Source organism: Tenacibaculum sp. Bg11-29 (assembly GCF_002836595.1).
GTDB lineage: Bacteria > Bacteroidota > Bacteroidia > Flavobacteriales > Flavobacteriaceae > Polaribacter.
Genome location: NZ_PJBB01000003.1, coordinates 1,980,074 through 2,036,333, shown reverse-complemented (window position 1 = coordinate 2,036,333; position 56,260 = coordinate 1,980,074). Strand labels below are relative to the sequence as shown.

The following is a 56,260-nucleotide window of genomic DNA, read 5'->3' as shown; positions in this document are numbered from 1 at the left end:
GTATAACATCAAAAGTTGTTTTACTACCGTTTTTAAGTTCTTGAAGTATTGTTTCAGAACTTAACCCAATAGCGTCTAATGCTTCCGCTGCTGAATCAGGCATTTCACGCAAACGTAAATTAGCCTCTTTTATACTGTCAATTCCTTTATCTGAATAAATCCCCAACTTTACTTCCTGCGTCATTAAAGCAATAGCTTCTTCAGCTGCAAAACCTGTTTCTTTTAATAACTCGGGATATTCTTTCACTTTGTCTAAAAAATCATTGTTGGCATCCGCTCCTTCCAGATATCCTTCTTTTATTAAATCTAAGGCTTCAGAAAAACCAATACCCATAGATTTAGAAAAGTTATTTGCTGCTTCCGACATTTTATCGGTATCTGCATTAAAAGTAGTCGCTAAAGCTTTTAATTTAGCCGTTGCTTGATTTAAGGAGACACCTTGTAATTTGGTTATTTGAGATAATGTCCCTTTCAACTTTCTTAAAACTCCAACCTGAGACACAATTGTTTTAAAAAAAGAAACAACGGCACCAATAGAAAAAGCGGAAAGAATTAACGATTTTAAATTCGTTGTACTCTTTTTCATTTTTTCAACACCAGAAGTCGTACCATGAATTGCATCCTTTAGCTTCGTGAAATGGGCTTTTGCTTTTTTAAGTTCAGCTGCTTTTTTTATAAACTCATCCGTTCCTGGTGTTAACAAACTTAATTGCCCTTTTAATTTACCAACAGAACGACCAACCTCCCTTAAGTTGTTCTTAATTTGTTTACCGTTTATCTCTATCGAAATATCCCAAATTCCCTTTTTTTTAATCGCCATTACGCTATATTTTAATATCAGATTGCATAAAAGAAATTGCAACTTCTTTCATTCTTAATTTTCCTATTTCATTAAATAAATGTTTAAAAGCACCACTTTTTAAAATAGCTTCTTCCATAAAAGGAATACGTCTCAGAATAAAACCGTGATCTTTTACCGTATAAAATGTATTTGTTTTTTCAATTCTACGAGTATGTGCAGAACGTTCAGACGCTCCCTGTTCTAAAACAAACCCGTGAAGCATCATTGATGTAGATATTCTAAATAAACGAACATTACCCATTATAGGTTTAACTTTCACAGTTCTATCTAATGCCTCTTCAGACATAGACCTTGCATAAAAATTAATAGCATTTATCTCTGAAACAAGGCTATCTCTAATCATTTTAGAAGCTCGTAAACCTATTTTTCTTTCAGCTTTTCTTATTTCTTTTAGCGTTACCACGGGTTTCTTCATACAGCTAAAATATACCTACTCTAAAACGTGTGTTAGGACAAAAAAAAACCACTCTAGTAGAGTGGTTTTTATTACTTCCATTTAGATATATCTACAGAAGTTTTAAATTTGGGATTCAAAGAAAATTCACACCGATAACCATATAAGTTGTTTGCTGTAACGGGTCCTATTTTCGTAAAAGAAAAAGATAGTTTTTTTAAAACAGAATACCATGGGTTCGGGGCATTATTTACAAAAGGAATAGAAGCATCTAAAATTAATTTCCGCATTACTTCAAATCCTATTTCTAAACAATGGTTTAATACTTCGTTTTGCGCTTGTTGGTTATCTATTTCATATGTTTCAACACCTTCTTTCCCTAAGATGTTAAAGCCACAATTCCAATCTAAATGCAAATTACTTTCTTCATTACTTGGAACTACAGTTGGGCTTTCATACGTCATTAAAGTAACGTTATAACCTTCTCTTACGGCTACAGAAAAATCAAAAAACTCAGCTAAATTCCATTTATAATGAGATTTTATACCTGTGTGGCTTTCTCCAATTTCTGCTAATTTATTTATAATGTCATTATGCGTTAGTGCCATCTTTGGGTATGGTTTTTAGCTTTTCAGCGTAGTAATCTAAAAAAGTGTAAATATTGGTCGTAAAGTTCTCTTTATAAGTACCAAAAATACCATTGTCAGCAACCGCCATTATCAGCTTATTAATATTTGCAGACGTTAGTTTTTTAGGGGGTTTATCCTCTGTTTTTGGAGCGGGGTAAATAATCTTATATTTCTCTAAAGAAGCTATATAATCTTTACAGCCTTTATAAGATAATGCCATTGAATATAAAAAACCAACAGGTACATTTTTAAAATCCTGAACTAAAAAAGGTAGTTGATTTTTATCTAGATCAGCACGGATTATTTTTTGATCAGAATATAGTACAGCAGCCAACCAACGCAAAGCAGGAACTCCATAACCTGCAGCTTTATTATTGATGTTGTTTTGAAAGCTTAAAAATAAATCTTCACACATTGAAAACTCCCCGATCGTTAAATTAGTTAATCTGTCTGCAGGTGCATAATACGTTTTTCTGTTTGCTTTTACTTCGCTAATAAATCGTGTCAGATTTTGTTTTGTGTAAAAATTCAGGTACAGATTTTTTATATCAATCATCGGTACATTTTTTAAAAGTAACTTGATTTTTATTCTAAGCTTCAATTTATACCAAGCATACTTATTTAATATTTTAAATAATGCTACATCAAAAAGAATATCACTTGTTTCAGAGAAAAAAAGTATCGCAATTTTATTTAATTGTATATCTGTTAATTCGTTCCAAGAAGTAGGCATTTTAAACTTTAACTTCATAACTATTTTATTAATATAGCCTTTAAAATAGCTTTGTTCTGATTCAGTGTTTTATACATAAAAAAAGTCATTATGAAGAAAACTAACACCATTCCAAGAACAATATACAGTAGTATTTCAGGCATTATTTTCTCTTCCTTTTTCTTTGTTTTATTCTTTTCGTCAATTGCTATTTCCGAAGAATCTTGAATATTGGTTTGTTCTTCTATCCTTCGAAAAACCTCGTCTGCTAAACATTTCACATCAACACTTCCATCTGGTTTATAGTAAACAGTTTTCGTTAATCCTCCGTCTTTATACTTTTGAATAAATGCCTTTAATTCTCCACTGTCTGTTCTAGGGCGTTCATCCAAGGGGGTTATAGGAGCTTCTAAAATTCCCCCTGGTCTTTTTTCTTCTGTTACTTTCGTGGTTTGAGTACGAACATCTTTTTTTATATCAGTACTCTTTTTGTCTTTTGTAAAGTCTTTTGTAACACTACACGAGCATAAAAAGACAATTATTAATAAGTGAATTACATTTTTCATACATTAAATAAATATACTTTCGGGTTTCTTTTAAGATACTTTGTATCAATATGAACCCATGTTATAAACTTTCCGTTTTTCTTTCGTTCTAAGCGTATTTTATAGGGGAATTTATGTTGATTGGCTATAATTAATCTACGTACTTCGTTTGCAGAAATACCTTCAAAAATCACATCAAATGCACAGCCTAATACATGGCCGCTTAAATACAACCTTCGCTTTAAAAAATAGAATCTAAACAACTGTTGTAAGTTGGTTCTTAGTCCTCGTTGTTGGTATTTTCCACCCCAATACCAATCATTTATGGTGGCTTTTCTTCCTACAAGTACACGCAATACCAATAATGTATGCAATGCTTCTGTTTGTAAGAACTGCCACGAATCTTCACCGTACTTTTTATACGTTTTTCTTCCTACAAGCTCATAAACTTGAAAGTATTGTTTCAGTAATTCTATTACTTTATCTCTGGTCATTTTCTTGTAAAATATTTAAAAATAAAATGAAACAAAGCTTTAAAATACACCTTCCAACTTTTTTTATACTTCACATCTATTACATTCATTTTCAACATTGATAAGTGATAAATAATAATACACAACGAGCCAAAGCCCGTCATATAATTACCACCACTAACAAAGAGAAACCCAACCATTAAAAGATCTATTTTATAACTCATTATCTGCTTTTGTTTTTGTTAGTTTTTCAAAGCCTAAAATCAAGGTTTTAGTAATTAATGCTAAAAACTCTATTAAGATTCTTGGCCGAGCAATTAGCAGCATAAAAATTCCTGCTAAAATTAATTCTGGATTTACTTTGTAATCTTTACTTACTAAAATTAATTCGCCTGAGATATATTTTATCATTTGAAAACTCATTCCAATCAAACCGATTATTAAGAAAAAAACATATCCTATAATGTGATTTAAGCTCTTTGTTTTTAAATCTTTCAGAGGGTTACTCATTGTTCTTAATTTAAAAAGTGGTTAATGCTGTTCTTTTCCAAGTGTTAGAAGCGATGCACATATAAATAAAATCTTCATCATACCTTATCTGACCAGGTAATCCTACAGCAGTTGAAGAAGTAGGTGCATTATTTATATTGGTGAGTCTCAATTCATTTACCCAAAGTTCTTTATTTAGGTTAATAATATCTCTATCATAACGTCCAGGGTTAGAAATCCCCATTTCTGTCTTTAAAAACTCTAAGGTTACAAGTGTTCTTTTTTTATCTGGTGAAGTAAAATTCCAATTATTAATTATCTTTTCATAAGATAATTCTGGGGCGCTTACCACTCCATTTTTTAAAACAACAAGGCCGTTTTTTCTTTCTACAGATGATTTTCCAATACCAACAACGAATTGCAAGTCTGATGCTTTCCAAGCTGTTCTATCGCCATGAATCATAACATTATTCAGCCCTAATGTTATCTGACCAAAAGACGAACCTGCTAAATTTCTTCCTGCATTAAAAGAATAATCTGCTTTGCTTATGTTTTCCCCACCTCTACTAGTATCATAAGAAGCTAAAGAAACAGCCCCTTTTCCTTGGGTGTAATACTGTACAGGATGATTCCCTAAAGTAATATCGTGATTAATTCTAAAAGCTCCTTTTGTCTCGAATAAAAGTAAGTTTTGAGTAATTGAAGGAATTTCAGGTTTAAAATCGCTCAAATCTGTTTGAGTAACTAAATCCAAATCCTTAATAAAATCAGTTGTTGAGATAAAATAGTTCAGTTTATTCTTACTACCTTTTAATAAAGGTATTTTAGCTACTGTTGTACTTTGTTTTGCTTTGGGGAATTTCACCCCTCTATTAAAATCTGATTGCGCAAAAAAAGTGATGCTAATTAATAAAAAAGCAAGTGTTAAAAATTTTGTTTTCATTTTGGTTTTAATTTTTGAATTATTATTAAATTATTTTTAGTTTTCTTCCTCACCCGTATTTATAATTCCAGATACAATTTCCCACGAAGTACCTTTCGTTGGGTCTCCTAATAAATACCTACTAACGGGCGCAAATGCTGTTTTTGAAATAGCTCTATTTAAAGCCAAATCACCTTTAACCATTACCTCTTTTACTCCGTAAATTGGATAATAATCAGCTTTAAATCCATCTATATAGATCGTATTATTTATTACAGAAGAGTCCATAACTATTTTCCATTTATCTTTTACAAATTCATCAGGAATTGATTTTGTAACAAAAGGAAAATCTCCGATATACTGATAAATTTTATTACTATAGATTCTTAAAATAATACCTCCTAATAACTGTTCAGAAACCCAAGGACGAATTACTAAATTTGAAGTATCACTAATTGAAACGGAGGTAGTCATGCCATTACCATTACTGTAAGCGATTGTTGTTTTATTCATATTGTAAAATTCTAGTTTATTTGATTTTTAAAGTAGGACAGTTTTAAATCCCTATAATTCCACCTTTCGAAATGAATTTAGGTTTCTTCCTTTCTCTTGAATTTTTATAGGAAGGAAAAACTGTTGGGTTTAATTTTATAAGTTCTAATGCTTCATTTAGAAACTGTTTTGCATCATGTGCTGTATCCTCTTTTTGCTTTAAGATATAAGTATCTAATTTTTTAGCTCCCGAAAAATTCCTTTCATAATCAAGTACATCAAAACGAAGTTGAAAACCAGAAGCTTCTTGAAAATACATCCCACTTCCTAAAGTATTCGATACGGTAAAAAGTACTATCGCATCTTGTACACCTTCGTAAACTGCTGTAAATACTTGTTTTTCTTCTTCCGAAAATGAGGTGGTGTCTTTTGTTTTTAATTGGCTTAAAACGGCATCCGTTACTGAGGGGTTTATATATTTTTTCTCACAACGATACAAGTCCGGTACTAATGATAAAAAGGTTTGTGTGCTATTAAAAATATTATAGGTTTTCTGAAAATCAGCGGTGCTATTTATCAATAGTTTTTTTTGCCTAGTAAACGCTTTTGAGTTTTTCCAAGCTGTAAATTTATCCTCGTTATCTTCCAATAACATTAATAAATCATCCAAGGCGGTTAAACCTGTTCTTTTATACAAGCGCAATGCATCCCGAATATCCGTTTTTGCAGCACTTTGTTGTTGTTTTGGTGCAACGACATGAACACCTGCAGAAGTTACCTGCATAGCTGCTACATTTAAGAAACTATACATTGATAAATTAACTTCTACCTCTAAAGCTAAATCAACAGCTTCAAGTATAATTGTATCCGAATCTTTATAGTTTAAAAGCGTTTGATATTGCTGTTTAGAGATGTATTTATACAAGTGATCTTTTACTGCTCGCTTTAAAAACGGCTTGATTTTATCAAAATGAAAACCACTATTAACTTCTGCAAACCTTTTTATATCTGCTGTTGTTTTTGCTATCATACGTTTACTGCTTTTTTAGATCCTGTCGGATTTTTATCCAAACTTGTTAAAATAGTATCCTCAAAAGCTCCTATTAAATCAGCATCCCATCCATTATAATCTTGAATGAATTGAAAACTTTCTAGTGTCGTTTCTCGTTTTGGTTTTTGACGAGCCGTTAGAATAGTCCAAGCTTCTCTTTTATCGCTTCCACCTCCTAAACTCGCTGTACCTAAACCGATAAGTGTAGGGTCTACTGTTAGAGCTGCTATTATCTCCAACGTTGCCGCAGTACCATCAGGTAAAAAAGCACCTTCTTTTAACTTATCATCTATTGTTGTTATTTTTAGTCCAGAAACTTGTTTTCCATCTTGGTCATACATCATAGAAAAAACAGTCTTCTGCGAGTTCTCATTTCCGCTAAGATTTTCGTTTAAGAAATTCGCAAATTCTTGCCGTATTTCATCTTTTTCTTCAACGGAATAATCTTCCCAATCTTCCGCATATTTTTTCTCGAAATACTTATCGTGAATTTCGATGTGCTTGTTAATGGTAGATTGATTTTTAAACAATGCTTTTTTAAACTCTGGGATTGAATTCGCGATATCAATCCACTTACTATAATAGGCAGAATGCCATGAAGCTATTGGGTAATAACTTTCATCTAGCATTGGATAAAACAACGGCCTAATAAAGTTTGTTATTTTGTTTTTCTTGCAATATTCTTTCACCTTTTCTGCGGGCATATAACTATCTATAAGCGGAATATCTTTTGAATATTTAGAGCTTAAATCAACTGAATCTGCCCATTTTGTAGACAACCAAACATTACCAATAGTACCGTCGTCCTTCATCTCTTCAAAGCGACAATGAGCGGATTTTTGCCTACGTACTAATTCTATTTTATTTTTATCATTACTTAAAACATATTCCGGGAACGCAATTGCGAAATATTCCAAATCAGTAATGCTTTCTTTATAGAATCTTGGCATTTGATTTGTTCTAAAAAACTTATAAATCTCTGGGTATTTTCTTAAACTTACCTGTGTTAATTTTCGCTTTTCTTCGTTGTTTTTATCTTCTTCAAAAGTTTCTTTCATTAAAACAAAACCACCGCCATAATGAGCATCACGCACCACTTGTAAACCTGAAGTAGTAGGACAATTTCTCTTTACTGCAGCTAAAAGTTGCTGCGGGAAATTGTTCTTCTTACCCCATAAAGCAATATTTTTTTCTGCATCTGGTGTCTTTACTGAAACTTTAGTAACTTGATTAGCCGAATCTTTTTTATTGAATTTCACCACTGTAGTACCGTTGGCTATAATTCCAATATCTCCGTACATTTCCATCATTAATATTGCATTTTTTTTCCGTTAAACGTATCTATTAACCGAATATGAATTTTTTTAATATCTCCATTTTCGAGTTCTATATTTCGGGTTCTATTTTTAAAATGATTTGGCTGTTTTGAAAGTCTTGCTGCTGACTGAGCAGCAATTAACAATGATGCCGCTGAAAGATTCTTTACCTTTTTACCAACGAGTAACCTTGCTTTATCGTAGTGCTTAAGCGAACCACCTTTTTTACTTTGCCTATTTAAAGACCACACAGAAACAGAAAAAGGAAATGGGTTGCCATCCTTATCTTTTTTATTTATTTCCTGTAAAACTTCACGTAAAGAGATTACTTCCATACTGCTAAAGTATAGCGAGTCTAAATCCTGTGGTAGGACAAAAAAAAGGAGTATTTAAAAATGATAAAAAGTATAAAAAACAACAGTGAGCAATCGTTTTTAATAAAAAAATGAGCTGTTTTAATGTAAAAAACATCAAAATTCAGCTCACTTTATCATTTTAAAAAAATCAACTAATTACACATCAGTAAGTTACGTGTTTTTTTTGACATCTTTTTTATCATTTAAAGAGTGTCGACTACGCCAGACCCTTAGAAAATTGACAATTGTCAAAAAGCAAAAACCTCGGTAATATGAAAGTCACTCCCCCATATAGTCAGTAATCGACCAGGACTCACGCTCACCATCAAGCAGGTCATGGAACAGCTCCCACACAGGGATATCAAAAGCATCTGACAGGTGTGTTGTGTGCTCTTGCTTCATTGACGCATTACGTTCATCCTTCTTTAACTTTTGAATACCATTCTTACCTTCTGTTGCTTCCGCACGTTCTAAAGAAATGATCAGGTTTTTATTATTGTGTTCGTTGATCTCAATAGATGGGAACCTACTCGAGGATGCTTTAAACATTAAGTTGTTCAACATATACTTTGCATTGTGAGAGGCTGCAGGCCTCCCCTTAGACTTATCCGACACCTTCCATCCTCGTTGTTTAAGGAAGTACTTTGCTTGGTCACCATAGGTCATATCTTTACCGTCCTTCATACGCTGATTACCATCATGCCCATAGTATAAGTGTACACGTTTAACCTCTAAAGGCGCATAATAATCACAAAAATCTTCCACAATATCTTCTAATGTTTTAGGGTAATAACAATGAAAGGATCTTAACACCTTGTACCTGCTCTTTAAATTCTGACTTACTACTGCAGATAAGAACAGCCCCCAATCTAGCGATAGTATCAGCGGGGTATCTTTTACAATATCATTGTCTTGTTTACAGTTAAGATCCTTTGCTGTATAGCCTTGGATTATCCCTTCCAGATAGTCATTATCATAATCTGTATAAAGGTTCTTCTTATTGAATTGAGGATAAAAACCGTTCAGTATTTCTTTAGGCCTAATGTTTAATATCTCAGCGTTATAAATTAGTTCTGATGGGCTTTCTTCCTTCATTTCATCAAACCATTCAGGACGTAAATTCCGCTTATTTACCAAAGAAGATGCTTTAATATAAGCGTACTTCTTCCAATTCTTAAAGATTTTGTTTTTAATCTTCACTTCTATTTCAGTAAACCAACGCCCTTTTTTAGTTAATGGTGTTGAAGAAACATAGATTTCACAACCTAACAGCGTCGCTTTAGGAAAACGTGCCGACTTCGCTCTATTGGTCGTCTTAACATTGTAAAACAGTTTGTCAGGATCAAACAATGCCGCTTCATCTCCCAAAACACCATAGGCATTTAAACCACGCCCAGAATTGGGGTTATCTAAAGAAACTAATTGAAAGATGGCCCCATTTGAGAAGTGAATAATATTCTCCCATTTATCGGGTGCCTGGATAGGTTCTGCAAATCCAAAACGTTTTCCGTTTTTGCCGACTACATAATCTACATCTTCATACAGCCCTAAAACAGCCAAACCTTCTTTTGTACTTGGTAGCGTTCTTGCTAGTATTTGCTGATAGGTAGAACCAACCAACGCAAAAGATGCACCGGGCATTTGTTTCACCATCTTCTTCATAAAGAAAGCCAGGATAAAAGACTTTCCTGTTCCGCGACCCCACTCTAAATAGATCTTCGTTTTTTTTAAAACGGTTACGGCTAAAAACGCCACCATTTGGGCAGCGTTTAGTATAATTTCTCTATATTTTTTATTCGTCTTCCTCTTCATTTTCTTCAATTATTTCATTAAAAGAAATATCTTCTATGGTTAATTTATTGAAATCAATCACTCCTTCTTCTAAGTGATTTTTAATAACCATTGCTACTTCTTTTGGTATCATAAACTTGTCTGGTTTATTTTCTAATTTCTCAGGGTTAAAACTTAATGCTTCATCTTCTTCTCCTAATAATTCTCGCATTTCTTTAAAATAAAAAACGGCCGTTTTTGCATCTTTAGCTGTTTTGGCTTCGCTAAAATTTTGTTTTGCCATTTCAAACAACATCGCTTTTTGTCCTGCGATACTTGCTTTTAAAACTTTACCAAATAATGATTGAGATTCACGGATATACCGATACGCTTGCGCCTGTTTTATATCGTAAGCTTGCATTAACATATTACGGGTAAAAGTGGGTGTATTACCTGATACTAAAGAGGTCCACGTTGCAAGTAACCGTTCGTTTACTTGTTGTTGTTTTTCCGTTAATTCTATCTCATCGGGTGCTTTATAATGCAGCCATATTTTATCAAAAGTGCTGTCTTTAACACTTATTTTAGGGTGTTTTTCAGGTAACATTTTTATGCTTTTTGGTTTGTTATAATTAAATTATTTAGCCTATCTACATCCAGTTTTAACTTGATTATATGGGCTTTTTTATCTCCGATTTTACGCTCGTACTTTTGTTTACCTGCTATTAAATTAGATTTCTTGTAGTTGGAGTTTAGCAACTGTAAACGCTCTTTTGCCCTGGTTAAGGAGCTTCTTCTACTCGTTCGAGTTAAAAGCAAATCGGTTTCACTCATGAGCGAAAAATCTTCGTTTTTTGTTTCTAAAATCCTTCCGTGCTCTTTATAATAATCAAGTAGCTCCCAAGTCTTTTCTATGCTATCAAATAGGCCTTCAATTTGAATACAAAAAGACAATGCTTTGTCGTGTTCATGAGGTTTCAATGCTGTTAATTGTAAGTGTAAACTTGTGGCTTTGTAGTAATTGTCTTTTTGCGCTCGATACGATTCGTGTAGTTCAAAAGGCAATTCTTTTAATAATACTTTACGGTAAACTTTTTCTTCAGAAATAAAGACAGGTGCTATTGGTGATGCTAAGCGTTTTTCAGCTTTTACCTCAATAGTCGCAGCTATATTTTTTTGAAGTTCATATCTGAGTTTTACAAAATTTGATTTGGTTTCTTTTTGCGTAAAATTTTTAAGTAAAAGCTTATTATGCTTCGAAAGTTGAGCATACAACAAAATGCCGTCTTTATAATTCCCTTTGTTTTCAATCCATTTTTTGATATCCATCGGGTAAAATTCACCATAGAAAAACGATTATAAAAGGACATAAAAAAAACGATTCACATGGAATCCATAATCGCAAAAATGAAAAAGTAAAATTTGAAGTCAAAGTAGTGCCTCTATTAAAAAAAGTAATAGAGGCTACTAATTAAGGTTATTTTTAGGTTGTAGTAGTTTTATAACGCTTATGAAGCATAATATCTGTATAACTGCTTTTATAAGTTGCAACATTATTTCTATAAACAACCTTAGCTTTATTAAAAGGATTTTTCCCTCCCGTATTCGTTTCAATCCACTCACAAAGCTCTATAACACTAGATTTGTTTGATGTAAAATAAATATAATTTGTGTCTTTCAATACTTTTAATACATCTAAATAATCAGCAAGCTTCCAATAATTATTATAAGTAGAGCAATCCGTTGATAAATATGGTGGATCGACTAAAAAGACAACATTTTTAACCTGCTGAAAATTATTAAACAACTCTTTATAGTCATACTTTACAAATTCAACATCTTGTAAATAGCCTGTTGCATCATAGTTTGATTTTCTTACATTATTGTAAAACTTCGGTTTTTTAAGAGCCTCTAACGAATCAACGTAAACCATACTAAAGAGCAGGTTTGAAGATAAGGATATGTAATCTACAAACCCAGCTTTATCAGCTTTAGCAACTACTGCTAATATCTTTGCTTTTATATCTTCTGGTATTATTTGGTCCCTCAACACCCCTTCTACTAAAACTCTTAAATCACATAAAAGTTTATTAGTCATTGGAATAGCATTTAAACGCTGTTTAAAATTATCATAATCATTATAAATAACTTTAGCTTTTGGATTTTCTTTCTTAACTGTATGACTTAACAAACCACTACCTCCAAATAAATCTACATAGATTGCATCCTTTGGGTACGTTTTTAATACTTCTTTGAACTGTTTAATAAAACCCCGTTTTTGACCTTGAAACGGTAAAGGCGCATTCGCAAAATTTTTACTCATTTATTATTCTTATTTTAATTACTATTCTTATTTTTGGTGCTCCTACACCTTATTAATAAGCAAAGAACCAACGACAACCAGAAGACATTGTCCTCCAGTAGCCGTTGGCTCTGAGTTTAAAAAGGTGTAGGAATTTTTTTAATGCTGGAGGGCTTCTTTTTTCCCTTCATGATTTCAACTGTTCCAGTTCCTAAAGTTGGTGGTATTCCAAACGGTATAACTATTAATAGTTGATTTTCTTGTAATCATTTTTTTTCAGTTTCTGCCTAAATAAACCTACTTAGAGTTATTAAATATTTACGGTTTTACAGGCTTTGGTTTAGGTGTAACAGCAAGATCTGCTTGCATAACGATAGCACCTCCATAAACAGGAGCTTCAACAATGTTTTTATCCATAAAGATAAAAGTACAACTGTTTTCTCCTTCATATTCTGGGGCAATCTTAGACGCTCCTTCCGAATACGTTGCAGGATACTTATTATGCCCTAATTGACGATACACACCACTTCCTGCTTCACGTACCAAAACTAACAAAGGTGTTTTTCCTTTGTATAATCTTCTTGCTCCTAAAACTGCAGGATCTGTTCCTTCAACAACAACAGTTACTTTGTTTTCAAAAGCTTGTTTTTGATCACCGATTAAATTGCTTTCTAATCCGTTTTTGTCTTGAATACCTCTAAGAAGCGTAAAACCAAAACCTGGTTTAAAAACATGATCACCTAAAACAATAGCCAAAGAAGCTGTACTTAATACCTTAGCACTATTTAAAGCGGGTACTTCCGCTATATTAATTAAATAACTCATTGGAGCTACTAGTATGTCCAAGTGGCTTAAACCTCCTGTTGGCTCTATACTAGTACCTCCAATTTCTTCAATTTTCATTTCCATAATTTTATTAGTTTATAATTTTTCAATAAAAAATGAACGCCCATAAATAAGTTCTTCCATTAACTTAGTTTTCTCTATTAATTCAGATAATTTATAAACCCCATTACTTACTTTTAATGGATTAGGAGTGTTTTTAGAAAACCCCCACTTCACCCCATCTTCTGTTTCAAAATAAATCGATTTTTCAGTTTCTCCTTCAATAGTTACTTCTTCAAGAGTTAACTCTTCTTGCTTGTCTATATCATCAACCATTCCTGTAATTATTAATCGTTTAATTGTTCCATACTATAATACAACTTGTTTAAATCTTCATTATTTAAACCTGTTTTCTTTACCCCTCCAAAATCAGCTAAAAAAATTAATTCATTAATCGCAAAATCATAACCCAAATGAAATTCCATAAAGATTTTTAATACGTAATCTTGAATTTGAGTTTGAGTGATTAATGGCGGGTTATCTATTACATCAACCAATTTTAACATGTTATCTTCAACAGTTGAAAAAATCACATTATCTGGTAAATTATCTAGCCCAACAATTTCCCATTTATAAGTTTCTGTTACATTTAGTCTTGAATCATTAAAACCTGTATGATCTCCATATTTTTCAATAAAGGAATCTTGATGCATTAATCGTACATTTTCTGAACAAAAAATTCTCTTTACTTTTTTTCTAACTTTACTAGGAACACTTCTTTCAAAATCTTTAAACTCTTCTAAAATATTTAGTGAAGTTGGAGTATTTAAAGAAATTGTAAAAAGAGGATTCTTAGTATTAACTTGAGCTATAGATAATACTTTTGCTATACCATTTAAAGAATAACCGAATTCACCATCTGCTTTACCTCCATCTCTATCACCAATTATAGACAAATCACTTATATCATCTATTACTTTTTCTAATAACTCAGCTATAATAACTTTAGAAATTGGTTGCTCTTCTGGTGTTTTCCCTTCAATTTTAAGATCACTTAACCAGGTATTGTAAATTTCATCTACAATAATTTCTAAATTTACTTTTTGTCTAAAATTCTGTAAAACTTTCGCTTTAAATTGCATTTCACCTAAAGCTTGCCATTCTGCTTTAAAACCTTGAACAACCCTACCAAATACTTTATGAAACTGGGGGTATTTTCCTTTAATTTGCGATACTTTTTTACAATATTTATCTAACTGTACTTCGTCTGAATATACACCACTAGTAATTACACTAGTATTTTTCTTAATGTATTCATCTAATTCAGCTTTAACACTCTCTACTTTCATGTTTTTATTTATTTTAAGAATTTAATATTTGAATTGCTTCTTGATTATGTGCGTATACAACCTTTGGTTCCTCATTAACAACTGGGTCTTTATCCGCTTTAACAACTGTTGTTGCTCCTGCAGTTTTAGCCGCATATTCATTACGTTGCTCATTTAACAGGTTAATTTTTTCTGTTAATGTGTTTTTATCCGTGTATTTAATTTCTGCATTATCTAAAGCACTATTAATTGATGTACTTGCATCATTTGTAATCGCTGCAGCATCGCTTACTTGTGTTTCTAAATTAGAAACGTTAGTAGCTGCATTGGTTAACGCATCTTCTACTTTGTTTAATTCTGTTTCTTGTAAGAAAACACCGTTTTCATTACTTCCGAATCCTTCTTCATACCCTAATACATTTTGAATTGCAGGTACTAAAATTTTTGTTTTACTCATTTTAATTGGTGTGTTTTTTGGGGTCTTATTTTCTGTTGGAATAACAATATTTTGATAATGCAAAAACAAGTCTTTAGAACTCATATTTGTAACATTTTCAGGTATGTTATTTGTGTTATCGGTATCTGTAGCAGTAATTATTTCATCGAAAAAACCAATTTCTTTAGCTTTATCACCCACAAAATAATTGTCCTTAAAGTTTAAGTACTTTTCTTTTACTGCTTCAACCGAAATATTTAATTTTTCTTCTAAAATTGACGCTAAAGAATCATCATAACGATCTAATGTTTCAGCCTCATTACGTAAGTCTTGGGCGTTTCCAAATGCATACGTACCGCCATTATGGAACATTAGCATACTGTTTTTGTAGCCATAAACCTTATCACCCGCCATAGCGATTAAAGAAGCCATTGAGTAGGCGATACCGTCAACATAAGTATAAACGGTTTTCTTAGAGTTTTTAAGCGTATTGTAAATTGGTAATCCATCCCAGATATTTCCTCCTGGTGAATTAATACGAGTGTGTATAATATCAGCCTTTGCTTCAACAGCTTTAAATTCCTCAATGAAATTGTTTGCTGTATTTATAGGTCGCCAATTCTCATAATCAAAGCCACCAATTACACCATAAATGTAAATAGTAGCTTCTTTGCTTTCGTCATTTAACGATATATTGTAGAAAGGTTTCGTGTATATAGTCATTATGCTTGTATTATTCTTAATTTGAACAATACAAACATACTTTAGGCTAATACGCTAAAATAGGACAGTTTTATAAAGGCTATAAAAACACAGGCTTTTGCAGGGTTTTACCCGATATTTTAACCTTGAATTTGTGGGTAGTTTCTACTTTCTTACTTCCTTGAAATGAATAGGTTATTTCTAATGGAGAAGTTTTGCTTCCGAAGACTATAGCATCCCCGTTATGTTGGTTTACTTTAACGATTGCTTTTTCGTTCATCAACTCATTAAAAACATTATCAATTGCTTTATTAGGATAAGTAACATCATAACCTGCATTAATTAAATATTCAAAACCTGCAGGTGTTTTTTTAGGTTTTGACTTAATATGTATCGTTTCAAAAACAGGTAAAATTTCGACAATGTTAGCGGTGTTTTTTATATACGTAAAATCTGAAGAATTACTATTCGTTAAAATTAACGGACAATTTAAAATACTAGAGATCGGTATAATTTCAATACTATAAAAACCTCCAAAAATCTCTTTATTTAATAATGTAAACACACTCATAGTGACAAAAATATTTTTTAAGTAAAAAGGGTATTAACAAACCCTTTGTTTATAAGACTTATACAGTAGTAATTTTCTTTCTTTTTTTTCTGTCACTAGAATAAGAAGGTTTAAGCTGGCTTCTATAAATACCTCGATATAAACTATCTAAATTCAAATCATCTTCGGTAATATTGTAATATCTTAAAAACGATTTTAAAGAATCGGTGATCGTTGCTTTATTCGTAAAAGACAATTTTTGACTATTAATTTTAACGAAATCATGCAAGGCGTCTTTAAATAATTTTGCACACTTGTTTTCAAACTTATCAAAATCAGTATATTTTATAAAGTGACCATACGTAGTACAAATTGAATATGGTATAATAAAAGTAACGTATGTAGTGTACTTTCTTGATGGTGGCTTGCAATAATCCTTTGTCAGTAATTCAACTAATTCTAACCCGACCCAAGTACGCCTTGATGCTTTGTGAGATTCTCCAAATTTCTTTTTCAGGAATTTCACCAAATAAGGCTTAAGTGGAACGATAAGCGTTACTGGATCTGTGGTTATTATTGTTTTTACTGCCATATATTCAAAGTTAAAAAATTAAGAAAAAAGATATCATTTAGATGTTTCTGTTAAATTCGACTCAAAGATATTTTTTAATAAAAATATACAAAAGGACATTAAAAAAAAAGCTAATTACCGAATAAATACACTTACCAACAGCTCTTTAAATGCATGAATTATATCGACAAAAATTAAAAGAGAATGAACATATCGCTCAATTTACTGAATTAAATAAAAAAAAGGTTGTTGTACTGTTGTACCCTTATTTTTTAACCAAAAGAGTTCAACAGTTCAACAAAACACATAAACTACTAACTATCAGTCTAATTATTTGTTGACCCCCCTCAAAAAAGTGTTGGAACTTGTTGAACGACACCCCTTTTTGTTGGAACGCCATTTTTACGGTTCAACAAGTTCCAACAAAAAAACATGAATATTTATTAAAAAAAACAAACATAAACTACTGAATATTAAATACATACTATAAATAAAATCTATATTGTTGGAACTGTTGAACTGTTGACCGCCAAACACTCCACTTTTCTAGCCTAGAAAGTTTTTTAAATTAGGGGTTGAGGGGATTAAACCAAAAACGCCCAGAAGAATGAATCTTCTGAGCGTTTTTTGTGTGCTATATTTCAACAGTTCAACTACAAAGAGAGGGTAATTAAATTGATACTCCTATAACAAAATCCAATTACTAGAAGAAAAATTAATATTGTGTTAGATTCGTTACTAGTTCTAATTCCTGTTACTGGGTCTCCCATTATTTCACAATAATGAATTGGATCATGCTCTTTTAGGTGTTCTATATATTTTTTATTCATAGTGATGTCAGTTAATTTAGAAACCTCCAACTTTCTTCTTTTTCATTTTCCCATTCTGTCTCATAAAAATACATGCAGCCATAAAGAGCTTCCTGCTTCTCCTTTTTTTTATCGTAATCTTCTATATTTTCAACTATCTCTTCAGGACTAATAGATATAAAACCTTTTTTGTTTTCATGTCTTTTCCACTCTTCTTTTGCCTCGTTAATTCCGTACATTTTTTTTATTTTTTTGTTTCAATCACTTTTTGAGGCGGATTGATTAACCTACAGTTAATTAGCATATTATTTACTTAAACAATTCAGATAAACTTCATCAATGCAATCAGTTTCAGTTAACAATTCAGCTTGATCTACTGAGTATTTATAATTACATTTTTTTTTGTGTGTGTTTTATTTCAATAACTACAGTTATTTAATAATCTTACTTGATCTATACTCTTGCTTTACAGACTTAACTGCTCCAGTAGTTAAAGCTGGAAATAATGTATTTAGGTTAAAATTTCTTTTAGCACATTCGACTGCCATTTCTTCGTGATTTTCATAAAATCCACATTGATCATCCGTCGTATCAACTTCAACATAATGCTTAGAAGTAACTTCTATTTCTATTTTTTTTATTGCCATTTTATCTACAGGTTTATTTAATTTAATAAAAGAGAGGACAATTGTTCGGAGCTATTGCTGTTCCTTTCAAATTATCGCCACTAGCACGTTTCCTCTCTTTTGGCGTAGTACCGAAATACTACAGTTATTTAAATTCCTCAATTTCATACTCCCAAACAAAAGCATCATTCTCTTTTACGTTGGCATTTATCCACTCTATAGCTTCAGTGTACTCAGAACCTGCTCCGTCAATTTCTTTACCTTCATTATGCATTTCCTCTAACTGTTTAAATACTTTTTCTGATACTTCGTACCCACCAACACCAACTACATAATTTACTTTTACTTGTATGTTCTTTATTGTTTTCATATCTCTTTTATTACTGTTATTTTAATATTCTAATATTTTTCTAATTTCATCATTAGAAAGATCTCTGTTTCTTTTGAATTGAAAACCTTGCCTCCCAATTGATAATATTTCACCAAGTCCAATACAAAAACAATATTCTTCACTAGCTCCCCATTCTTTCAAGCCAAGACTTATATGAATGCTATCAAATTCAATAACAAATTGAGGTCTTGTTTTAGAAAATCCGTTAGAAAATGTAATAGTGTCATAGTCTTTAAAGACTTGATAATCTATAGGTTCAATACAACCATTTTCATCAAAATTATTGAATAACCTTTTGAAATAATAAGGCTTTAAAGTCCTGTATTCTTCTTTCTTAAAACCGTTTAGAATCTTAAAAAACCATTCTTTTTTTAGATTAAGATGTAATGTTTTGTTTTTCATATTCTTTTAATTACAGTTTAATGAGTGAAAAGGTTCTGATTAAATGGATCACGTATTATACCTACAGGCAATCTTCTAACTCCAATTGAATGTTCGTCATAATATCTCCACCAATAATCCAAATCCCAACTGTGTGGCTTGTCATTATCAGCTAATATTTCATTCCTGAATTTTTCAACATCATTTAATGGATATTGCATTGATGAATGCTCTTTAAAGTTTTGTTTTTGTGCTAAAAAATCTTCATTTGTCCATTCTTGAAAATCCGTGTATGCTGACAGTAATTTTACAAGTTCAATTGTCTTGTCTATTACCAAAATACTATAATCATGATTTTCTACATTGAACTTTGGTTTGTTAGGTTCTGGATTCTCAATTGGTGTTACTTTCCTGTGAGAAACGGATATTACAAATACTGATTTACAATCTTTCTTCATGATTTTCGTTTTTGCGTTAATATTGCGTTTTTTGGATGTAGCGGAATAGCTACTGATTTAATAAATTCTCTGAACTTCTTGTAAAGCCTACGGGCTTACTATTGTCTATTTTAACATATATTTCAAAGGAATACACCCAAGGGGATTTCCTTTCTCCATTTAGGGTATATGAAATTTGATATTCGATAGATTCGTTTTTTTTCCCTCTGATGCAAATCCCTATTACGATAGCCTCTAAATCTCCAATTCTAGTTAAAACATTTGTCCCATTGGGTATTATATTTTTAAAGTGATCCATTTTTCATACTACTGTTAAAGGTTGTAAGTCCAATCTGGACGATTTTCATTAATCCCTATATTCAACTCTTCTTTTATTTCTTGTACATCAGTGCATAATTCACAAAAAAGCCTAGTTGTTCTGTGATACGTATTTGAATATCGAGCTTCTTTGTCTACTCGTTTTTCAACATCTAATTTTTGATACTTGTGTTTACACATATTCCTTTAATTACAGGTTTATTTATATCTATTTTTATTTCTTCCTTTTGGAGTTTTATAGTCTCCTAAATCATCTAATTTTTTTGCTATTAAATAAGCGAATACGAATGTTATCATGATCTCTATTGTTTTAATTTATTTTAATACTTTTGCCGCCCTTGTGTTGTGGGGACGACACATAGAATTATTAAGGGGAGTCCAGAAATGGACTCTTTTTTATTATAACTTCACTACAACAAACTTTTTATTTTCGTTTAACGATACGTCAAACTCTCCTTTTTTAGGATTCCCATTATCAATAGAAAACTGTTGTAATTCAGAAAGGTTATTGAACGTAAATTCGTCTCCTTTTTTAATTTTTACTTTGCTCATAATAACCCTGTTTTTGTTTTTAGTTTTTCGATATAGTTTTATAATATTTGTTTTATTGCACTTTAAAATCCTTATGAATAAAAACCCTATCCTCTTTTAAAAAGAGAAGGATATCATCCATTTTTGTGTGTTCATTTATGAAATAGCATTTGTTTTCGACAATGTTTGTTTTAAAACTTTTAAGCCAAAAAGGTAAATGCATTCTTCTTTTATAAACCGCCTTAAACTCATCATTCGGTAATGGTTTATAAAAATCAATTTCTTTTAAATCGGCAGCTGTAGCAACTATTAAATCTAATTGGATTGTTGCTGTATTATTTTCTGAAATTAAAGGCAGTACACACATAATTATTAGGTTTTAAAATGGTAAATCATCTTTTTCTTTTGGAGTTGGTAATGGAATTTCTGGTGGTGCAGCTTTTTCTGGCAGCTTTTCTAATGAGATAATATTATTACGTTTCATCGCTTCATAATCGAAAGCGTAACAACTAGAAACACCTGTTTTAAAGCGTCTGCCTTTTACAAGACCTATAAAGTACGTTCTACTCTTAAAGTAGTTTCTTAACGTTGTTTCACCAATCGGCTGTACTCCTTCTCTTTTGGTACATGCTATTGTATAATCTTGATGAACAGAATTTAAACGTAAATACAGAATTTCTTTCATTTCTGAATTTTGGTAAACGCTCACTTTCTTTTGTGCTCCTATTGTTTTAAGATCTGTTTTTGTATCAATTTCAAACTGAAAACCTTCCGAAATATGTCTGTGTTCATACATCCATTGTAAGATGTTCCAGAACTCGGTTAAACCATTAGAATCTTGTATTGCTTCAGAGTTTTCAATAATACCCGCAATGGCTTGTTTAAAAATACTTTCATACGAAAAAGGGAATGTAATTCTGTTCTCTAAAATTTTATAGGTAATTAGTAAAACCGCATAATTACCAAGTATTCTTTCTTCATATTCTTGCTCTTGCCCTGGTGCATCAAAAACATCTTTAATTTCTCGCACTACTTCATTGTAGGTTCTACCAATAGAATCTTCAAAAAGTTGCCTATGTTCTATTACTTCTAAAATTAAGGAGCTTAAACCCTGTGAACTCGCATTCATTAGTTTTGTAAAATTCTCTCGCTGTTCACTGCTTCTATTCCCTAAAGGAAATTGCAAAGAAATCAATCTACTTTGTAAAGAGTTATCATCTCTAGTAGGTAGGTATTGACCAGCGATATAAATAGAACAGTTTATTTTGTCGGTTTTTGTTCTATTGTCGTTCGTAGCCATACCTTTTTCCCTACCCATTCCTTGATGCGCTCCTTTCATTGCTTGGAACATTTTTTCGTCTAAACGATCGTGATATTCATCTAGAAAGACAGTAGTGTTTTTTGTTCTTGATAATCTCCTGGAGAAACCAACTAAGGTTGATGTATTTAATTCTAAAGCATCTAAATTGTAAAAAAAGAAGTTCTGCAGTATTTTACCAAAAGCCGATTTACCACTACCTTTTTCGCCAAAACCACCCAATAAAGGAAAGAAATCATAGTTTTTTAAAAACAAATCTCTAAACAAGGTAGCAAAGTTAAATAGCACTCCTATTATACCTTTTTCTTCAAAAACAGTAAGAAACTGTTGCATCCAATTTTGTAAGGTAATAGGCGCTTTTTTATAGATAAATTTTCTATCGTTTTCATACGGATCATCACCATCTTGATTTTTTGCATGCATTGCCGAATAGGCAGGAGAATAGTAAAATTCTACTTTTTCGTTATACTCATCTTCTTCAGAACTATCAACACCTTCTAAATGAATAATTCCGTATTTATTAACCTCTCTAAATTTATCTTTCCAATACACACCATTTGCAAAAGCAAAGAAACCTTTTGCATTCCACCCCATATTTTGAAGTTCTAATGCGGTGTTAAATTCACGCAATATTTTTTGCGATAATAAATCGAATTGTGTGGTGGTTGATCCTGATAAAAAGAGGTAATACCCTAAGCGAATAAGTTGTTTTCTAAAGTCTGAAAAATTTACAAAAGAGTCAGATTCTAAATCGATTAATTGCTTTTGATTGTTGGTGTTTGTTACTTCACAAAGTCGCTTGTTTTCCTTTTTTCCTTTAATATGAAAAAGTGGTGTAATTTTAAACTGCGTACCTTGAAAAAAACCATCGCCTTTTGTAAAGTGGTAGGCATTACCGACAATACAAAAACGATCTCTTAAAAACTGTTCATGATCAGCTCCTTTGGGTAATCCTAAAGTATCTTTTGAGATTCCTTTACCTCCAGACTCTTTTTCAATTTCATTTTGTCGAGCGATTCTTAATTCTGAAATCTGATGTTTTAAAACAGTTTGTTTTTGCTTTAAAATCTTAGAAGCAGTTTTTAAATATGCATCTTGTACAACTTCATTCTTAATTTTAAATAATAAACCCGCTGTTTCGGCAACCACCTTTGCAATTGCATGCGGATCTTCTTCTGATTCTTTTTGAAGCTTGGTTAAAAACCACTCAACAGCATCAACTTTGTTGCTCTCAATAAAAGTTGGCATATCTAATTGTCCCCTGGCGCAATCGTCGGGATCTGTATCTTCAGGTAATGGAACGATTGATACTCTAAAACCAAATTGTATTAAAATTTCTAAATCTCTTACCGAAGCTTTTACACCTGCAACGTCGCCATCTCTAAATAAAACAACATGCTCGCAAATACGTTTTAATTTTTTAGCTTGAATTTTAGTAAGCGCCGTACCACAGGTTGCAATTGTTTGCGTACTTGCTTTTTGATGCATCGTAATAACATCGGTATAGCCTTCGCATAAAATTGCAAATCCGCTTTTGGCAATACTTCTTTTTGCTAAATGGTAGCCATATAAATTTTCTTCTTTTTTGTAAATTTCTGTTTCAGGACCATTTAAATACTTTGCATATTTTTCGAACTCCTTACCATTTTGTCTACGCCCTCCAAATGAAATAGTATCTCCGTTTTTGTTGCAAATAGGAAACATTATTCTTTCTTTGAAAAAATCGTACGATTTGTTGTTTTCTGATTTACAAACTCCAATTTCAATACCTGCAGCGAATCTTGCTTTATCTATTAGCGTAGTTGTTACTTCATTTTTAGCTTTCGAAAAACCGATATTAAATTCTAAAATAGTATCGGCATCATAGCCCAAATTGGCTACGTGTTTTTTTGCCCAATGCGTTGCCGGTAATTCTCTAAAATTCTGGTGGTATTTTTTAGCTATATTATTTGATAATGCTGTTAAAGAAAGCTGTTGTTTACGTAATTTTTTAACTTCTTCGGTTTGCTTTTCTTCTTCTAAATGAATATTGCAAATACCTGCGATTATTTTTACAGCTTCTATAAATTCACATTTTTCATGTTCAATAACAAAGGTTATTACACTACCACCAATACCAGTACCGAAGCACTTAAATATTTCTTTTGATGGCGAAACCGACATACTTGCTGTTTTTTCTTCTTTAAACGGTGATTTATAAAACCAGTTAGCTCCTTGTTTCTTTCCGCCTTTGCAAAAACTATCAACAACAGTTACAATATCTGCCTCTCTTACCCTTTCTATAGATTGTCTTGTGTACATTAATTGTTAGTTGTTATTGTTTCTGAATGATGAAATGAATATGTAGTTACTAAAGCTGCAAAAGGATGCTGCTTACACTTTGCTTTTTTAAAATAGACTGCTATTGATTTTCGTATTTCTGAAACCGAAAAATTAGCCCTAACATTTACTATTCTATGTGCATTACATACTGTTTTTTTGCAACGAGGACATTCTTGTATGATTTTTATATGCTTTACTGTTGTTGGCTGATTTAATGTATTTATCATAATAAGTTTGTACCGTATTATTGTTTTTAATTGCCAATGGTTTTAATCGTGTATTTAATATTTCAAACAAAAAGGCATCTGCTTTAAGCCTTATATCTAATGGAATTGTTTTAAATACCTTACCCGTTTGAGATATACTCAATTCCCGCTGTAACCTCAATCTCATTTGCGCTATTTGTGTCGAATTTAAGTAGTGCTGCAGCATCTTGTTTTTCGACTCTTTTTCTAAGTTCTTTAATTTTTCCATTGTAAAAAATCATAAGGCTATTATACTGCTCTTCGTTATACTCTGGCGTACCTTCTTTTTTAATTAAGGCTGCTTTGTTATCGTAAACTTCTTGTAAGTATTTAAGTGATTGTAATATGGTCATTAGGCAACAATTTTGTGTTTTAAGGCTAGTTTAAGAAGTGCCATTTTACTGGCTACACCTACGGCTTTAAAAAGTTTATGTTTATGAAAATCGAACGTTTTATGTGAAATTCCCAACACCGAAGCAATTGCTTTATCTGGTTCGTTGGTACCGATTAAATCGATAATTATTAATTGACGAGGTGTTAAAATATGCTCGTTTATATTTATGTTTTTAGAGTTCCATAAAAGTGAAGGACAATTTTGTTGATCTCTAAAGTTTTCTGAAGCTGCTAGTTTTCCGTTTTTAATATCGGGTGTGCAATCTAACTCACCATACATATAATAGGTATATAATTCTATTTGATGGTTTAACTCAGTTGTTACATTGCTTAAAAAAACGACTGCTTTACTATCTGCCAAATAGGCTTTTTTAAGTAAACTGAAAAAGTGAATTGGTAAATCGGCAAAGTATCGGGTAGATCCGTTTTGAATCCATAATACTTGTTTCGTTTTTCGAACGCCCACAAACTCTACATTGTTGTCGCCAGGCATAACGCCTGCAATTTGTGGTACATCTTTAAATGTTGTATTTTTGTTACTGTTAATCATAGGTGTAAGATTTTGTGATTAATAAAAAATTAAGAGTCCGTAGTTACAGCTGCGGATTTTTTTTGTTTATAGAATCTACATAACTATGTATTCTATTTTCCATTTCTAAGCTAACTTCATTAAGCTTTGTGTTGTATTTTCTACCATTAGCATCTAACTCTTTATTTGGCAAAGTGCAGCTATCAACTAAATCTGAAAGCTCGGTTTCTAAAACCTGTAAATCGGCTAATGATAATTTTTTTAAATTATTAGAGTCTTCTAATCTTGTTTTATAATATTGATAGCCATAATCGAAAATTATTGCTAATTGATATTTACTAAGTTTTATACTTTCGTCTGACTCTAATTCGTTCCAAATTTCTTGGATTCTTTCGTTTTTTGTTTTATTCATCTTTTTCTGTAAATTTGGTTATGCGTAAATATTTACTTACTTTTTTAAAAGAAATTGGTATTTTAATTTCTGTACTGGTAATTGCCGAAGGACTTACCTTCTTACTTCTTTGGGCTAAATCTTAAATTTATTTTAAAAACTACCCCGTTCCCCCGAACGGAGTAGCAACTAACTATGAAAGCGTATTTTACTACTCGCCAGTAATATTTTTCTATTTTTTTAAGAGGTTTTTTCGTGTATCGTTTTCTTGTTTTTTTATTTCAACCACTTCATAAATTGTTTTTTCAATTACCTCGTGTTGCGTGCCATTCATTACATTGGTTATCATAGAGGCTGAATGTTCGTTACCTCGCTGATTTACAATTTCTTTTTCACGTAAACGCTCTTGAACATCGCTCACATAATGAGCTCCTATTATTCTTTTAATTCTTTTTTTGTCTGCTTTCGAAATCATATAAAACCCCTATTTGTTTATTTAAAAGTTTGTGATACATTAGTGATAGTTTAGTGATACAAATTAAAACTAATTATCTCATAAATACAACTAATTATCTATTAAATTAATGACGTCAAAAGAAAAAATATTAAAATACCTTGATTTCAAAGGACTTACAGCTTATCAATTTCAAAAAAAAACAGGCCTAAGTAATGGTGTTTTAAAATCAGGAAAGGATTTTGGAGTAGATAAAGTAAAAACAATAAGAGATAATTATCTCGATTTAAGTATGGATTGGCTACTATTTGATGAGGGAGAAATGATAGTTTCAACCGAAACAAAACCTAAAAAGGAAAAAAAATCTACTGATTATGAAAACTATAAAACATTTACTGAACATAATTTTGTAGCCGTAAACAACAAAGTAGATAACCTAAGTAACGACTTTGCTAAATTTAAAGAAGGTTTTTTAGAACTTATTGAAGAAAAATTAGAAAAAGCTATTAAGAATAAAAAGGTTTAGAAAATGACTCCTCTATAAATACGGAATACCGTAAATAAAAATGAAACCATGAGTGTAGTTTTGCAGGATTACAACGAGGATAAACAAAAGATAAGACAAAAAACAATGATAACGAAAGAAGACCTTTATAACTTAAACTATACCGAGAAACCTGAAAACATTAATATGCATAATGGATCATCTACTGATTATAGGCATCAAGATTTTAATGTAAATCGCCCTTATTTAGTTAACTTAAAAAATGGTTATATCACTACAACATTTCCTCTCAACAAGCCTAAACAAGGAATTAACACTGATGATTTAAAGGCGTTTATAAAATGTCATAATAATATTTGTAATCAGAATTAACTATTTATTGAAAAAAATTAGGAAAACTATTAAGAATAAAAAGATTTAGTTTTAAGCTATACTTAATAAATAAATTATGAAAAAATATTTTCTTTTACTTATTACTCCTCTATTATTCTCTTGTGGATACGGAGTAAATTCAAATGAAGTAAAAACTACACTTAATAATTATATTCTAAGAACAGAAAATATTATAGTAGATGGTGACCATCCAATAATAAGTAAACATCCAGACAAGGATTCTGTAAAAGTTGCATATTTATATGAGACTCATGGAATAAATAAGGGAAATGATTCAGTACAAAAATTTTCTAAACGTTTTTTTGCATTTAATAAACTTGATTTATCATTCAGAGAATTAAAGTCTAATAGAGAAGATATTGAGTTTATTCATTATAGAGACCTCAAAGCAAAACAAGCTAGAGAAGATAGTATTATAGCTATTGAGCAAAATAAAGTTATTGGAGATATCTTTTTTGGAACTTCACTTGAGGAGTATAAAAAAAAGAAAAAGCTATTTATAAAGAAAACAAAAAATACTGGTAGGGGTTCAAACGGCCTTCACAAACAGAATATTGGCGATTATGAATTCAATGATATTTATGGAGGCTTTCATAATGAAAAACTTTACAGGATTGATGTTTTGGGAAATGGAATTCATTATGATAATTATAACATTGAAATGCCGAAGCAAGTAGAAGCTATTAAACTCCCATATATTGAAAAATATGGAAAGCCTAATATATATAATGAAATCCCTAAATGGCATAGAATTAATAAGGGCTATACGTATTTAATTTCTTCTTGGACTGTTGGATCAAAAAAAATAGAATTGAGAATTGAACCTGACGGAAATTACAATAGACTACTTGTAAAAATATTTCAACCAACAATTGCTAATCAAATTAAACAGGATGAAGAAATAAAGAGAAACGAAGAAATAAAGAAAGCAAAAAATCTATTATAATGTTTATAAAAAAAAGGATTGCTTTATAATACTAACCCAAAATAAAAGAAAGAGCAACTAACTTTTAATTCAAGCCAAATAATAAATTGTACCCTGATTTTTTCTGGGTACTTTTTTTTGCTTTTAATTCTTCTAATTCGTTTTTTAAAACTAGGAGTTCAAAATACTTTTCAAGCTCATTTAACTCAGGGTTTTGTTCAATTTCATTTATAGCTTTGTTAAGCTCTATTAGCTTTTTTAATTCCATAGTTTTTTAAGTGCATAGTAATTTAATACGAATATATCGTATAGTATTAAAAGAGGGTAAGAGAAGGTGATTTACTTATTTTTAGCAATTTCTTTAATTAAATCGAGCATTTCTTCTCTCTTCTCAGGCTTTGTATTTTTAAAGGTAAATTTTGCTACTTCCATTAAGTTAGCTCGTAAACGTTCTTCCTTTGTCTTCTTATTTTTAAATAATAAATGCATGGCTAAAAACACAATACAAGCTGTTAGTATGGTCATAAAAATATATGTTAACTTACTAAAATCTTGAAATTGCTGAAAGATCCAGAAAAAATAAAAAAAACAGACTGACAAAATAAATATGTGAGTTAATTTAACACCTGGGTTTTCTTTAATATTTTTAATAGACTTTATTAAATTATAGAAAGCATAAATAAAAAAACAGAGTATTAAACCAAATCGCTCAATAAAAAACCTTAAAGATTTAAAACCAAACACTTTCTCGTTTTTTTTAACCTTTAAAAATTCACTCCACAATAAATTAGTTTTTGAATTTTGAGTCTGAAACTGATTATACAATTCAGTTCCCTTCGATTTTTTTATTATTTCTTTATTTATTTCAGTTCTTTTCTTTTTCGCTTCTTTATGTAATTTTAAGGCAATAGTATAACCTTCACTCCGCTCACTTATAAGCTGATGTGTATAAAAAGATATTGCACAGAATACAACTATTAAATAAAAAAAATATTTTTTAAAGGTCGTTATTATCTTCTTCATCGTCGACTCCTCCAACGTGAATATCTGATCCTTTGTCAATTGCTTGTATTTGTTGTTTTTCATTCTCTGGTACTATATTATCGTTATCTGTACAAGAAACAAAACCTAAAACAAAGATTAATGCTATTACTTTAAATGCCGTTTTCATATTTTATATTTTTAAAAAATTAAGCTTTAAAAATACGATTAAAATACTAGCAATTAATAAATGTAAATTTTACTTCTTTTAGAATAAATCAGTTTTATGTTTTATAGCTATTGCAGCTAATTATATGTTATTTAGTCTTCAATATAATCAAGCTCATCGTTTTCTCTTCCTGGTGCTGTAATATCTCTTTTGTGAACTACTTGTGTTTGTTGTTTTCTATCTTTAGGCACTATATTATTCTTATACATACAAAAAAGAATAAAGCCTAAAGCTAAGATAAAAGCTGATACTTTAAATGAAGTTTTCATATTTATTAATTTTCAGTTTTCAAGAATAATTCGGTTTTATGTTTTATAGCTATTAAGGCTAATTGTATGTTTGTTTTTACGCCTAAATTTTTTCGTAAACGCTCGGTATAACTTCTAAATGTTGTTGGTTTTATTTGCATTTTCTCACAAATAACATCACACTCAAAACCTTCAACTAAAAACTTTAAAACTTCGGTTTCTTTTTTCGATAACATATCTGTTATTAATAACATATCGGGGTTATCTAACTTAGCATCAATAATAGTGTCTCTTGCTAAGTCTGAAAAGTATGTTTTACCATTATACACCGCTTTTACAGCATCTACAATACAGTATGCACTTTCTTCTTTTAAAACATAGCCTTTGGCTCCTAAATCTATTGAGGTACTTATAGAAACGGAATCGCAATAAGAGGTTACCATAATTGTTTTTACGGTGCTGTTATTTTTTTGAAGGTATTTTAAAACATCGAATCCGTTATAAAAAGGCATTGAGATATCTAACAACAAAATATCACAATAATTATTATCTAACCAGTCTATTAAACCATGGCCGTTAGTAGAAGAACCTACAACGTTAATCCCTTCGGCATTCATCATAGCTTTATATCCTTCAATAACTACTGGATGGTCATCTACTAAAAATATTTTCATTTTCTTTTTGCTAATTTTTACAAATGTATATGATTCAATTTATTAAAATTGTGGACAATTGTCGCAAATGATAAAAAAGTGCTATTTTTGTGATAATTAAGTGATAATAGGCGAATTATTAAGCAATTTAATTGCGTTTTTTAAGCCTAAATGTTCTAATTTTTAATAAATGAATATGTTCTAAAAACGTTGCAACCTTTGTTTTCAAAGGTTTTTTTTGAGTCTGACACGTGTCAATAGCTCGCCATTACAATCGTTATTTAACGAAAACAAAAACTGTAAATAACTGACTATCAATACTAAAGGGTTTTAAGTAATAGCTTTGTAAAATCTGCTTCTCGCTACTTATAAACACAAAGCCCTTTTTTTATAAAAGGGCTTTGTTATTTTTTAGAAAAACCCCATATCATATTTGTCTCTCGAAAACAAGGCACTACTACTCTTAATACGTTTAAAATAGACCATGAAAACATCGAAGGTATTATTCCATTAACGCAAGGTTTTAAGATTAATAAAACTTTAAAATTGAATCTTCTAATTTTTCAACTTAGGAAAGAAAAAGAGACAGGATAGTAACTAGGGTAGAAAAGAGTTTTAAACAAAAACTGAAACTCAGCTAAGTAAAAAATTTATTTTCATTCTTTTATGTAAACTTAATTCAACCCAAATAGCAAATTATACCCTGATTTTTCGAGATATTTTTTTTACTTTTAAGTCTTCTAATTCATTTTTTAAACTAAATCGCTCAAAATATTTTCTCAATTTTATTTAGCACTGGGTTTTCTTCTATTAGTTTCAATCATTTTTTTAAATCCATATAGAGCACATTATCTAGGCTAGTTATTAAAATTACCTAGATATATTTATTATTACAAAGAGAAACCTGTGAGTGTTAATTATCTTTAACAATACGCTCTATAGTAGTAAGCATTTCTTCCCGTTTTTCGGCTTTGGTATTCTTAAAAGTGAATTTAGCGAGTTCAAATTGCCCTTTTTTAAGTCGGTTTATTCTATGATCTTGATACTTTGTAATTAAAAATACAGCAAATACTACCACTATAGCTGATACAAAAGTCATAAAATAGTATGTTACCCTACTTACATCTTGAAAAGGCTGAAATATCCAATAAAAATAAAATATTGGCCCCGTTAAAATAAGTCCGTGCAGCACTTTAACTCCTACGTTTTTACGATCAAAATAAAATGACCTAAAAATCATATAGAGTATATATATGAAAAAGCAAAGCATGGGACCTAATTCTGCAATAAATAATTGCAAAGATTTAAAACCAAAAACAGCTTCTTCATTCTTAGCTACTTTAAATTTTTTCCACTTTTCTAAAGAAACAGCAAAAGTTTCTACGTATTTATCTCCAGAAGATGTTCCCTTTGCGTTTTCCTTAATTTCAGATAAAGCTGATTTATTTATTTTTTCGGCAATTTTATATTCATTTAAGGCACTAGAATACCCATCACTAAAGCTTGGTAAAAACTCAAATGAATAAAGAGATGTAATGCAAATAATTGCAACTATAAAAGGAGCTATTTTGTTTCTAACTTGGTCCTTCTGGATCTTCCCCGCCATCATTGTTTGGGTTTGAGGCATCACCCTTGTCGATTCCGAATAATTCTTGTTTTTCATTTTGATTTTCTACAATTTCAGTGTTATCTGTACACGAAACAAAACCTAATGCTACTACCAATGCTACAATTGAAATTACTTTTCTCATATTATAAGGATTTAAAATTTTAAAAATCCTAAAATACAAATTACAACTATAACGTTTTCAGCATATTTGGTATTATTTTCTCAAATACTTTAACGCGATTAATGCTAAATTAACATTACTCTTTGAATTAAATTTTAATCGTACTTTTTGTAAATGAGTACGAATAGTACTTGCACTTAATTTAAGTTTAGTTTCTATTTCGGCAGGTGAAAGTTCGTTAACCATTAAACCATATACTTCACGCTCTCTTTTTGTTAAAACTTCGTGATATACATATTCAAAATCGGTATCTAACCTATTTGAAATAATAATTTCTCTAACTTCTTTTGAATAGTAAATACCATTACTGTAAACCACTTTTAGTGCTTCAATTATACTACTGCTTGCTTCTTGTTTTAAAACATAACCTTTAGCTCCATATCTGATAGCATCATATATCATTACATCAGTATCGTAGCTAGAAACAATAATAGTTTTTGGTTGTGCATTTTTCTTTTTTAAAATCTTTAATATTTCAATACCGTTAATATCTGGCATTGAAATATCTAAAATCAACACATCGCAATCATTAGAGGCTAACCAATTAATAAGCTCAGTTCCGTTTTGTGAAGTTCCTACTACATTAATATCATGGGCTTTTAGCAATGCCTTAAAACCTTGTAATATTAAATTATGATCATCTGCAATATGAACTTTCATTTTATCTCTTCTTTTTCTGAGTTCAAATGTATAACAACTTATTATACCGAAAAATAGACAAAACCCTAAAAATTGCCAAAAATGATAAAAAAATGATGTTTTTATAACAATAGGCAAATTATTAAGCAGTTTAATTGCGTTTTTTTTAGTCTAAATATTCTAATCTTTAATAAATAAACATGTTTTAGAAACGTTACAGCTTTTGTTATTAAAGATTTTTTTGAATTTTACACGTGTCAATAGCTCACGATTACGATCGTTATTTAACAAAAAAAACACTATAACTAACTAACTAACTAACTAACTAACAGCATTAAACGGTTTATAAAAATAGCTTTATAAAACCTACTTCTCGCTACGCAAACATGTAGCATTATGAAAAAAACACAGTAAAACACACCTTATATAAGTAAAGTTTTAGCCATAAAACTGCCTCAATAAAAAAACTAACAGTACATGAGAATTACAAAGGTTCTACGAACCTAATTTTATAATTACAAATACCAAAACAGACAAATTTAGCAACTACTTTACTAAACTTAAAGAAAAAAACTCAGCCTTAATTGAGGAAAAATAAAGAGGTTAAGAAAAAGGACAAAAAGAGTGTTTATTTATTTGCCGCAATTTCTTTAATTAAATCGAGCATTTCTTCTCTTTTTTCAGGCTTTGTATTTTTAAAGGTAAATTTAGCAACCTCCATTAAATTAGCGCGTAAGCGTTCTTCTTTTGTCTTCTTATTTTTAAATAATAAATGCATCGCTAAAAACACAAAGTAAGCAGCTGCAATGGTCATTAAAAAATATATGGGTTTACTAAAGTCTTGAAATTGTTGAAATATCCAAAAAAAATAAAAAACACATACCGAAATAATAAATGAATGGTAAATTTTAATACCTATATTAAAACGTTCATACCTAAATGTACGATAAAGATTAAATAAAGCATACATAAAGAACCCAAAAAAAACACCAAATTCTTTTGAGAATATTTTAAGGGTTTTAAAACCAAAAAATTGGTCATTATTTTTAACCTTCAAAAAATGACTCCACAACAAATTTGTTTTTTTATTCTGAGTTTGAAATTGATTATACAGTTCGGTTCCCTCCGAATTTTTTATTATCTCTTTATTAATTTTGGTTCTTTCTTTTTTTGCTGCTTTGTGAGAATTTAAAGCAACAGAATACGCTTCACTACGTTCATCAAGAAATTGATACGAGTAAAAAGATATTGCGCACAATACAATAATTATATAACCGAAATTCTCTTTAAAGGTCGTTATTAACGTCGTCGTCGTCGTCGCTTCCGCTTCCTGGCGCTGTAATATCTTCTTTGTTGACTGCTTGTATTTGTTGTTTTTCATTCTCTGGTACTATGTTATCGTTATCTATACAAGAAATAAAACCTAAAACAAAGATTAATGCTATTACTTTAAATGCCGTTTTCATATTTTATATTTTTAAAAATTAAACCTTAAAAATACAGTTAAAATACTAGCAATTAATAAATCTAAATTTTACTTCTTTAAGAATAATTCGGTTTTATGCTTCATAGCCATTAAAACTAATTGTATGTTTGTTTTAACACCTAAACTTTTACGTAAACGCTCGGTGTAACTTCTAAATGTTGTTGGTTTTATTTGCATTTTTTCACAAATAACATCACTTTCAAAACCTTCAACCAAAAACTTTAAAACTTCGGTTTCTTTTTTAGACAACATATCGGTTATTAATAACTGATCGGGGTTATCTAATTTAGTATTAATAATAGTGTCTCTAGCTAAGTCTGAAAAGTATGTTTTACCATTATACACCGCTTTTACTGCATCTACAATAGCGTATGCCGATTCTTCTTTTAAAACATAGCCTTTAGCTCCTAAATCTATTGAAGTACGTATAGATGCAGAATCGCAATAAGAGGTTACCATAATTGTTTTTACAGTACTGTTATTTTTTTGAAGGTGTTTTAAAACATCGAATCCGTTATAAAAAGGCATTGAGATATCTAATAACAAAACATCGCAATAATTATTATCTAACCAATCTATTAAACCATAACCATTAGTAGAAGAACCTACAACGTTAATTCCTTCTGCATTCATCATAGCTTTATATCCTTCAATAACTACTGGATGGTCATCTACTAAAAATATTTTCATTTACTTTTTACTAATTTTTACAAATGTATATGATTCAATCTATTAAAATTGTGGACGTATGTCGCAAATGATAAAAAAGTGCTATTTTCATGACAATAAATTGATATTATGCAATTTAATTGCATTTTTTAGCCTAAAAGGTCTAATTTTTAACAAATGAATCTATTTTAAACACGCTGCAACCTTTGTTTTCAATGTTTTTTTGAGTTTGAGGCGTGTCAATAGCTCACTATTATAATTTAACAAAAAACACTATAAAATACTGGTTACCATTATTAAATAATTTTTAAAAATAGTTTTATAAAATCTACTTCTCGCTAGTTAAAGACTCAAAACGTTAAAAAATTATATTAACTAGTATTAATTTTTTAAAACTTAATTAAAAATAAATAGTTACTTACACCTAATAAATAACTTCTAATTTCATCTTATTACCTCCTAAATAATAAAATTCAATTTATTTTAATTCCGCCTATTACTTAAACAAACACCGCCTTATCTTTTTTTACATTCTTTTTTTATTCTTAATTTCACTTTTATGTGACTTATATAAAATTAATGTGTCTTACTCATTAGCTAGAACTATATATAATCTGGGGGGATTTATAGTTTTAAAAAAAAAGAAACCACAATTGGTTTCTTTTTTTATGCCTCTATTATAAGGTAACATAAACTATCCTCTTACCGTACATTAACTTTAAAGTTCATAAGTATAGGATAATTTACAATCATAATTATCTAAAAACACTTCTTGTAATAATACACCTTCCCTATCTCCGTATTAATACACATTATCTTATTTACAAACTAACGATAGAATGCCATACTACTTTATCTACTGTTTTTAAGGATCTACTCAGTATTTCAATTAATATTCTTTTAACCTTCTACCCCTTATTTTTTCATCTCAAAAAATATTTATAGAATTGTTTTTGGTTATATTATTATTTTTCATATATTTGTAGGGTATTAGAAGACGTTCTAATACATTCTTTTTCATAGCAATTTTCCCACCTCTCAAAGAAGTGGGTTTTTTTTTACTCTTTATTTTCCATAATTCACATTTATTTTACGGTTCTACCTTACTTATTTTACGGTTTTATCTTCCTTTTTATAATTATAACTCTTTAAATTTGAAAACGTTAAAATATTACAAAGTTTTTTTATGGGGATAAAATCTTTGTCACTAAGAGTTCAGAAATGAGCTCTTTTTTTTTACCCAAACTACACACATCTATCTTTTTTATTTTTACATCGATACTTTAACGCCATTCGTCTAACTAATAAAAATAAAACTATAACCTTTAATTATATTTACAGCATAATTTAAAATTTAGTTTTTTACAGCTATAGTTTAATTAACTAGTTATTAAAAAAGAAGCATTACTTGAAGGGGTGCTTCTTTTTACCTTACTAGTATTATAAGATCACATATACTCCTACTTTAAAATAATCTATTCCAACACTCTAACTCACAAATAAAACTACCCCTACACAAACTCTTACACTAATATTCTTTTTTTTTCTTTTTTATTTTACTTTTCTTATAGGGTAAAATCATTATAACATGTTTTAATAGCCAATTCATAACTTTAAAGGGTTGTGATTAATTATTTTATAGCGATTAAAAACTCCTTCGGGAGCATTTTTTATTTTCAACAGCTTACGTTTTCAGTTTATTTCTTTTCTTTTAATATTTAATTACAATTTTATTCAACATATTAAAACAACTATAAAAGCTATTTAATTAATCGCTTATTTTCCTTATTTCATCTAAACAAACTCTTTCGCTTATCTAAAATTCCATAATTAACCTGACTTTATTAATTACTTTCAATAATAAATCAATAATTATGAAATCAAAACCCACCCCTACCCTAGTAAAACTTATTAAATCATATGGAAATGAGTATCTTATTAAGTTTCCAAAACTTAAAATAGAGATAACAGTAAGTAAATATTATTACAATAAAATATCTAACAGCCCTAATGAGTATCAATTCATATAGTCGCAAATTCAGAGATACTTATTTCGTATAATTAAAAACCTTAAAAGGAAATTCCTTTAAAAGATTAAATTTTTAAAATAAAAAATCAACACCTATTAAGATGTTGATTCCTGATTAAACAATAGCTATTCTTGCAAATTGAAAAAAAACGAACAGAAATAGATTTAAAATTTACTTCTGTTCGTTTTTTTTTAATATAATTAATTTAACTACACTCTTACTTAATTTACCTTATACTTCTATTTTTCAAACACTTCTTTATAAAAAACAGTAAATCAACCACATATCTAAAACTTACATCATTCTTGTTTTTAAAAGTTAATAAAAAACTAGAGTCTCTTTTTAAATTCCTTGACAAACCTTATTAATAAAAATTCAACAATTATAATTCCTATTAAATTTTGAGATTTATCATATAGTAATATTCATGTTTTTTTTATTTAATTTAACATGCACATACATTATAAATACATCCTTTAAAATTAAATTTCACACATCATTAACTACCATTTTAATCTTCTTTTAAATCCTCATCAAATCAATATACTTTAAAAATAATACTGCACATTTTTCTATTATTTTAACGTTAATATATCTAGCTTTCTTTTGATGTTTTAATAACCTACTACCTGTTAAAACTATTAGAATCTATTATACCTTTGGAGTATTAATTCATAATTGTGAAGGGTTGTGATTAATTAATTTAAATCAATGTAGAACTCCATAAGGGGTTCTACATTTTTATTTTCATCTACAACTACTTAAATTATAAACAACTCAAAAACAACATTTTAAACTAACTTCAATTTTACCTATTTAGTATTTATATTTACACATTCCTATTTTCCATACTTGTAACTTATTTATCTTTATTCTTTTACCTTTAAACGATACTTAAATGCCATTTACCTAACTTTAAGAAACTCAATCATCTTCTTAGATTATATTTACTGTATAGTTTAAAATTTAATTTTAGTTTTTATAGTTTGATTAGTTATTAAAGAAGAAGCATTACTTGAAGGGGTGCTTCTTTTTATTTTATACTACAACTTCACAACTTTTTTAATTTTGTTTTGTTTTGTTAAAAGGATATAATTAAGACACTCTTAACTTCTTTTAATTAACTATTGTTATTTGTTAATTTTAACAAATAAGATTTTACCTTACTTTTATTACGGTTTTTTATTCCTAATCTTATTTTAAACTTTTTAAATTCGATAAATTTTAAAACTCAAATTATGTTAAAGAACATTTCAAATTTAGGGACTACCTTAAATAAAAATAAACAAAAAGCAATTAACGGCGGACAAGATGCTACAAAATGTAAAGATAACTGGTGTGCTAAATCCCCTTACCATGCTGCTCAAAAATGTTGTTGGCATTTTTCATAGTAAAATTTTATAATTAAGCGAGCTTCAGCTCGCTTTTTCACATATCACATACTACACTTTTAATAATCATTTATTTTGTTATTTTATATAGCATTTAAACTACAGTTAATCAACACGTTATCTACTTAAACAATTCAGGTAAACATCATCAACCCAATCAATTTCGGTTAACAATTCAGCTTGATCTACGGAGTATTTATAATTCCATTTTTGTGTGTGTGTTTTATTTCAATAACTACAGGTATAATGTTTTTTTAAAATTTAAATTTTATGGTTAAACCTTACCTTTTTTACGGTTTATTAAACTCATTCTAATTCTATTTTATATATGTTTGTCATGAGTTTATTAAGCTTATTATAGTTTTATTTAGATTTACTATTTTAGTATTAATTTTCTTATTTCTAATTACACAGCTCCTTCGGGAGCTTTTTTTATATTCAGTTTAAAAGTTGCAACCAGATTCTTATTTATACATCAACTCCTTATACTGTATTGGTAATGACAACAAATTCTATTGCTTTCAAACTCCTTTAATTACTGTTATTTTAATTTTGAGTTATGTCAACTAATCTAATCATTCTTCTACTAATTTTTATTTTTAACATCTGTCCGAAATGTGTTAATATTCTTAGAATTAGAGGTGATTCGTTTACAAAAGATAAAGACAAAGATTAATTACTGTTTATTTACCCTCCCTTTTTGATTTTTGATCGATACTTCAATGCCATTTATCTAACATTTAAAAATTCAACCCTCTTCTTAAATTATCTTTACTGCATAGTTTAATTTTGAGTTAGTTATACAGAAAAGAAGTTATCCAGGGGGGACGACTTCTTTTCATTTTTTCATTAAAATAAACACAAAAAAATAGCTAAGAATATTTATTGTACTAGTATATTAATTCATATTTTCATCTATGTCGTATTTATAGGCTACTGCAATTATTTTAGTCTTTATTTTACGGTTTTACCTTACTTATTTTATGGTTTATTTATGTCTGTTTCATTTTTATCTATTTAAATTTGAGAAACTTAAAACTCAAACCATGTTAAAAAAAATTTCAAATCTAGGTACTAATCTTGATAAAAAAGAACAGCAGTCTATTAACGGTGGAGGCCCAGGATGGACTACTAGATGCCGTACAGCTAAAGATTGTCCACCTTGGGGCTCTTATTGCGATAATGGGTATTGTCAATATTTTTAATCTATTAGCGAACTTTGGTTCGCTTTTTTTATATAAATTAATTTATTTTTCTATTCTACTTATAATTGCCTGTATTATAATTTGTAAACTTGATCAATATTTTTTTTAAGAGACTAAAAAACTTATTATAACTACAATTTATTTATCCTTACTTTTTGATTTTTAATCGATACTTCAATTTCATTTATGTAACATTTAAAAATTCACACCTCTTCTTAAATTATATTTATAGTATAATTTTTTTAAAAAAAATCAATAGTTTTATATAGAATTTGTAAATGAAACATAAAGTAAATCTCTATCCATAAAAAAAGAGGTCACTAAGAAGAAACATTTATACATTTCTTAATAATATATTTAATTTACCAGTACTAGATTTTTATACCCTAGCCTAGTACTGTTTTTTTTTAAATCATATTTATTAATGTTTTTACATTCATAATTTCTACTGTTTGATTAATCTTTATTTTACGTTTATACCTTACTTATTTTATGGCTTTTTTTCATCATTATTCTTTTTGATTATATAGTTTTGCTTACTCATAATTTGGAAGGGTTATGATTAATAATTTAGATTAATGTAGAACTCCTTCGGGGGTTCTACTTTTTTATTCTTTTTTCTACAGTTATTTTATTTGTGTAATTTTGTCTTATGTCAATTGGCCTAATCATTCTTATTTTAATAGTTATTGTTTTTATCTTCTGTCCAAAATGTGTAAATATTCTTGGCATTAGAGGAGATCATTTTTCAAAAGGCAAAGACAAAGATTAACTACAGTTATTGGTTAACTCATTTAATTAATTTTTCACTCAATTTCTTAGCCTCAGTTTTATCTAAATCAATAAAAGTATCATTGTCATACATCCTTATTTGTAGTTAGCATTCAATTGAATCATTAACTAATATTTTTTTTCAAAGAATTCATCGCCCCTACTTGCATAATTCCATTCATAATTTCTACTGTTATTTTTTTATTTCGATTTATTTGTAAGCTCAAGGAAGATTATTCGTCCAATAGAAAAATTAATCCCCAATTTGTTTTTATAGCTCCTTCCTTAGGAGCTTTTTTTATTTTAAAACCTACTTTTACTATTACTATCTTTATAACATGGAAAATAACAGTGAGTAACTTAAAAATAAATATGTAGAGACTAAAAATGTTTCCTTTTATTAAACTCACAACTATTTGTTTAATTCTAATTTTTGCTTTAATTCCCCTAGCTGAATTCACTGACGGAATAAATTATAACTATGCTGCTCCTCTTACAATACATGCTTGTTTAGTCGGTTTGTATGATACATCTCCTTTTAAAGCTCTACAGTTTAAATCATTACCTCTACCAAATTAAATATCTGAATAACTACAGTTTTAATCATCATTTCTACCTTCCTTCAAAACCGCACCTTCTTTTATTGTATTAAAAAAATAACATTGTATATTTTACTATTATTTTAAAGTTAACATACTTAGTTTTTTTTTATGTTTTAATAACTTTCAATCAGTTAAAACCCTTTGAATCTATTATACCTTGGAGTATTAATTCATAATTGTGAAGGGTTGTGATTAATTAATTTAAAATACTCGAATAAACTTATTAAAATCTAATCGTCTTAAGCAAACACTTCAGTTTTACTTATTAAGTTTTTACACTCATCCTTATTCTTTTACTTTTAAACGACACTTCAATGCCACTTATCTAACTTTTAAAAATTAAACTACCTTCTTTTTATTTTATACTACTAACCATATTATAGATCCTATAATAAAACAAGAACATAAAAAACTTGTAACATTTTTACTTATTTAATGACTTATAGTTAAATCTCAAACTATGAAACAACAAAAAGAAAAAAGAATTCCCAATTACGACACTACTGGAGAATTAGGTATTGATGAAATGTTTGGAGCTGTTTTTTACATGCTATTAGGGCGGCTAAAAAGAAAATACGAATATTACCACCAGGTAAAATTCCAAAGTAAAAATATTATTACAGGATACTTATTAAAACTTTTTTTTATTTTTGGATCTATCACCTTGCTCTATTTTTTATTATCTTAACTATAATTAAGAATAATTTTCTCACCTCTACGCCCCTACTTTAATTTTACATCAGTCTTATACATCGATTAAACAACAATAGTTTCGTTAATTAAAACTTTATGGTTTTACCTTACTTTTTTTACGGTTTATTATTAACTATTTCATTAAATTCTATTTAATTTAGCAGTTCTTAAGAGACGTCTTAAGTTCTTTTTCATAGCAATTTTTCCCACTCATTCTTTGAGTGGGTTCTTTTTTTATACTAATTCTGTTACATATCAAGTTTTAAAATTATTTTATGTTTTCAAACCTTAAACAATCTTACAAGTTTTAAATACTTGTATATTATTTTTCACAGTAATAAGTTTTTTACTAAATTTTAAAATCTAATTCAGATCTACATGTTACTTCTTAAATCAAAGAACTTAACTCATCAAATATTTTCATTTCTTCTTATTTATTATTAATTATAGTTAGTTTACTTATATTCAATTCATAAACTATCACATCTATTTTTACAATCATAATAATAAATATTCTTTTTTATTATTATAACAGCAAAAAAAATAGATAAAATTTTATAGAGCTACTAATTTATAGTATTGCAAATTTTACGCTTCTACCGTACTTATATTACGGTTTTTTTTGTTCTTTCTAACTTTATCTTATATAGTTTTGTCTTAGATTCTAATCTTATTAGTTATTTAAATTTAAGATAGAGAAATGGGTTAATTGGAGTTCTAAAAAGAACTCCAATTTTTTTTTAATCAAACAGATAATTCTATTAACGATATCTTTTTATTATTTACCTATACTTTCATTCCATTCATCTATTTTTTAAAATTTTAACTAGGTTATTAAACTATCTTTAACATATAGTTTAAAATTAATTTTCATTTTTAATAATTTTAGTTATTTATATTAAAAGAAGTTATCCGGGGGGACAACTTCTTTTTTTTATTACCATTTTTAAAACGTAATCAGTTTATCGTTCATTCTCTTCACCCTGCCTAAAAAAACACCTACTCACCTAAAAAACAAACACCTACAACACCTACAAACTATCTTGCATAACAAATACCACAATTATGAAATCTAAACCAACCTTATTAAGACTTATCAAATCATTTGAAAATAAATACGTTATTAAATTTCTAAAATGTAAACTTCAAATAACAGTAGATTAAGATTATTACACTAAAATATCTAATACACCAAATAAATATAAGTTTCTTGTATATCCTTATAACTAATTCTATAAGCCAGAAAAATTAAAAACAATAAAAAGTGATCCCCCTCACTAAAGAGCTCACTTTAATTATTTAGTAAAAAATCCCTTTTGTATTTAGCCTCTCATTACTAAGGGAGGCTTTTTTTATACTTCACGTTACCATAATATTTATCAAAACTATAGTCCTCACCTCTTAACATATAGTATGCTTTGGATATGAAAAAAATAATTATCATATCAAAAAATATATTTAGAAGGAATTATTCAATTTTATATCTTTATCTTAAATTAAAAAAATGGAAATAACTTTTAAAACCATCAAAAAAGAAGACATATTAACAGTCCTTCCGCTTTTAAGAAAATTAAACACAACAACACCTGATACTATTTTAAAAGAACGCCTTTTAGAAATGACTACTTATAATACTTATGAATGTATAGGCGCTTTTGATAATGACAAATTAATTGGTATTTCTGGTCTTTGGTATAGTTTGCGTCATTATTCTGGCAAAAGCGTTGAGCCAGACCATGTAATTATAGATGAAAGTTACAGGGGTAAAAACATTGGTAAACAACTCTTTAATTGGATTTATGAATACACCAAACAAAAAGGGTATGAAGTAATTGAATTAAACACCTATACAGGAAACAGAAAATCTCATAAATTTTATTACAATGAAGGTTTTGAGATCTATGGCTTTCACTTTGTGAAGGTTATGAGAAAAGATAAAAAACTTTATTAAATTTATTAAAAAAACACTTGCAAATACTAGAAACTATTTTATATTTGCAACCGCTTAACAGTAGCATTTTTTTACTTAAAGCACAAAACTTTACCAATGCGAAAGTAGCTCAGTTGGTAGAGCGTCAGCCTTCCAAGCTGAATGTCGCCAGTTCGAACCTGGTCTTTCGCTCCAAGTCTTTAAAAGGTAGACTTTAAAATTTTTATTTACCAATGCGAAAGTAGCTCAGTTGGTAGAGCGTCAGCCTTCCAAGCTGAATGTCGCCAGTTCGAACCTGGTCTTTCGCTCCAAGTCTTTAAAAGGTAGACTCTAAAATCTTTATTTACCAATGCGAAAGTAGCTCAGTTGGTAGAGCGTCAGCCTTCCAAGCTGAATGTCGCCAGTTCGAACCTGGTCTTTCGCTCAAAAGTCCGAAACATTTGTTTCGGACTTTTTTATTTTAATCTACTTACTTATTCAACTTTAGCTTATCTCCAAATAAGAATAAACCAACTATAATAACTCCAATAGCACCTATCATTAAAGGATTATTAGCTAAAACACTAGGTCTTAAAACTAATGTTAACAGGTAACCACCAACAGCACCTCCTAAATGTGCTGAATGCCCAACATTACCTACTTGCTTTTTCATTCCGTAAATTGAATACAATAAGTAACCGATTCCAAAAACATAACCAGGTAAAGGAATTGGAATTGGCAACATCATTAACCTCATCTCTGGATACAACATTATTGCAGAAAAAATAACTCCCGACACTGCTCCTGATGCTCCAATAGCACTATAATAAAGATCTTCTTTATGCTGATATAAAGAATACATACTCCCCGCTAATAAGCTTCCAAAATAAATTAACAAAAAATAAACAGTTCCAAAATTAGCAACTCCAACTTTTCCAAAAAGATACAACGCGTACATATTAAATCCTAAATGCATCCAATCTGCATGCAAAAAACCTGACGATATCATTCTTAATTTATCGCCTCCAAGTATTTTTTGCACCTGAAATTTATATCGATCAAAAAAAACAGTATCATTAAACCCTTTGTAAGAAACTAACGCATTCACCACTATTAACACTAAAATAATTTGACTCATATTATCTATTTATAACCACAAACATAATCAAAAGTTAATAAAGTAAATGATTCGTAATTTAATCCGATATTTGCACCTTAAATTTTAAAATATGAAGTTTTTAACATTCGCAATCATCTACCCACTCATCTGGCTATTGTCAAGATTACCAATGAGGGTTCTATATATTATTTCAGACTTCTTCTTCTTTATAATGTTTCACCTTATTGGATACAGAAAAAAAGTAGTTGAATCTAATTTACGAATAGCTTTTCCGAATAAAAACGAAGCTGAAATAAAAAAAATAAGCAAAAAATTCTTTAAACACTTTGTCGATTTAATTTTTGAGAGTATTAAATCATTCTCTATCAGCAAAAAAGAAATAAACAAACGCTATAAATACACAAACCCAGAGCTTATAAACAAATACGCTAATCAAGGCCGAAGCGTTGCCTTAATCGGTGCCCATCAAGCAAACTGGGAATGGGCTTTCGCACTACCACTACAATTAAACATTAATTGTTACGGTGCGTACACCAAAATACAGAACTCTTATTTTGAAAAAGTAATTAAAGACTCTAGAACAAAATATGGTTTTGACGGAGTACCTACTACTTTATTTAATAAAAAAATTAACGAACGCCAATCAAAAGATATTCAAAGTTTATATATTTTATTAAGTGATCAATCTCCTCAAGTACACAAAACAAGGCATTGGGCTAATTTTTTAAACACAAATGTACCTGTACATACAGGTGCCGAAACTTTAGCTAAAAAATTTAATTTAGTTGTTATAAACATGAATACAACAAAAATTAAGAGAGGATATTTCGAAACCACCTTCGAACTAATAAGCGACACCCCAAACGACCACGAAGATTACGAAATAGCTGATAAATTTTTAAAAATAACCGAAGAACACATAAAAGCACAACCTGAATGTTATTTATGGACACACAAACGTTTTAAACATAAAGACAAATACCAAGAATGGTTAAAAATCAGAAAAACTTCTCAAAAATAATTGAGAAGTTTTTTTCTTTAAATTAAAAAAGTCTTCTCAAATGAGAAGACTTTTTGGGTGGAAAACGGGATTCGAACCCGCGCCCCTCAGCACCTTTAACCATGGTGTTTTTAATAAATTCATAATCAATATAACCAGAAAACATTAAAACTTTTTGCTCAATATTATTATCTAAAAAATATTGCAACACATCATTACCGTCCATATCGGGCATACTATAATCAACAATCAAAACATCTGCAGTATTCGTTTTAGATACTTTAATAACTCAACACCATTACTGTTCCAGCCATCAACTGTAATTCCTTCTACCTCTAACAAAACCTTAAAGCCTTCGTAAATTACTTTATGATTATCAACTACATACACCTTCATTCTTTCATCATTTTTTTCTTAAACTCGTTACAAATGTAATGAGATCATTTGCAAGTTTCTGTAAACAAAACCCTAGTAGTATTTAAGGAAAACACCCTAGGTCTAGTGGTTTGTTTGTTGGAACTTGGATTTTTGGTGTAAAAAAACACCTCGTTAAAGGTGTTTTGAGGTAAGTAGTATTTTATTGAGTAACATGTTTGTATATGAAACGTAGCAGAATAAAAATGTAATTATTTTCAGTCTAAAACAAAAATAGTAGAAAATCACAGACTTTGTAGCTTGCACTTAACTGCTATTTTTTATATACTTTGTTAGAAATTGTTTTACTATTTCTTAGATAATATTAATCTTGGATTAGAACACCAAACATCTATTCCTTCAACGGAACTTTTAATCTTTATCCCTAAATTGGTAGAACTTGTAGGAAGTTCATTGAAAAAATTAACAGTAGTTTCAATGAATGTCGAAGAAGTTTCATTTGTTTGAATAATAGCTTCTGAAATAACCGTTTCACTAGTAAAATCATATAATTCTATTATGCATGAGGCAGAACTATCTGAAGACCTTATAGAAGCAGAAAATTTTGCAAAATCAAAATTATTATAATTTTCTATATTAAAATTATTTATTTTAAATGAATCACTAACCTTCCCGTCAGAGCTATTTGTTCCATTAGAAAAAGAATAATTAAAATCTAAAACTACTTCACCAATACCACCAATTCCATTACAAATATATTCAGTAGTGTCAATTTCTATCTCATCAAGGATTCCGTTTTTATTAGAATCAATGCCTGAATTAATCTTTATTCCTCCATTTTTACAATTTGCTCCATCAGATTCTTCAGTAATTTTAACTAAGCTTGAGTATCCATCAACACCATTACATGTGTAATTAGTGCTTTGAATTTCATTTTCCTCTAATATTCCATTTGAGTTAATATCTAACCCAGTTTCTATTTTCAATCCTCCATTTTCGCAATTCTCTCCTGCATCCTCATTTGAAGTTTTGATTAAACTATTAATACCAGACTCTCCTTGTTCTCCAATGGAACCAATTTGTCCGTCTTCTCCTTCACAGGATACAATAAATATAACTATTAGTAAATAGTATAATTTTTCTTTTGTAAAATGTTTCATGTTTATTTTAAATTGTTCCTAAACAAGTATATATAGTTAATATTAACTATATATCCATTATAGACACACCTGTATCTATTTCTTTATTCAAACATACTAATTAATTTTAAGCGTGAAACATTTTAAATTCCAACAACTTCTCTTAGTTTTAATAGCTTTTAACTTCGTAAATACAAATTATAAAGTCATACTAGTTTATTAGCTAACCGAATATTATTTGAATAACTACAATTTTATCAATATTCGTTTACTTAAATTTTGACATAAAAAAAAACAACACTTGCTAGGTGTTGATATGTGGTAAGTAATATTATATTTAACGTTATTGTAAGCAGTTTTATTCTGCCAATTTATTTTGTCCGTTTTCTGTTTTTACAAATATTACTTTACTCTTTTCAATTATCTGTCTCAAATTTGTAAAATCGCCAATCCCTCTCGATACTTCTGAAATTTTAACTGACTTTCCATCTTTTAGAAAAACCAGAAGGTTTATAGAGTCACTATATTCAATTTCAGTTTCTCTTATATTTCCTAAATCCAAATTCAGTTCTTTCTCAATACTTTCAACTATAGAATATGGTCCAAGAATTAGTAATTCATTCCATTCAAAACTATTCAGCTTGGTCAAGTAAATTATTTCCGAATCCGATTTAAATTCAGCTTCAATTTTTTCAGTCAGAGTATTGTCTGAATACAATGAATTCAAATATTGACAAGAAAATAAAGTCAAAATTATTACTCCAATTCCTATTAGTTTTTTCATTTTCTCAAATTGTTTACAACGTTCAGTATAAAAAACGTAGGACAGGTGATAAGCACTTTCGTTTCGGTTTATTACTTCGCTAAATACTCACAGAACTTTCGGTTTAGCACAAACGCCCTATGTTTTTCATACCTTGTTAGCAAATGCTTTTTATTTATCATCAAGTTTAAAGTATACCGGTATAGTCATTTCATACTTTACCGATTTTCCTCTTTGTTTTGCAGGGGTAACTTTAGGAAATGATTTTATTAGTCTAATTGTTTCGTCTAAAAGGTATTCATTTCCTTTTACTGAAACATTACTTATTAAACCGTTCTTGTCTATAATATATTTAGCAATTACTCTTCCTTGAATCATATTTTTTTTAGCAATTTCAGGATACCTTAAATTAGAAGTTATAAATTCATTAACTTTTTTACGATAACAAGATTTAACACCATTCCCTTTTTCAGATTCACATCCTGTAAATATTGGTGTTTTTTCAATCATTACAGTAAACCCTCCATCTGTCTTCTCATCAAAAAGTGATTTATTTATCGGGAAAGATTTAATTATTTTTTTTCCTTCAAGTTTTCTATTATCTGTTACTTGTGAATATGTTAAGTTATAAATAGATAATAGTAAAATTAGAATTGTATATTTTTTTTTCATTTTATATTTAGTTATAATATTTGCTAACAAGTATATATAGTTAATATAGACACACCTCTATCTATTTATTTGTTCAAACATACTAATTATTTTTAAGCGTGAAACATGTAAATCCCAACAGCTTCTCTTAGTTTTAATAGCTTTTAACTTGGTAAATACAAATTATAAAGTCATACTAATTTATTAGCTAACCGAATATTATTTGAATAACTACTATTAATCTGATTGGTTCCCCTCATAAAAAGAAGCATCCACATTTTTTAATCTATTTATAGTACGTTGTTTTTCATTTACTGCAATTTACTGCATAATGTTCTTTCATCATCCTATCAGAAGTATGAGAGTTTAATTTTATTATACCTGTAATTAGATATATCTCTTGTTTCTTGTTTCTTGTTGATGCCTTAAGATTGCTTTTATACCTTTTCTAGTTACAGTATTTACACTTTTATATTGAAATTGTAACGCATAAATAGAAACTTCAACAAACCCAATCATCGATTTTATATTTGCCGTATAGCTTTTAGATGCTTGTTTAATTCTTGAGTAATAGATTAATGAATCTAGTAGTGATTTACTGCCATCAATTGCATCGTTACTTTGCATATAACTTTTAGAAAGTGGGTTCCAATGCTGATTTACCAACTTATCTACAATTCCTTGTAAAAGAATTTCGGTTGCCTCCCTCCTTTCTCCTAAAGTTTTAAACTCGTTCATACCTTTCGTACGAATTCGTTTTCCTTTTGGATATTGCTTTTTGTGCAATGGATCTTCAAAGTAATAATAAATTGTCCAGTCTTTTAAAAGTGAATCTTTACCAGCTGTTTTCCAATTTTTAGGAATAACTGAAGTATAAGTAGCCGAACAGCCACTTGAAAGTGAAATAATTTTCTTCATTTTTTACTTACATTTTTGTCTCGTTAGCTGTCACGCCAATTTAAAATGTAAATCTTGCAGGATTGTAAAAAACAAAAAAGTCCCTGTAAAAACAAGGACTTAAGTTCTGGGGTGGAAGACGGGATTCGAACCCGCGACCCTCGGTACCACAAACCGATACTCTAACCAACTGAGCTACAACCACCATGTAACTTGCGGGTGCAAATATACAACTGTTTCTAATATCTACAAAATTTTTTTCTAAATTAATTTACTTAAATTTTCAACTGCCACGTAACGCTCTGAGGTAAAACCTTCTGCATAATCAACTCCAATTAACCTTCCTAAATCTTTTGCTCTATAATTTATACTATCTGTAAAATTCTTACTTGTAATTGGTGTTTCTGGTGCATTACTATTCGGATCAAAGAACTGAGATGCGTATGCTAGAACCGATGCTTCCTTCTTATTCATAAATCCTGTTACATCAACAACAAAGTCTGGCTCAATATTTTTCCACTGTATATAATGGTAAACCAACTTTGGTCTCCATTTTTCTTGCAACTCGCCATTTAGTGTTGTTTCAATTTTTAACAAACCACTTAAAAAACAAGCATCAGAAACCAATTTACTTCCTTTTGGATGATCAATATGCCTATCATCAATAGCGTTACACAACACAATTTCTGGCTGATACTTACGAATCATTTTTACAACTGCTAATTGATGCTCTTTGTCATTCTTAAAAAAACCATCAGCAAAGCCCAAATTTTCACGTACCGAAACTCCTAATATATCAGCCGCCACTGCTGCTTCTTTATCTCGTAATTCTGCAGAACCACGCGTACCTAGTTCCCCTCTTGTTAAATCTACAATACCTACTTTACTTCCTGAAGAAATTTCTTTAGCAATGGTACCTGCACAACCTAACTCTACATCATCTGGATGCGCTCCAAACGCTAATATATCTAGTTTCATATTTGTTTATTTTTAATAAGCCAATTTACAAAATAGCCATTAAACCGTTACCGTTTTCCATTTTCCTTTTTTAAACAGCCAAATTCCTAGAATAGCAATTAGCACCTCAGCTAATGTTATGGCTAAAAAAACACCTATTGGTCCAAAATTTAATGTGATTGCCATAATGTATGCAAATGGCAATTGAAACAACCAAAAACACACAAAATTTATATATGTTGGCGTTTTAGTATCTCCTGAACCGTTAAATGATTGAATTACCACCATACCGTAAGCATACGCAATGTAACCAGCAGCAATAATCTGCAAACACAAAGCTCCGTTTTCAACCACGCTCGGGTTTTCAGAAAACCAACTTAAAAAAGTTGGTGCAAAAAAGATGTAAATTACAGATACTATTCCCATAAAGTACGCACAGTATTTACTGGTTATCCAAACCGATTTTTCTGCTCTTTCGGGTTGTTTGGCACCTAAGTTTTGACCAACCAAAGTTGCCGCTGCATTACTCATACCCCAAGCAGGCATTAGAGTAAACATCATAATACGTATAGCAATTGTGTAACCTGCCAATACTTCGCTACCAAATTCTGAAATAATACGCATTAAAAACACCCAACTAGAGGTACCTATTAAGAACTGCCCTATTCCACCTAAAGAAACCTTTATTAAATTTAGCATTACCTTTACCTTAATACCTAAATCTTTTACTGCTATTTTAATTTTTCCGGCGCCATAAAACAACACCAATAATTGCGAAACTACAGCGGTACCCCTACCAATTGTTGTTGCAATAGCTGCTCCCTCTACTCCATAAGCAGGAATTGGCCCTAAACCAAAAATAAAAATAGGATCTAAAATAATATTTAAACCATTCGATAAAATTAATGTCCACATTGCAATAGAAGCATTTCCGGCTCCTCTAAAAATGGCATTAATTAAAAAAAGTAGCATTACCGTTATGTTTCCTCCTAATAAAACCTGAGTATAGCCAAATCCTTCTGCTATTAAATCGGGCTTCCCTCCCATTAATCCTAAAATTTCTTTCGGAAACAGTATTCCTATAATACTAATTAATATTGAAATAAAAACACCTAAAATTATAACCTGTACTGCATTCTCATTTGCGCCTTTAGCATCTTTCTCTCCTGTTCTTCGAGCAATTAAAGCCGTTGCCGCCATACTTAAACCAATGGCTACTGCATACACCAAGGTTAAAACAGATTCTGTTAAACCAACTGTTGCCACAGCATTTACGCTTACTCTAGATACATAAATAATATCTACCAAAGCAAAGATAGATTCCATTAACATTTCTAAAATCATTGGTATAGCCAACATAAAAACAGCCTTACGTAGGCTTCCCTTTGTAAAATCTTGCTGCTTACCTAAAATAGCGTCTTTAAAAAGTGAAAATATTGTTTGTTTTGAAGTTTTATTGTAATCAGTCATTATAAATTATTAAAATATAGAGGTTTACTCGAAAAAGATATCGAGTATTATTTGGAGTTGTATCGTGTACAACTAAGCTATATAAGTGGACTTAAACAAACATAAGGCTGCAAAGATGCAAAAAATATTTTTAACGAATCACTATAACATAAATTCAATATCTTCGTACCTATGATTAGAGTAGCCATTATTGGGGGCGGTAACGTAGCAACACACCTAGCAAAAGCTTTTAGTAAAACTAAAGATGTTTCTTTAGTACAAATGTATGCTCGCAATAATCAGCAAATTAAACATTTAAAGCAACTCGTTGAAACCACAAATAATTTAGATTTATTAGCAACTGCCGATGTTTATATTATTGCTATTTCTGATGATGCTATTGCTAAAGTTTCAGAAAAACTTACTAAAAAAAATGGTTTTGTGGTACATACCTCTGGTAGTGCTTCTTTAAGCGCCTTAAAAAACAACGGAAGAAAAGGTGTTTTTTATCCATTACAAAGTTTTTCGAAAGACAAAGAAGTTGATTTTAATGAAATTCCGTTTTGCTTAGAAGCAGAAAATAAGGAAGATTTTAAAACTTTAGAAAAGCTAGCAAAATCAATCGGAAAAAATATTTACGCTATTAATTCTAAACAACGAAAAAGTTTACATGCAGCTGCCGTTTTTGTAAATAACTTTACCAATCACATGTATAAAATGGGTGCCGATATTTGTGAAGAACATCAAGTACCTTTTGAAGTTTTACATCCGTTAATTAAAGAAACAGCTCAAAAAATAACAACGTTAAGTCCAGAAGAGTCACAAACAGGTCCTGCAAAAAGAAACGACCAAGAAACGATTCAAAACCACTTAACATTACTAACGAAAGAACAACAAAAAATTTATCAACTCATTACAAAATCAATCCAAAATAATGGAAAAAAGTTATAAAGAAATACTACCACAAATAGATACTTTTATTTTTGATGTAGACGGTGTTTTAACAAACGGAATTGTTACCGTTTTTCCGAATGGCGAATTAGTCCGTCAAATGAATATTAAAGATGGTTACGCTTTAAAAGCCGCTGTAAAAGCTGGTTTTAGAGTTTGTATTATTTCTGGCGGAAAAAATGAAGGTGTTCGTACTCGTTTAGCTAACTTAGGAATTACCGATATTTACTTAGGAGCTCATGATAAAATTAAACAGTTTAATGAGATCTTAGAAAACTATAACCTAAACCCTGAAAACATTGCATATATGGGCGATGATATTCCTGATTACCCTGTAATGAAATTAGTTGGTATGCCTTGTTGCCCTAACGATGCTGTTAGAGAAATTCAGCAAGTATCGAAATATATTTCTGATAAAAATGGCGGTGAAGGTTGTGCCCGCGATATTTTAGAACAAGTAATGCGTGTTCAAGGAAAATGGAATGGCAATTTTGATGCTAAATACGATTAACTGGAACGATTTTTGAAAATTACTTTTTATTAAATTCTACAAACATGAAAAAACCACTTTTTATTCTTTTACTTATTATTAGTACTTCTATTAACGCCCAAACCATTTTTGGTAAATGGGAAAATCGTGATGAAGAAACCAATAAAGTAGATTCTGTTATTGAAGTTTATCAAAAAAACGGAAAAGCCTACGCTAAAATTATTGAAATCACCGATAAAAGCAGACAAGAAGCCTTGTGTGATAAATGCAAAGGCAACCGAAAAAACAATCTTATTTTAGGTATGAATATTTTAACAGGACTAAAAAAAGATGGTAAAGAATGGAATGGTGGTAAAATTTTAGATCCTAAAAACGGTAAAGAATATAAATGCTATATTCAACTTGAAAATAGTAATAAATTAAAAATTCGCGGCTATTACGGTATTGCTGCCTTTGGTAGAACTGCTTATTGGTTTCGTAAAAAGTAATTTTTCTCTAATAAAGTACTAATAACCTTATAATTATTATTTTTTAAAACAAACTAGATTACTAAAATTCATAAAAGAAACCTACTCTCAAAACATAAGTTTAAATACCCGATATTTAATTCTTAATGTATTACGGAATCGATAATTAAACTTAAGGTAATAATATATCTCTACACTAATCTGATAAGTAATCTATTCTATTTAACAATATACAAATTCATTCATGATTACGTGAAATAAAGTAATTATATTGGTCTATTCTATTTATTAATTTGATAAGTATATATTAATGATAATTCTATCAATAAATAAAAACTCTATGAAAAGAGTTTTTGATATATTTTTTGTTATTACCACACTACCAATATCGCTTCCTTTGTTTCTTGTTGGCTGTTTACTAAGTCGTTTTAATTTAAATGAACCTATAATATATTCTCAAATAAGAGTTGGTCAAGATGGAAGCTTTTTTTTAATATATAAAATAAGAACAATTAGTAATAATTTAGAAAAAAATCAGACAAACTCTAGTGCCGAAATTTCAACTTTAGGAAGCTTTTTAAGATTATCTAAAATAGATGAACTACCTCAGTTATTCAATGTTCTTAAAGGAAATATGAGTATAATTGGACCAAGACCAGAACAACCTCATTATGTTGAAGAATATTTAAAATTAAATCCTTCTTTTAACTTAAGACATGTTATAAAACCTGGAATTACTGGCTGGTCACAAGTTAATATGCCTAAAGCAACCCCAAAAGATAATCTAAAGAAACTAGAATATGATTTATACTATATAAAGCAATATTCATGGAAACTTGATTTTATCATTTTAATAAAAACTGTTAAAATAATTTTAACTTTTAATGGCAATTAAGTACAATACACAGATAAAATTAAGCTAACTATCTTATCTATTAATCATTTTTAAAGATAGTAAACAAAATTATTCCCTTTCTGTGTAAAAATAATTGAAGAGAAGTTTTCATTACACCCATACCATAAATAACACTTCGTTTAAAATTAATTGAGGAGCTTTCTTTAACATATTTTGTAGGGCAGGTAATTTCTGCAATTTCATAACCTCTACTAAAAATTTGACATAACATTTGATTGTCAAAAATAAAATCATTAGAATTTTTTTCTAAAGGCAATGATTCAAGCACCTCTTTTGAAAACACTCTAAAACCACTATGGTATTCTGAAAGTTTTTGATTAATTAGAATATTTTGGACTAATGTTAAAAATCTATTGGCAATATATTTATATATTGGCATACCTCCTTTTAATGCTCCTTTTCCTAGAATCCTAGACCCCAAAACCACAGGATACACATTGTTGGCTATTAAATATACCATCGAGTGAATTAATTTTGGTGTATACTGATAATCAGGATGCAACATCACGACAATATCCGCTTCTAATTCCAAAGCTTTTTTATAACAACTTTTTTGATTTGCCCCATATCCTTTATTCTTATTGTGTTCAATAATATGATGTATACCTAAGTCATTTGCTACTTTTGTAGTAGTATCAGTACTAAAGTCATCAACTAAAATAACCTCATCTATAATGTCAAATGGAATTTCTTGATACGTTTTTTGTAATGTTTTAGAAGCATTATACGCTGGTAACACAACAATTATTTTTTTTTGACCAATCATAAATGTAAAAAATAATTTTATTTATATAACTAGCCAATTTAAGAACTATATTTAGACTCACAAAAAAACTATCATTGAAATCAAATAAATTATCTATTTCTTTTTACGAAATATGTATATTATTCCTAATTCCATTCCTTTTCCTTTTTACTTTAAGAATTATAGGATTTGATGGTTTATACGGTCAGGATTCATATGAGTATTTAAGATATCTAAAAGTAATTAAAGAATATATAGGAACTGGTGCACATCCGAAAAGTTTTTATTGGCCAGTACTATATCCTTTTATAGGAGCTTTATTAAGTTTTTTAATTGAAGATAATATTTTTTCCTTAACTCTATTGAGTTGTATAAGTTTTTTTATTACCTGTTTATATACTTTAAAAACAATTAGAATATTATATCCAAAAACACAAGTTAGTTTTCTATATGTATTAATTTTCTGTTCCTTTTGTCCGTTTCTATTAAAAATGGGGTTAATTGTAATGTCAGACGCTATGGCAATAACTTTTGTGGTATTATCTTTTTATTTCTTTTTCCTCTTTTATTATAATAATACAAGTCTTATTCCTGTTTTTATCTTTATCACTTGTGCTTTTATGACACGTTACCCTTCTATTTTTGTCACTTTACCTATTCTATTTTTTTGTTCCTATTTAGTTATAAGAAGAAAGAAGTGGAAACCATTTATAATAAGTCTTTTTTTTAGTTTTGTTATCACCATTCCTTTTATAATTTTTCAAAGAGATGAACTCTTTAAGGCTACTTCAAATTCTTTTTTGAATTCTTGGTCTATTCAAAACTTCTTTAGCAGAAGTCACGTAACTGTAGATGGAGTGAATACTTATCTATTTCCCAATATAGTATATGTTTTTTATGTTTTTTTTCACCCTGGATTTATTTTTATAGGAGTCTTATTAAGTTTTTTTGCCATAAAAAACCACAAACTTCTTCTTAGTTTTCCTCAGAAATTACTGGGAATTAGTATTGCGATATATATTCTATTCTTAGCCGGAATCCCATTTCAAAACCCTCGAATTTTAGCTTTAACATTTCCATTAGTATTGTTGCTGTTTTTTCCTTTCTTTTCAAATTTCATTAACACAAAAAGTATAAAAAAATTTATTTTTCCTATTTCGATAACAGCTATTATACTGCAATTTTTTTTATGGAAAAAAACATTCAATTCAATATTGATTCGTTCGAATATTGAAAAAGAAATTACAGTCATGTTAAAACCTTATCAAGGAAATACCTTATACAGTTTTGATCTAGATATAGCAATACAAGGTCGTGGCTTGAACTTCGA

General features: G+C 29.5%; 70 protein-coding genes and 4 tRNA genes (2 of these 74 cut by a window edge). 15 read left to right on the top strand and 59 right to left on the bottom strand.

Going from position 1 to position 56,260, the window contains the following annotated elements; translation table 11 throughout:
* The 37 genes from CXF68_RS09315 to CXF68_RS09140 form a co-directional block, all read right to left on the bottom strand.
* A protein-coding gene (locus CXF68_RS09315) for a phage tail tape measure protein (protein ID WP_101044087.1) crosses the window boundary here: on the bottom strand, positions 1 to 820 show its 5' portion. It extends 2,630 nt beyond the left edge of the window; the window shows 820 of its 3,450 coding nt (coding positions 1-820); its start codon is at positions 818 to 820; its stop codon lies beyond the left edge, outside the window.
* Between the two features lie 4 nt (positions 821 to 824).
* Complete coding sequence (locus CXF68_RS09310) at positions 825 to 1,277, bottom strand: hypothetical protein (protein WP_101044086.1); 453 nt, start codon at positions 1,275 to 1,277, stop codon at positions 825 to 827.
* A gap of 71 nt (positions 1,278 to 1,348) precedes the next feature.
* The gene (locus CXF68_RS09305) at positions 1,349 to 1,864 is read right to left on the bottom strand and encodes a hypothetical protein (RefSeq protein WP_101044085.1); all 516 of its coding nucleotides are present in this window, start codon (positions 1,862 to 1,864) and stop codon (positions 1,349 to 1,351) included.
* The gene (locus CXF68_RS09300; RefSeq protein ID WP_101044084.1) at positions 1,848 to 2,636 is read right to left on the bottom strand and encodes a hypothetical protein; all 789 of its coding nucleotides are present in this window, start codon (positions 2,634 to 2,636) and stop codon (positions 1,848 to 1,850) included. The genes CXF68_RS09305 and CXF68_RS09300 overlap by 17 nt, the downstream gene beginning before the upstream one ends.
* Positions 2,637 to 2,638: 2 nt before the next feature.
* A complete protein-coding gene (locus CXF68_RS09295) occupies positions 2,639 to 3,163 on the bottom strand; it encodes a hypothetical protein (protein ID WP_101044083.1) in 525 nt (174 codons plus the stop codon).
* Positions 3,160 to 3,636 carry a hypothetical protein gene (locus CXF68_RS09290; protein ID WP_101044082.1) on the bottom strand — a complete coding sequence of 159 codons (477 nt, stop codon included), beginning with the start codon at positions 3,634 to 3,636 and terminating at the stop codon, positions 3,160 to 3,162. The genes CXF68_RS09295 and CXF68_RS09290 overlap by 4 nt, the downstream gene beginning before the upstream one ends.
* 192 nt (positions 3,637 to 3,828) lie before the next feature.
* Positions 3,829 to 4,125: a hypothetical protein gene (locus CXF68_RS09280; protein ID WP_101044080.1), complete on the bottom strand. Its 297-nt coding sequence runs from the start codon at positions 4,123 to 4,125 to the stop codon at positions 3,829 to 3,831.
* Between the two features lie 10 nt (positions 4,126 to 4,135).
* A complete protein-coding gene (locus CXF68_RS09275) occupies positions 4,136 to 5,047 on the bottom strand; it encodes a hypothetical protein (protein ID WP_101044079.1) in 912 nt (303 codons plus the stop codon).
* Positions 5,048 to 5,083: 36 nt separating this feature from the next.
* Positions 5,084 to 5,539 (bottom strand): hypothetical protein, encoded by a 456-nt coding sequence (locus tag CXF68_RS09270; RefSeq protein ID WP_101044078.1) that lies wholly within the window; start codon positions 5,537 to 5,539, stop codon positions 5,084 to 5,086.
* 43 nt (positions 5,540 to 5,582) lie between these two features.
* On the bottom strand, positions 5,583 to 6,548 hold the full coding sequence (locus tag CXF68_RS09265; RefSeq protein ID WP_101044077.1) for a DUF6712 family protein: 966 nt from the start codon (positions 6,546 to 6,548) through the stop codon (positions 5,583 to 5,585).
* The gene (locus tag CXF68_RS09260) at positions 6,545 to 7,879 is read right to left on the bottom strand and encodes a hypothetical protein (RefSeq protein ID WP_232771632.1); all 1,335 of its coding nucleotides are present in this window, start codon (positions 7,877 to 7,879) and stop codon (positions 6,545 to 6,547) included. The genes CXF68_RS09265 and CXF68_RS09260 overlap by 4 nt, the downstream gene beginning before the upstream one ends.
* Positions 7,879 to 8,220: a hypothetical protein gene (locus CXF68_RS09255; protein ID WP_101044075.1), complete on the bottom strand. Its 342-nt coding sequence runs from the start codon at positions 8,218 to 8,220 to the stop codon at positions 7,879 to 7,881. The genes CXF68_RS09260 and CXF68_RS09255 overlap by 1 nt, the downstream gene beginning before the upstream one ends.
* Before the next feature lie 300 nt (positions 8,221 to 8,520).
* On the bottom strand, positions 8,521 to 10,053 hold the full coding sequence (locus CXF68_RS09250) for a hypothetical protein (protein ID WP_232771631.1): 1,533 nt from the start codon (positions 10,051 to 10,053) through the stop codon (positions 8,521 to 8,523).
* Positions 10,034 to 10,618: a hypothetical protein gene (locus CXF68_RS09245; RefSeq protein ID WP_101044074.1), complete on the bottom strand. Its 585-nt coding sequence runs from the start codon at positions 10,616 to 10,618 to the stop codon at positions 10,034 to 10,036. The genes CXF68_RS09250 and CXF68_RS09245 overlap by 20 nt, the downstream gene beginning before the upstream one ends.
* 2 nt (positions 10,619 to 10,620) lie before the next feature.
* Positions 10,621 to 11,340 (bottom strand): hypothetical protein, encoded by a 720-nt coding sequence (locus tag CXF68_RS09240; RefSeq protein ID WP_101044073.1) that lies wholly within the window; start codon positions 11,338 to 11,340, stop codon positions 10,621 to 10,623.
* Positions 11,341 to 11,494: 154 nt separating this feature from the next.
* Entirely contained in the window at positions 11,495 to 12,334 is an 840-nt protein-coding gene (locus CXF68_RS09235) for a DNA methyltransferase (RefSeq protein ID WP_101044072.1), read from the bottom strand.
* Between the two features lie 297 nt (positions 12,335 to 12,631).
* Positions 12,632 to 13,216, bottom strand: a complete 585-nt coding sequence (locus tag CXF68_RS09230) for a hypothetical protein (protein ID WP_198553783.1) — start codon at positions 13,214 to 13,216, stop codon at positions 12,632 to 12,634.
* Between the two features lie 18 nt (positions 13,217 to 13,234).
* The gene (locus tag CXF68_RS09225; protein ID WP_101044070.1) at positions 13,235 to 13,474 is read right to left on the bottom strand and encodes a hypothetical protein; all 240 of its coding nucleotides are present in this window, start codon (positions 13,472 to 13,474) and stop codon (positions 13,235 to 13,237) included.
* A gap of 11 nt (positions 13,475 to 13,485) precedes the next feature.
* Positions 13,486 to 14,487 (bottom strand): hypothetical protein, encoded by a 1,002-nt coding sequence (locus CXF68_RS09220; protein WP_101044069.1) that lies wholly within the window; start codon positions 14,485 to 14,487, stop codon positions 13,486 to 13,488.
* Between the two features lie 13 nt (positions 14,488 to 14,500).
* Complete coding sequence (locus CXF68_RS09215) at positions 14,501 to 15,625, bottom strand: head maturation protease, ClpP-related (RefSeq protein WP_101044068.1); 1,125 nt, start codon at positions 15,623 to 15,625, stop codon at positions 14,501 to 14,503.
* 79 nt (positions 15,626 to 15,704) lie between these two features.
* A complete protein-coding gene (locus tag CXF68_RS09210; protein ID WP_101044067.1) occupies positions 15,705 to 16,175 on the bottom strand; it encodes a hypothetical protein in 471 nt (156 codons plus the stop codon).
* 58 nt (positions 16,176 to 16,233) lie between these two features.
* Positions 16,234 to 16,746, bottom strand: a complete 513-nt coding sequence (locus CXF68_RS09205; protein ID WP_101044066.1) for a hypothetical protein — start codon at positions 16,744 to 16,746, stop codon at positions 16,234 to 16,236.
* A gap of 820 nt (positions 16,747 to 17,566) precedes the next feature.
* Positions 17,567 to 17,773: a hypothetical protein gene (locus CXF68_RS09200; RefSeq protein WP_101044065.1), complete on the bottom strand. Its 207-nt coding sequence runs from the start codon at positions 17,771 to 17,773 to the stop codon at positions 17,567 to 17,569.
* A gap of 192 nt (positions 17,774 to 17,965) precedes the next feature.
* Positions 17,966 to 18,181, bottom strand: coding sequence for a hypothetical protein (locus tag CXF68_RS09195; protein WP_101044064.1), 216 nt, complete (start codon positions 18,179 to 18,181; stop codon positions 17,966 to 17,968).
* A 124-nt stretch (positions 18,182 to 18,305) separates the two neighbouring features.
* Positions 18,306 to 18,530 (bottom strand): hypothetical protein, encoded by a 225-nt coding sequence (locus tag CXF68_RS09190; RefSeq protein ID WP_101044063.1) that lies wholly within the window; start codon positions 18,528 to 18,530, stop codon positions 18,306 to 18,308.
* Positions 18,531 to 18,551: 21 nt separating this feature from the next.
* The gene (locus CXF68_RS09185; RefSeq protein ID WP_198553782.1) at positions 18,552 to 18,953 is read right to left on the bottom strand and encodes a hypothetical protein; all 402 of its coding nucleotides are present in this window, start codon (positions 18,951 to 18,953) and stop codon (positions 18,552 to 18,554) included.
* Between the two features lie 17 nt (positions 18,954 to 18,970).
* The gene (locus tag CXF68_RS09180) at positions 18,971 to 19,390 is read right to left on the bottom strand and encodes a hypothetical protein (protein WP_101044062.1); all 420 of its coding nucleotides are present in this window, start codon (positions 19,388 to 19,390) and stop codon (positions 18,971 to 18,973) included.
* A 49-nt stretch (positions 19,391 to 19,439) separates the two neighbouring features.
* The gene (locus CXF68_RS09175; RefSeq protein WP_101044061.1) at positions 19,440 to 19,688 is read right to left on the bottom strand and encodes a hypothetical protein; all 249 of its coding nucleotides are present in this window, start codon (positions 19,686 to 19,688) and stop codon (positions 19,440 to 19,442) included.
* Between the two features lie 14 nt (positions 19,689 to 19,702).
* Positions 19,703 to 19,888: a hypothetical protein gene (locus CXF68_RS20565; RefSeq protein WP_157821896.1), complete on the bottom strand. Its 186-nt coding sequence runs from the start codon at positions 19,886 to 19,888 to the stop codon at positions 19,703 to 19,705.
* 219 nt (positions 19,889 to 20,107) lie between these two features.
* On the bottom strand, positions 20,108 to 20,260 hold the full coding sequence (locus CXF68_RS20560) for a hypothetical protein (protein ID WP_157821895.1): 153 nt from the start codon (positions 20,258 to 20,260) through the stop codon (positions 20,108 to 20,110).
* A 52-nt stretch (positions 20,261 to 20,312) separates the two neighbouring features.
* Positions 20,313 to 20,606 carry a hypothetical protein gene (locus tag CXF68_RS09170; RefSeq protein WP_101044060.1) on the bottom strand — a complete coding sequence of 98 codons (294 nt, stop codon included), beginning with the start codon at positions 20,604 to 20,606 and terminating at the stop codon, positions 20,313 to 20,315.
* A 12-nt stretch (positions 20,607 to 20,618) separates the two neighbouring features.
* Entirely contained in the window at positions 20,619 to 23,858 is a 3,240-nt protein-coding gene (gene dnaG, locus CXF68_RS09165; protein WP_101044059.1) for a DNA primase, read from the bottom strand.
* Positions 23,858 to 24,106 (bottom strand): hypothetical protein, encoded by a 249-nt coding sequence (locus CXF68_RS09160; protein WP_101044058.1) that lies wholly within the window; start codon positions 24,104 to 24,106, stop codon positions 23,858 to 23,860. Before CXF68_RS09160 ends, dnaG begins: the two co-directional genes overlap by 1 nt.
* Positions 24,107 to 24,225: 119 nt before the next feature.
* Positions 24,226 to 24,477 carry a hypothetical protein gene (locus tag CXF68_RS09155; RefSeq protein WP_101044057.1) on the bottom strand — a complete coding sequence of 84 codons (252 nt, stop codon included), beginning with the start codon at positions 24,475 to 24,477 and terminating at the stop codon, positions 24,226 to 24,228.
* Positions 24,477 to 25,067, bottom strand: a complete 591-nt coding sequence (locus CXF68_RS09150) for a LuxR C-terminal-related transcriptional regulator (protein ID WP_101044056.1) — start codon at positions 25,065 to 25,067, stop codon at positions 24,477 to 24,479. Before CXF68_RS09150 ends, CXF68_RS09155 begins: the two co-directional genes overlap by 1 nt.
* Before the next feature lie 43 nt (positions 25,068 to 25,110).
* On the bottom strand, positions 25,111 to 25,458 hold the full coding sequence (locus CXF68_RS09145; protein ID WP_101044055.1) for a hypothetical protein: 348 nt from the start codon (positions 25,456 to 25,458) through the stop codon (positions 25,111 to 25,113).
* Between the two features lie 211 nt (positions 25,459 to 25,669).
* Entirely contained in the window at positions 25,670 to 25,912 is a 243-nt protein-coding gene (locus CXF68_RS09140; protein WP_101044054.1) for a hypothetical protein, read from the bottom strand.
* A gap of 109 nt (positions 25,913 to 26,021) precedes the next feature.
* Between CXF68_RS09140 and CXF68_RS09135 the strand changes: the two genes are divergently transcribed.
* The 3 genes from CXF68_RS09135 (at position 26,022) to CXF68_RS09125 (ending at position 27,735) form a co-directional block, all read left to right on the top strand.
* On the top strand, positions 26,022 to 26,417 hold the full coding sequence (locus CXF68_RS09135; protein WP_101044053.1) for a hypothetical protein: 396 nt from the start codon (positions 26,022 to 26,024) through the stop codon (positions 26,415 to 26,417).
* A 48-nt stretch (positions 26,418 to 26,465) separates the two neighbouring features.
* Complete coding sequence (locus CXF68_RS09130) at positions 26,466 to 26,768, top strand: hypothetical protein (protein ID WP_198553781.1); 303 nt, start codon at positions 26,466 to 26,468, stop codon at positions 26,766 to 26,768.
* Between the two features lie 76 nt (positions 26,769 to 26,844).
* Complete coding sequence (locus CXF68_RS09125) at positions 26,845 to 27,735, top strand: hypothetical protein (protein ID WP_101044051.1); 891 nt, start codon at positions 26,845 to 26,847, stop codon at positions 27,733 to 27,735.
* Between the two features lie 64 nt (positions 27,736 to 27,799).
* On the opposite strand, the gene CXF68_RS09120 is transcribed toward CXF68_RS09125, so the two are convergent.
* The 11 genes from CXF68_RS09120 to CXF68_RS09080 all read right to left on the bottom strand — a co-directional run bounded on the left by CXF68_RS09120 (position 27,800) and on the right by CXF68_RS09080 (position 34,430).
* Entirely contained in the window at positions 27,800 to 27,982 is a 183-nt protein-coding gene (locus tag CXF68_RS09120; protein ID WP_101044050.1) for a hypothetical protein, read from the bottom strand.
* Between the two features lie 71 nt (positions 27,983 to 28,053).
* Positions 28,054 to 28,239, bottom strand: coding sequence for a hypothetical protein (locus CXF68_RS20835; protein ID WP_198553780.1), 186 nt, complete (start codon positions 28,237 to 28,239; stop codon positions 28,054 to 28,056).
* A gap of 472 nt (positions 28,240 to 28,711) precedes the next feature.
* Positions 28,712 to 28,885 (bottom strand): hypothetical protein, encoded by a 174-nt coding sequence (locus CXF68_RS20555; protein ID WP_157821894.1) that lies wholly within the window; start codon positions 28,883 to 28,885, stop codon positions 28,712 to 28,714.
* A gap of 131 nt (positions 28,886 to 29,016) precedes the next feature.
* Positions 29,017 to 29,193, bottom strand: a complete 177-nt coding sequence (locus CXF68_RS20550; protein WP_157821893.1) for a hypothetical protein — start codon at positions 29,191 to 29,193, stop codon at positions 29,017 to 29,019.
* A 5-nt stretch (positions 29,194 to 29,198) separates the two neighbouring features.
* Positions 29,199 to 29,846, bottom strand: a complete 648-nt coding sequence (locus CXF68_RS09110) for a response regulator transcription factor (protein WP_101044048.1) — start codon at positions 29,844 to 29,846, stop codon at positions 29,199 to 29,201.
* An 892-nt stretch (positions 29,847 to 30,738) separates the two neighbouring features.
* Positions 30,739 to 31,431, bottom strand: coding sequence for a hypothetical protein (locus CXF68_RS20545; protein WP_157821892.1), 693 nt, complete (start codon positions 31,429 to 31,431; stop codon positions 30,739 to 30,741).
* Entirely contained in the window at positions 31,400 to 31,576 is a 177-nt protein-coding gene (locus tag CXF68_RS20540) for a hypothetical protein (protein ID WP_157821891.1), read from the bottom strand. Before CXF68_RS20540 ends, CXF68_RS20545 begins: the two co-directional genes overlap by 32 nt.
* 72 nt (positions 31,577 to 31,648) lie before the next feature.
* Positions 31,649 to 32,275 (bottom strand): response regulator transcription factor, encoded by a 627-nt coding sequence (locus tag CXF68_RS09095; RefSeq protein WP_101044045.1) that lies wholly within the window; start codon positions 32,273 to 32,275, stop codon positions 31,649 to 31,651.
* A 607-nt stretch (positions 32,276 to 32,882) separates the two neighbouring features.
* Positions 32,883 to 33,512 carry a hypothetical protein gene (locus CXF68_RS09090; RefSeq protein WP_101044044.1) on the bottom strand — a complete coding sequence of 210 codons (630 nt, stop codon included), beginning with the start codon at positions 33,510 to 33,512 and terminating at the stop codon, positions 32,883 to 32,885.
* Between the two features lie 28 nt (positions 33,513 to 33,540).
* On the bottom strand, positions 33,541 to 33,720 hold the full coding sequence (locus CXF68_RS09085) for a hypothetical protein (RefSeq protein ID WP_101044043.1): 180 nt from the start codon (positions 33,718 to 33,720) through the stop codon (positions 33,541 to 33,543).
* Between the two features lie 68 nt (positions 33,721 to 33,788).
* Entirely contained in the window at positions 33,789 to 34,430 is a 642-nt protein-coding gene (locus CXF68_RS09080) for a response regulator transcription factor (protein ID WP_101044042.1), read from the bottom strand.
* 3,247 nt (positions 34,431 to 37,677) lie between these two features.
* On the opposite strand from CXF68_RS09080, the gene CXF68_RS20530 reads away from it, so the two are divergent.
* From CXF68_RS20530 to CXF68_RS09045, 6 genes are all read left to right on the top strand, one after another.
* The gene (locus CXF68_RS20530) at positions 37,678 to 37,830 is read left to right on the top strand and encodes a hypothetical protein (RefSeq protein WP_157821889.1); all 153 of its coding nucleotides are present in this window, start codon (positions 37,678 to 37,680) and stop codon (positions 37,828 to 37,830) included.
* 3,038 nt (positions 37,831 to 40,868) lie between these two features.
* A complete protein-coding gene (locus CXF68_RS09065) occupies positions 40,869 to 41,096 on the top strand; it encodes a hypothetical protein (RefSeq protein ID WP_101044039.1) in 228 nt (75 codons plus the stop codon).
* Positions 41,097 to 42,605: 1,509 nt separating this feature from the next.
* Positions 42,606 to 43,052 (top strand): GNAT family N-acetyltransferase, encoded by a 447-nt coding sequence (locus tag CXF68_RS09060; RefSeq protein ID WP_101044038.1) that lies wholly within the window; start codon positions 42,606 to 42,608, stop codon positions 43,050 to 43,052.
* Positions 43,053 to 43,150: 98 nt separating this feature from the next.
* A tRNA-Gly gene (locus CXF68_RS09055) sits at positions 43,151 to 43,226 on the top strand.
* A 40-nt stretch (positions 43,227 to 43,266) separates the two neighbouring features.
* Positions 43,267 to 43,342 (top strand) — tRNA-Gly (locus CXF68_RS09050).
* Positions 43,343 to 43,382: 40 nt separating this feature from the next.
* A tRNA-Gly gene (locus CXF68_RS09045) sits at positions 43,383 to 43,455 on the top strand.
* A 45-nt stretch (positions 43,456 to 43,500) separates the two neighbouring features.
* Here the strand turns inward: CXF68_RS09045 and CXF68_RS09040 are convergent.
* Positions 43,501 to 44,148, bottom strand: coding sequence for a rhomboid family intramembrane serine protease (locus CXF68_RS09040; protein ID WP_101044037.1), 648 nt, complete (start codon positions 44,146 to 44,148; stop codon positions 43,501 to 43,503).
* Positions 44,149 to 44,239: 91 nt separating this feature from the next.
* Between CXF68_RS09040 and CXF68_RS09035 the strand changes: the two genes are divergently transcribed.
* On the top strand, positions 44,240 to 45,151 hold the full coding sequence (locus CXF68_RS09035) for a lysophospholipid acyltransferase family protein (RefSeq protein WP_101044036.1): 912 nt from the start codon (positions 44,240 to 44,242) through the stop codon (positions 45,149 to 45,151).
* Positions 45,152 to 45,173: 22 nt separating this feature from the next.
* Here the strand turns inward: CXF68_RS09035 and CXF68_RS21180 are convergent, their stop codons facing one another.
* From CXF68_RS21180 to CXF68_RS08995, 9 genes are all read right to left on the bottom strand, one after another.
* Positions 45,174 to 45,356 carry a hypothetical protein gene (locus CXF68_RS21180; RefSeq protein ID WP_369800492.1) on the bottom strand — a complete coding sequence of 61 codons (183 nt, stop codon included), beginning with the start codon at positions 45,354 to 45,356 and terminating at the stop codon, positions 45,174 to 45,176.
* 23 nt (positions 45,357 to 45,379) lie between these two features.
* Positions 45,380 to 45,526, bottom strand: a complete 147-nt coding sequence (locus CXF68_RS20525; RefSeq protein WP_157821887.1) for a hypothetical protein — start codon at positions 45,524 to 45,526, stop codon at positions 45,380 to 45,382.
* A 326-nt stretch (positions 45,527 to 45,852) separates the two neighbouring features.
* A complete protein-coding gene (locus CXF68_RS09025) occupies positions 45,853 to 46,665 on the bottom strand; it encodes a hypothetical protein (protein WP_101044034.1) in 813 nt (270 codons plus the stop codon).
* Between the two features lie 337 nt (positions 46,666 to 47,002).
* Complete coding sequence (locus tag CXF68_RS09020; protein WP_101044033.1) at positions 47,003 to 47,428, bottom strand: hypothetical protein; 426 nt, start codon at positions 47,426 to 47,428, stop codon at positions 47,003 to 47,005.
* A gap of 150 nt (positions 47,429 to 47,578) precedes the next feature.
* On the bottom strand, positions 47,579 to 48,079 hold the full coding sequence (locus CXF68_RS09015; protein ID WP_101044032.1) for an energy transducer TonB: 501 nt from the start codon (positions 48,077 to 48,079) through the stop codon (positions 47,579 to 47,581).
* Between the two features lie 366 nt (positions 48,080 to 48,445).
* Positions 48,446 to 48,976, bottom strand: a complete 531-nt coding sequence (locus CXF68_RS09010) for a hypothetical protein (protein ID WP_101044031.1) — start codon at positions 48,974 to 48,976, stop codon at positions 48,446 to 48,448.
* A 107-nt stretch (positions 48,977 to 49,083) separates the two neighbouring features.
* Positions 49,084 to 49,160 (bottom strand) — tRNA-His (locus CXF68_RS09005).
* A gap of 56 nt (positions 49,161 to 49,216) precedes the next feature.
* Complete coding sequence (bshB1, locus tag CXF68_RS09000) at positions 49,217 to 49,933, bottom strand: bacillithiol biosynthesis deacetylase BshB1 (RefSeq protein ID WP_101044030.1); 717 nt, start codon at positions 49,931 to 49,933, stop codon at positions 49,217 to 49,219.
* 39 nt (positions 49,934 to 49,972) lie between these two features.
* A complete protein-coding gene (locus CXF68_RS08995) occupies positions 49,973 to 51,382 on the bottom strand; it encodes an MATE family efflux transporter (protein WP_101044029.1) in 1,410 nt (469 codons plus the stop codon).
* A gap of 171 nt (positions 51,383 to 51,553) precedes the next feature.
* Between CXF68_RS08995 and CXF68_RS08990 the strand changes: the two genes are divergently transcribed.
* The 4 genes from CXF68_RS08990 to CXF68_RS08975 all read left to right on the top strand — a co-directional run bounded on the left by CXF68_RS08990 (position 51,554) and on the right by CXF68_RS08975 (position 54,164).
* A complete protein-coding gene (locus tag CXF68_RS08990; protein WP_101044028.1) occupies positions 51,554 to 52,312 on the top strand; it encodes a Rossmann-like and DUF2520 domain-containing protein in 759 nt (252 codons plus the stop codon).
* Positions 52,296 to 52,823: an HAD family hydrolase gene (locus tag CXF68_RS08985; protein ID WP_101044027.1), complete on the top strand. Its 528-nt coding sequence runs from the start codon at positions 52,296 to 52,298 to the stop codon at positions 52,821 to 52,823. The genes CXF68_RS08990 and CXF68_RS08985 overlap by 17 nt, the downstream gene beginning before the upstream one ends.
* Positions 52,824 to 52,867: 44 nt before the next feature.
* On the top strand, positions 52,868 to 53,290 hold the full coding sequence (locus CXF68_RS08980; protein WP_198553779.1) for a DUF2147 domain-containing protein: 423 nt from the start codon (positions 52,868 to 52,870) through the stop codon (positions 53,288 to 53,290).
* A gap of 319 nt (positions 53,291 to 53,609) precedes the next feature.
* A complete protein-coding gene (locus tag CXF68_RS08975) occupies positions 53,610 to 54,164 on the top strand; it encodes a sugar transferase (RefSeq protein ID WP_157821886.1) in 555 nt (184 codons plus the stop codon).
* Between the two features lie 40 nt (positions 54,165 to 54,204).
* Here the strand turns inward: CXF68_RS08975 and CXF68_RS08970 are convergent, their stop codons facing one another.
* Entirely contained in the window at positions 54,205 to 54,951 is a 747-nt protein-coding gene (locus tag CXF68_RS08970; protein WP_101044025.1) for a glycosyltransferase family 2 protein, read from the bottom strand.
* 74 nt (positions 54,952 to 55,025) lie between these two features.
* On the opposite strand from CXF68_RS08970, the gene CXF68_RS08965 reads away from it, so the two are divergent.
* Positions 55,026 to 56,260 carry the 5' portion of a glycosyltransferase family 39 protein gene (locus tag CXF68_RS08965; RefSeq protein ID WP_157821885.1) on the top strand. The gene runs 202 nt beyond the window's last position, so only the first 1,235 of its 1,437 coding nucleotides appear in the window; it begins with the start codon at positions 55,026 to 55,028; the stop codon falls past the right edge of the window.

Coding starts and splice junctions, on each gene's coding strand:
- CXF68_RS09190 (WP_101044063.1), bottom strand. CDS start 18,530: ATGAAAACAATAAAGAACATACAAGTAAAAGTAAATTATGTAGTTGGT.
- CXF68_RS09085 (WP_101044043.1), bottom strand. CDS start 33,720: ATGAAAACGGCATTTAAAGTAATAGCATTAATCTTTGTTTTAGGTTTT.
- CXF68_RS09125 (WP_101044051.1), top strand. CDS start 26,845: ATGAAAAAATATTTTCTTTTACTTATTACTCCTCTATTATTCTCTTGT.
- CXF68_RS09025 (WP_101044034.1), bottom strand. CDS start 46,665: ATGAAACATTTTACAAAAGAAAAATTATACTATTTACTAATAGTTATA.
- CXF68_RS09255 (WP_101044075.1), bottom strand. CDS start 8,220: ATGGAAGTAATCTCTTTACGTGAAGTTTTACAGGAAATAAATAAAAAA.
- CXF68_RS09220 (WP_101044069.1), bottom strand. CDS start 14,487: ATGAAAGTAGAGAGTGTTAAAGCTGAATTAGATGAATACATTAAGAAA.
- CXF68_RS09300 (WP_101044084.1), bottom strand. CDS start 2,636: ATGAAGTTAAAGTTTAAAATGCCTACTTCTTGGAACGAATTAACAGAT.
- CXF68_RS08985 (WP_101044027.1), top strand. CDS start 52,296: ATGGAAAAAAGTTATAAAGAAATACTACCACAAATAGATACTTTTATT.
- CXF68_RS09240 (WP_101044073.1), bottom strand. CDS start 11,340: ATGGATATCAAAAAATGGATTGAAAACAAAGGGAATTATAAAGACGGC.
- CXF68_RS09035 (WP_101044036.1), top strand. CDS start 44,240: ATGAAGTTTTTAACATTCGCAATCATCTACCCACTCATCTGGCTATTG.
- CXF68_RS09150 (WP_101044056.1), bottom strand. CDS start 25,067: ATGATTAACAGTAACAAAAATACAACATTTAAAGATGTACCACAAATT.
- CXF68_RS09135 (WP_101044053.1), top strand. CDS start 26,022: ATGACGTCAAAAGAAAAAATATTAAAATACCTTGATTTCAAAGGACTT.
- CXF68_RS09095 (WP_101044045.1), bottom strand. CDS start 32,275: ATGAAAGTTCATATTGCAGATGATCATAATTTAATATTACAAGGTTTT.
- CXF68_RS09195 (WP_101044064.1), bottom strand. CDS start 18,181: ATGGCAATAAAAAAAATAGAAATAGAAGTTACTTCTAAGCATTATGTT.
- CXF68_RS09270 (WP_101044078.1), bottom strand. CDS start 5,539: ATGAATAAAACAACAATCGCTTACAGTAATGGTAATGGCATGACTACC.
- CXF68_RS09245 (WP_101044074.1), bottom strand. CDS start 10,618: ATGTTACCTGAAAAACACCCTAAAATAAGTGTTAAAGACAGCACTTTT.
- CXF68_RS09260 (WP_232771632.1), bottom strand. CDS start 7,879: ATGATGGAAATGTACGGAGATATTGGAATTATAGCCAACGGTACTACA.
- CXF68_RS09250 (WP_232771631.1), bottom strand. CDS start 10,053: ATGAAGAGGAAGACGAATAAAAAATATAGAGAAATTATACTAAACGCT.
- CXF68_RS09160 (WP_101044058.1), bottom strand. CDS start 24,106: ATGATAAATACATTAAATCAGCCAACAACAGTAAAGCATATAAAAATC.
- CXF68_RS09180 (WP_101044062.1), bottom strand. CDS start 19,390: ATGAAGAAAGATTGTAAATCAGTATTTGTAATATCCGTTTCTCACAGG.
- dnaG (WP_101044059.1), bottom strand. CDS start 23,858: ATGTACACAAGACAATCTATAGAAAGGGTAAGAGAGGCAGATATTGTA.
- CXF68_RS09175 (WP_101044061.1), bottom strand. CDS start 19,688: ATGGATCACTTTAAAAATATAATACCCAATGGGACAAATGTTTTAACT.
- CXF68_RS08970 (WP_101044025.1), bottom strand. CDS start 54,951: ATGATTGGTCAAAAAAAAATAATTGTTGTGTTACCAGCGTATAATGCT.
- CXF68_RS09230 (WP_198553783.1), bottom strand. CDS start 13,216: ATGAAAATTGAAGAAATTGGAGGTACTAGTATAGAGCCAACAGGAGGT.
- CXF68_RS09065 (WP_101044039.1), top strand. CDS start 40,869: ATGAAACAACAAAAAGAAAAAAGAATTCCCAATTACGACACTACTGGA.
- CXF68_RS20525 (WP_157821887.1), bottom strand. CDS start 45,526: ATGAAGGTGTATGTAGTTGATAATCATAAAGTAATTTACGAAGGCTTT.
- CXF68_RS20550 (WP_157821893.1), bottom strand. CDS start 29,193: ATGAAAACTTCATTTAAAGTATCAGCTTTTATCTTAGCTTTAGGCTTT.
- CXF68_RS09225 (WP_101044070.1), bottom strand. CDS start 13,474: ATGGTTGATGATATAGACAAGCAAGAAGAGTTAACTCTTGAAGAAGTA.
- CXF68_RS09145 (WP_101044055.1), bottom strand. CDS start 25,458: ATGAATAAAACAAAAAACGAAAGAATCCAAGAAATTTGGAACGAATTA.
- CXF68_RS20555 (WP_157821894.1), bottom strand. CDS start 28,885: ATGAAAACGGCATTTAAAGTAATAGCATTAATCTTTGTTTTAGGTTTT.
- CXF68_RS09140 (WP_101044054.1), bottom strand. CDS start 25,912: ATGATTTCGAAAGCAGACAAAAAAAGAATTAAAAGAATAATAGGAGCT.
- CXF68_RS09020 (WP_101044033.1), bottom strand. CDS start 47,428: ATGAAAAAACTAATAGGAATTGGAGTAATAATTTTGACTTTATTTTCT.
- CXF68_RS09010 (WP_101044031.1), bottom strand. CDS start 48,976: ATGAAGAAAATTATTTCACTTTCAAGTGGCTGTTCGGCTACTTATACT.
- CXF68_RS09080 (WP_101044042.1), bottom strand. CDS start 34,430: ATGAAAATATTTTTAGTAGATGACCATCCAGTAGTTATTGAAGGATAT.
- CXF68_RS09210 (WP_101044067.1), bottom strand. CDS start 16,175: ATGAGTGTGTTTACATTATTAAATAAAGAGATTTTTGGAGGTTTTTAT.
- bshB1 (WP_101044030.1), bottom strand. CDS start 49,933: ATGAAACTAGATATATTAGCGTTTGGAGCGCATCCAGATGATGTAGAG.
- CXF68_RS09060 (WP_101044038.1), top strand. CDS start 42,606: ATGGAAATAACTTTTAAAACCATCAAAAAAGAAGACATATTAACAGTC.
- CXF68_RS09280 (WP_101044080.1), bottom strand. CDS start 4,125: ATGAGTAACCCTCTGAAAGATTTAAAAACAAAGAGCTTAAATCACATT.
- CXF68_RS09040 (WP_101044037.1), bottom strand. CDS start 44,148: ATGAGTCAAATTATTTTAGTGTTAATAGTGGTGAATGCGTTAGTTTCT.
- CXF68_RS09235 (WP_101044072.1), bottom strand. CDS start 12,334: ATGAGTAAAAATTTTGCGAATGCGCCTTTACCGTTTCAAGGTCAAAAA.
- CXF68_RS09290 (WP_101044082.1), bottom strand. CDS start 3,636: ATGACCAGAGATAAAGTAATAGAATTACTGAAACAATACTTTCAAGTT.
- CXF68_RS09275 (WP_101044079.1), bottom strand. CDS start 5,047: ATGAAAACAAAATTTTTAACACTTGCTTTTTTATTAATTAGCATCACT.
- CXF68_RS09305 (WP_101044085.1), bottom strand. CDS start 1,864: ATGGCACTAACGCATAATGACATTATAAATAAATTAGCAGAAATTGGA.
- CXF68_RS21180 (WP_369800492.1), bottom strand. CDS start 45,356: ATGGACGGTAATGATGTGTTGCAATATTTTTTAGATAATAATATTGAG.
- CXF68_RS20835 (WP_198553780.1), bottom strand. CDS start 28,239: ATGACCATACTAACAGCTTGTATTGTGTTTTTAGCCATGCATTTATTA.
- CXF68_RS09110 (WP_101044048.1), bottom strand. CDS start 29,846: ATGAAAATATTTTTAGTAGATGACCATCCAGTAGTTATTGAAGGATAT.
- CXF68_RS08990 (WP_101044028.1), top strand. CDS start 51,554: ATGATTAGAGTAGCCATTATTGGGGGCGGTAACGTAGCAACACACCTA.
- CXF68_RS08975 (WP_157821886.1), top strand. CDS start 53,610: ATGAAAAGAGTTTTTGATATATTTTTTGTTATTACCACACTACCAATA.
- CXF68_RS09170 (WP_101044060.1), bottom strand. CDS start 20,606: ATGTGTGTACTGCCTTTAATTTCAGAAAATAATACAGCAACAATCCAA.
- CXF68_RS09155 (WP_101044057.1), bottom strand. CDS start 24,477: ATGACCATATTACAATCACTTAAATACTTACAAGAAGTTTACGATAAC.
- CXF68_RS09185 (WP_198553782.1), bottom strand. CDS start 18,953: ATGAAAAACAAAACATTACATCTTAATCTAAAAAAAGAATGGTTTTTT.
- CXF68_RS20540 (WP_157821891.1), bottom strand. CDS start 31,576: ATGAGAAAAGTAATTTCAATTGTAGCATTGGTAGTAGCATTAGGTTTT.
- CXF68_RS09200 (WP_101044065.1), bottom strand. CDS start 17,773: ATGTACGGAATTAACGAGGCAAAAGAAGAGTGGAAAAGACATGAAAAC.
- CXF68_RS08995 (WP_101044029.1), bottom strand. CDS start 51,382: ATGACTGATTACAATAAAACTTCAAAACAAACAATATTTTCACTTTTT.
- CXF68_RS09205 (WP_101044066.1), bottom strand. CDS start 16,746: ATGGCAGTAAAAACAATAATAACCACAGATCCAGTAACGCTTATCGTT.
- CXF68_RS20545 (WP_157821892.1), bottom strand. CDS start 31,431: ATGGCGGGGAAGATCCAGAAGGACCAAGTTAGAAACAAAATAGCTCCT.
- CXF68_RS09265 (WP_101044077.1), bottom strand. CDS start 6,548: ATGATAGCAAAAACAACAGCAGATATAAAAAGGTTTGCAGAAGTTAAT.
- CXF68_RS09215 (WP_101044068.1), bottom strand. CDS start 15,625: ATGACTATATACACGAAACCTTTCTACAATATATCGTTAAATGACGAA.
- CXF68_RS08980 (WP_198553779.1), top strand. CDS start 52,868: ATGAAAAAACCACTTTTTATTCTTTTACTTATTATTAGTACTTCTATT.
- CXF68_RS09310 (WP_101044086.1), bottom strand. CDS start 1,277: ATGAAGAAACCCGTGGTAACGCTAAAAGAAATAAGAAAAGCTGAAAGA.
- CXF68_RS20530 (WP_157821889.1), top strand. CDS start 37,678: ATGTTAAAGAACATTTCAAATTTAGGGACTACCTTAAATAAAAATAAA.
- CXF68_RS09295 (WP_101044083.1), bottom strand. CDS start 3,163: ATGAAAAATGTAATTCACTTATTAATAATTGTCTTTTTATGCTCGTGT.
- CXF68_RS20560 (WP_157821895.1), bottom strand. CDS start 20,260: ATGAGCAAAGTAAAAATTAAAAAAGGAGACGAATTTACGTTCAATAAC.
- CXF68_RS09015 (WP_101044032.1), bottom strand. CDS start 48,079: ATGAAAAAAAAATATACAATTCTAATTTTACTATTATCTATTTATAAC.
- CXF68_RS09130 (WP_198553781.1), top strand. CDS start 26,466: ATGAGTGTAGTTTTGCAGGATTACAACGAGGATAAACAAAAGATAAGA.
- CXF68_RS20565 (WP_157821896.1), bottom strand. CDS start 19,888: ATGTGTAAACACAAGTATCAAAAATTAGATGTTGAAAAACGAGTAGAC.
- CXF68_RS09120 (WP_101044050.1), bottom strand. CDS start 27,982: ATGGAATTAAAAAAGCTAATAGAGCTTAACAAAGCTATAAATGAAATT.